A 54,356-nucleotide genomic window follows, 5' to 3' on the forward strand; every position below is an offset into this window, starting at 1 on the left:
TGTAGATCTGATCCCCGGAGCTGAAGTTGAACTGACCCCGCTGCGGCTCGGTCGCGTCCGGCTTCATCTCGTTCTCAGCCGTGATCATGTTGAACTCACGACCCGCGATCGTCGAATACGTCGAATCACCCAACCGGCCCGCCGCGATCGCCGTACCGAAATACCGGCCCGACTGCGCCGCCGCCGCACCCAACGTGCTCGCCGCCGCTTCCGCGGAGCCCGGCAACATCAGGGCCATACCGGCCACCACCGCCGCGGAAGCGGCACCGGCCAGCACCAACCGGAACCGGGTGGGTCTCATTTGGTTCATAACGTTCCCCTTGCATAGGGCGGTAGGAGCGGGGGCCGGGAGGACGCGGCCCGAAAGTTTCATAGATATCGATATCTATGACGGGACCGTACGACGGATCCCGGCGCGCGTCAACGCCCGCGATGCCGCCCGACGTTCACGGACGCCGGAATTCCGCCGCGACCGCCGGCGGTCGCGCCCGGCGCCTCCCCGCGCCTCCGCGCGGGGACAGCGAATCCATCGTCGGCAGGGTCGGCGCTTCCACCGTTCCGGCATCCCTGATCATCAATGCGGGACGGCCGGTTGACGAACCTTCGCCGAGGCCGGCCGTCACGTCCGACAGTTACGACAGATGCTGGAAGTTTCAATCCGGCACCGGCGGTCCCAGCTTGGCTCGGCTAGCTGACGGCCGGCCCGAAGACGGGCGGCGCGAGGTAGGTGACCGGCTTGCCGCAGTAGCTCGGCGGCAGGGTGACGATCGGGTTGCGGCAGACCTGGACGACGACTCGGTCGATGGCGGTCTTGGTGGTGGACCCCAGGCTGAACCGGAACTGGAGGGTGCTGTTGTCAGCCGTACGGGACTGCCGGTCGACCTCGGCCCCGCCGGCGTACGCGACGAACGTCGCGGTGCTGTTGTAGCCGTCGTCATGGCAATTGGTGGGATCGATGGGCAGCGGCCGGTCGGTGACCGTGCCCGTGACCCCGACCGTCAGTAACGGCAGTGGCGAGATGACGCCGGTCTGCCAAGCCAGGGTTCCCTCGGTCACGCCGTGCCGGCAAATGTCCCCGGAGTCGGCCTTGAACGGCTGGGCGATCGTGGCGGCGCGCGCGATGCCTGGCGTCGCCACGAGGATGACAGCGACGGCTACGGCGAGGCGGGCGATTCTCATGGGCGTTCCCTTTCGGACGGAGGCGGTAGTCATGACCACCGGGAAGCGGTCAGGGGATTCGGGGCTCGCAATCCGCCCACAGCACGCCTGGCAGATGCGCGCGCTGACCCCGATCACGCGCCGGCGCAGGCCGGGGCCGCCGTCGACGGACTGCCCGGGTCAGGCCGGCTGCACGGAGTAGACCAGGAAGGGCGTGCCCTGCTGGCAGGTGGTCCCGAGGCTCGGCCGGGTCGTGCCGCGAATCCGCAGCCCGGCACCGGGGGTGAACAGCGTTTGGTCGTCGCCGAGGAGCAGGTAACGCGTCGTGTCGGTCACCAGCAACCAGCAGCCCGTCTCCACGCCGGCCTCGACCACGCCGACGATGGTCTCGGCCGGGGAGAAGACGAACGCCGAGATGGACTGCGACGTCGCGGTCAACCCCTGATCGTCGTACGCCTTGGCCCACAGGCTGAAGCCGCCCGGAGTGCCACGGACCGTGTAGGTGAACTCGTACGGCGCCATCGTGTCGGTGAACAGCAGGGCGCCACCTGCGTAGAACTCCACCTTGGTCACCTCGCCGTCGGGATCGCCGGCCGACGCCGCGAGGTACAGGTCGTAACCCCACGCGACGTCGGGGTTGCGCTGCGGGCTGGTGAGCGTGACCGTCGGCGGCTGGTTGTCCGGGAGCGGCGACGGCGACTCGGTCACCGGGACGCCGGTGCACGGCACGCCGTTGAGGGCGAACGCGGTGGGCACCGGGGCGGGCCCAGCCGAACTGCCGACGAACCCGATGCCGACCGTCGCGCCGGTGCCCAGCGCGGAGTTCCACGGCAAGCTGGCCGCGCCGACCCTGGCGCCGGTCTGGCTCCACGACGCGGACCAGCCTTGGGCCACCCGCTGCGTCGCCTCCGGGAAGTCGAACTGAAGCGTCCAGCCGTCCACCGGATCTCCGAGGTTGGTCACCTGGAGCGATGCCTGGAAGCCGGTCGACCACTGGCTGACCACCGCATAGCTGACCTTGCAGCCGGACGCTGCCATGGCCGGGGAGGCGGTCACCAGGGCGCCGGCTGCCCCGGTGACCGCGAGGATGACGGCGCCTGCGACGCCCCGCCGTTTCATCGACATGCATGGATTGTACGGCCGACCGTCGCCTGGATGGGCAGCGACAGCTCGATTTCCGCGGGCTACGGATCCATTTCACGGTCGCCGGAGCGCGGCGAGGCGGGAACCAGGGCCGCGAGGCGGGCCGTCAAGGCCGCAGCGTCACCCGGAACACCGCGCTCGCCCTCGTACCGGGTGATCACCAGCGGGCAGGCCACCGTGCGCCCGGACCGGCGGCCGGTGACCTCCATCGTGACCCAGTTGCCCGGCACCAGGAATCCGGCGCCGAACTGCAGCGCGGACACCCGGTTGAGCGCCCGGGCGAGCCGGCTCGGCCGGCCGCCGCGGTACATCCGGCGCCGCATGGGGCCACTCATGATCATCAAAGACACCTCCTGGTGCTCAGGCGGCGGCGGTGGCCGGGACGGCGTCCGGCGCCCCGGCGATGGTCATCCCGCCAGGAACCGCAGCAGGTCGTACACGACGAAGGCGGGCCACACCAGCGCCTTGAGGACACCGAGCACGCCTGGCCAGAACCCGTCGGCCTGCCCGATGTACCAGACCAGCGCGCCGATCAGTCCGAGCCCGTAGACGGCGTCGCCGCCGCCGGCGCGTCCGGACCCGCGGCGCCGGACATTGTCGGTCATCGAAGGGCCTCCTTCCTGGATGTCGCCACTCTGCTCTCGCGCGGGGCCGGACCGGTAGGGTCGTTCGTCCCGCCCGGCCGCCGGTAACCGCCGCCGGGAGCCGGCCGGTTCAGCCGTTCCGGAAGGCCGGCCGGAGGATCCAGGCCGGACCGGCCTGGATGGATCCGACACCGGGGCGGATCGGGTGGTCACCGAAGAGCAGCGCCATCGGGCCCACCGGCACCAGGTACGCGGTGTTGCCCTGGTCGTTGGTGATCAGCTTGCCGTAGCCGTGGTAGATCGCCTCCACCTCGGCGAACGACATGCCGACCCGGGCGCCCGCCGCGGTACGCACCGAGCCGGTGGCGGTCTCCACCACGACCAGGAAGCCGTGGTGGAAGGTCAGCATCAGTTCACCGCTCCACGAGCCCGCGGAGCCGGCCAATTGGGCGCCGGCGGCGTCCGGGCCGGTGACCCAGTCGATCAGGCCGGCCTCGGTGAGCCGGCTCAGGCTCGTACCTATCCGGTAGGGGCCGGCACCCAGCACGGTGAGCACGTGGTCGGCCGCCACGGCGGGCGTCGCCGCCCGCGGCGCCGCGACCGCCGATCCGCTCACCCCCACCGCGACGCCGGCGATCGTCAGGGCCACCGCGAACAGCATCAGGAATCGATTCCGCGAAGACATAGCACCTCACCCCGATCGAAATTCCCGGCCGGTCGCCGGGGGCAGCCGACCGGGCCGTAGTCCCAGCCTTGAACGCCGCGCAATAGATCGACAGGGGACAAAGTCACCCGCGTGTGTGCCCTGCGGCCGGTCACACCAGCACGCGCTCCGCATCCCGTGGCTGCACGGCGCACCAACCGAGCTCCCGGTCGATGCGATCGGCCAGGGCGGCCGAGGCGGGCGGCTCGCCGTGCACCACATAACAGGTACGCGACGGCGCCGGCGCGGCCTTCAGCCAGGCTAGGAGGCCGTCCGCGTCGGCGTGTGCGGACAAGTCATCCACTCCGACCACTTCGGCGCGTACCGGAACGTACCCGCCGTACATCTTCAGCGTGCGGGCGCCGTCGAGCAGGGCCCGGCCGCGCGTCCCGGCCACCTGGAAGCCGGGCAGCAGGATCAGGTTTCGCGGTTCCGGCGCCAGGTGCGCCAGATGGTGGACGACGCGCCCGCCGGTGGCCATGCCCGAGGCGGACAGCAGGATGCAAGGGGATGACGGGTCGTTGAGCCGGGCCGATTCCTCCGCCGTGGCCGCCAGGCGCAGTTCGCCGGGGTCGAACGGATCGGCGGAGCTCGCCCGGATCTCCGGGCGGATCTCCGGTGCGCCGTCCCGGAACGCCCGCCGGTACACCCGCAGCGCGGCCAGGGCCATCGGGCTGTCGACGAAGACGGGGACCGTCGGCAGCCGGCCGGCCGTCATGAGTTCCCGGAGCGCCATCAGCAGCACCTTCCGGCGCCACGACCTGCTCCTGGTGGTACGGCACCGGCCGGAGCAGACCGATGGCCTTTTCGGCGTCGGCACGGTCGAACAGCGGCTGCGGATCGGGATGCCGGCTGTAGCCGTGGCCGGCGGCGTACCGGGCGTCCTCCTCCTGCAGGTGGGCGGCGTCGCGCAGGACGATCGGCGCGACCTGTGCCGTCCACGGGGAGCAGTACACCGGCCCGCCGAAGCCGTGCCGCACCAACCGGGGCAGCCACCCGACGTGGTCCAGGTGCGAGTGGGTCACCACGACGGCGTCAACGTCGGTCACCGGTACCGGGAACGGCGCCCAGTTACGCCGCCGCAGCGAGCGTTCGCCCTGGAACATCCCGCAGTCGACGAGCAGCCGCGCCCGGTCCGCCGTGACGAGGAACCGGCTGCCGGTGACCGTGCCGGCCGCGCCGAGGAATTGAAGTGATACGTGGCCCGATGCTGATGTCACGGCATTGCCTCCTCGCGACTCCGCCCCCTGCTGTCCACTCGCAGCTTCAGCCGGCCGGCGGGCGACGTGCCAGGGCCGTTCGGCCCGCACGAGATGACAGGCACGCCGGCCCGGGATCACGAGCGGGCGGTCTTCCGATCTCAGCCGACCGCCGTCCCGACCAGCCCGCCGATGCCGTAGGTGACCACCATCGCGACCGCGCCGCCGACCAGCAGCCGCAGCATCGCACGACCCGGCCTGGCGCCGCCGAGCCGGGCGCTCAGATATCCGGTGGCGGCGAGCGCCGCGAGGACCACGACGAACGCCACCGCGACCCGGGTGCCCGGCGGTGGAATCAGGATCGCCAGCAGCGGCAGCAGCGACCCGGTGGTGAAGGCGATCGCCGACGCACCGGCGGCCTGCCACGGGTTGGTCAGCTCGTCCGGGTCGAGGTGCAGCTCCACGTCGGCGTGGGCGGCGAACGCGTCCCGCTCGGTCAGTTCCCGCGCCACCTGCCGGGCAGTCGCCGCGCTGAGCCCTTTGGCCTCGTACAAGGTGGCCAGTTCCTCGAACTCCTCGTCCGGGAAGTCGGCCAGCTCGCCTCGTTCCTTGTCCAGCAGCGCCCGCTCGGTGTCACGCTGGCTGCTGACCGAGACGTACTCGCCGAGCGCCATCGACACCGCGCCGGCCACCAGCCCCGCCACCCCGGCGGTCAGGATCGGCCCGGTCGAGGTCGTGGCGCCGGCCACGCCGACGACCAGCCCGGCGGTCGACACGATGCCGTCGTTGGCGCCCAGCACGCCGGCACGCAGCCAGTTCAGCCGACCGGAGATCGCGGCGTCGTGCGGCTCACCAGGATGGGTGCTCACGGCGGCTCCTCGAGATCAGTCGTGCCCCTGCGCGCCGGGGCCGCGATCGGTCTGATTCTGGCTGAAGCTGCCGGTCCAGGCGGCCTTGGCCCCCGAGTCCCCGATCCGGTACATGCCGTACACGCCGGCCGCTCCGGCGATCAGCGCCAGCGCCGCGACCACGCCGGTGACCATGGTGGACAAGGGAGCGAGGTAGGTGCGGCGGCGGCCGGTGGCGTACGCCTCCCGGTTGCGCCACCAGATGATCAGCGCCAGGGCCGCGATCGGGACCGCGTAGAAGATGGCGCTGTCGCCGAGCTCGGCGTGGGTGCGCACCAGGGAGCTGTCCGGCACCCGCCGCTCCAGCCATTCGCCGGCGCTGGTGGTCAGCGGCACGAGCAGTACGACCAGGATCGACAGGATCGCGTTCGGGCCGGCCAGGCGCCGCCGGGCGGCCGGCCACAGGGCGGTCACCACCAGCAGGAACGCGGACAGGGGCAGCAGTACGACGACGCCGTGCACGAGCAACACGTGGGCCGGCAGGCCGTTGACGGTGTTCATGCCGCAGAACGCTAGGGAGGCGATTCTTGGAGTTCTCCCATTTAGCGGCTCGCAGACTTGCCGGGTGAGCCCCTCGAGCACGATCGCGACCGGCCGGGTCCGCCTGACCGGACGGCGCCATCAGCCGCCACCGCGTCGCCGGCCACGTGGCATCCTCGCGTGGGCCGCCGTGCTGAGTGTGGCGGTGACGGCCGGCCTCTGGCTGGCCGGCGGCGGCTTCCGCGACGAGCCGATGACCGCCGCCGGCCGGCTGACCGGGCTGATCGCGTCGGACCTGCTGCTACTGCAGGTTCTGCTGATGGCCCGCATCCCGTGGGCCGAGCGCGGTTTCGGCCAGGACGCGCTCGCCCGGGCGCACCGCCTCACCGGATTCACCTCGTTCTGGCTGATGGCGGCACACATCGTGCTGATCACCGTCGGTTACGCGCGGACCGGCGCCGACAGCCTGGTCCACACGGCGTGGGATCTGGTCGCCAACTATCCGGGAATGCTCCTGGCCACGGCCGGCACCTTCCTGCTCGTGGTCGTCGTCGTGCTGTCCATGCGGGCGGCACGCCGCCGGCAACGGTACGAGACCTGGCACCTGCTACATCTGTACGCCTACCTCGGCGTGGGTCTCGCGCTGCCGCACCAGCTCTGGACCGGCGCCGATTTCACGAGCTCGCCGGTGGCAACCGCGTACTGGTGGGGCCTTTACCTGGCCGCCCTCGTCGCCGTCCTGGCCTTCCGGGTGGCGCTGCCGCTGTGGCGTTCGGCGTATCACCGGTTGCGGGTCGACCACGTGGTCGACGAGGCGCCCGGGGTGGTCTCGGTCTACCTGCGCGGCCATCGCCTCGACCGGCTGCCGGCACGGTCCGGCCAGTTCTTCCTGTGGCGTTTCCTGGACGGTCCGGGCTGGTCGAGAGCACATCCGTACACCTTGTCGGCCGGGCCGTCGCCCGACTTGCTGCGGATCACGGTCAAGGATCTCGGCGACGGCAGCCGGCGGGTCCGCTCGGTGCGGCCCGGCACGCGCGTGCTCATCGAGGGGCCGTACGGGGCGCTGACCGCAGACCGCTCGACCGGACGGCCACCGCTGCTGATCGCCGCCGGGGTCGGCATCACCACCATGCGCGCGCTGCTGGACGACCTCGGTGCGCCGGGCGCGACTCTCCTCTACCGGGTCCGGGACCGGGCCGAGGCGGTGTTCCGCGCGGAGCTCGACCTGATCGGCCGCCGCGCCGGGGTACGGGTGGTCTATCTCGACGGCCCCCGGTCCACGTCCGGGTCCTGGCTGCCCGCCGGCTACGCCCCGGACGCGCTGCGCCGGATCGTCCCCGACGTCGCCCGCCGGGAGGCGTTCCTCTGCGGGCCGCCGGCCTGGATGGCTGCCGTCCGCGCCGACCTGCGTGCGGCCGGCCTGCCCGCCGGCCGCATCCACAGCGAGGAGTTCGCATGGTGACCCCAAGGCGGGCCGGATGCGCCGCCTGACCCTCTGGATCGCCTCGACGGTCGCCGCCATCGTGCTCCTGTTCAGCTATCGGACCAGCCTGGGCGCCGGTGGTGGCGGTGGGGCGGCGAGCGCGCCGGTGATTTTGACACCGCAGGTCTCCGCCCCCACCGGGAGGATCCTCACCGTCGACGGCTCCGTGGCCCGGACCCGCTGGGGACCGGTCCAGGTCGAGGTCAAGATCCAAAACCACAAGATCATTGACGTACGGGCGCTGCGGCACCCGGACGGCAACGACCGGGACACGGAGATCAACGCGTACGCCCTGCCGCAGCTGCGCGCCGAGGTCCTGGCCGCCCAGAGCGCAAAGGTCGACGCGGTCAGCGGCGCGACCGTCACCAGCGGCGGATATCTGAAGTCGTTGCAGGCGGCGCTCGACGCGGCGCACTTCGCATGACGGCGACCGGCTGCCAGAGTGGGACCGTGACCCGCGTACTGGTCGTCGAGGACGACCGCGAGCTCGGCGAGCTGCTCGTTCGCGCGTTCGGCAACGCCGGATACACCGCCGACCTCGCGCCCGACGGCCAGGCCGGTCTGCACCGCGCCCTCACCCGCCGTTACGACCTGCTGGTCGTCGACCGCGGCCTGCCCGCCATCGAAGGCCTCGACCTGATCCGCCGGCTGCGCCGCCGCGGCGTTGACGCGCCCGCCCTGGTCCTCACCGCCCTCGGCACCGTCGCCGACCGGGTCGCCGGCCTGGACGGCGGCGCCGAGGACTACCTGGTCAAGCCGTTCGACCTCGAGGAGCTGATGGCCCGCGTCCGCGTCCTGCTGCGCCGGCCGGCCGCCGCGCACGTGCTGGCCATCGGCGACGCCGAGTTCGATCTGATCAACCGGACGGTCACCACGGACGGCGGCGCGGCCACCCTGTCCGGCCGGGAGAGCGACCTGCTGCGCCTGCTGGCCGAGAACCCGTCCCGCGTGTTCACCCGGCACGAGATCGTCGCCGAGGTCTTCCCCGAGTCGGCCACCGACACCCTCGCCGACACGTACGTGCACTACCTGCGCCGCAAACTCGGCGCGAGTGTCGTCAGCACCGTCCGCGGCACCGGCTACCGGCTCGGCCGCCTGTGACCCGCCCCGACCCCGACCAGGACCTTCTGCGCCGCGCCCGCCGCGACCTGGCCGTCCGGCACACCGCCGCGATCGCCCTGATCCTGCTCGTGGTCGGCGCCGTCGCCGTCCTCGTCGTGCAGCGTGAGGAGCGCTCCGCCCTCGCCACCTCGGTACGGCAGACCGCGGCCACCGAGGAGGACGTCGTCGATCCGCCCGCCGGCAGCTGGATCTTCCGGCTGGACGCCGCCGGACGGCTCACCGCCACCGGCGACGCCCCGCCGGGATTCCCCGACCGCGCGGCCCTCGACCGGGTCCGCGGCGGAGGCCCCGCCGAGCAGCGCGAGAAGGGTGGCTACCTCCTCGTCACCCGCCGGCGCGGCGACGTCACCGTTCAGGTGGTCGCCAGCCTCGCGACCGAACGGGCGGAGACCCGCCGCCTGCTGGCCGCCCTCGGCGCCGCCGAACTGCTCGGATTGCTCGCCGCCGCGCTCGCCGGCTGGCTGCTCTCGCGCCGGGCCACCGCCCCGCTCGGCGATGCGCTCGCCCGGCAGCGCCGCTTCGTCGCCGACGCCAGCCACGAACTGCGAACCCCGATCGCGCAGCTGCACACCCGAGCTCAGTTGCTCGACCAGGACCTGCGAGCCGGCGCCACCGCGCAAGACATGACGCCGGACATCAGGCGCCTCGTCGCGAGCACCCGGCAACTCGGCGAGATCGTCGAGGACCTCCTGCTGTCCACCCAGCTCACCCGCCGGACCGAGACCGCCACGGAGGTCGACCTGGGCGTCGTCGCCGACAACGTCGTGGCCGGCTTCCAGGAGCGCGCCCGAGCCGAGGGCATCCGGCTCCACGTTCGCGCCGACCCCGAACAACCGTCGATTGTGCTCGGGCGCGAAGCCGGGCTGCGCCGGGTGCTCACCGCCCTAATCGACAATGCGCTGAGCCACACCCCGCACGGCGGGACGATCAGCGTCGAACTCGACCGCCTGAACGGCCCGGGCCGCGTCCAGCTCGTCGTCCGCGACAACGGGGCCGGGTTCGCCCCCGCCGACGCCGAGCGTCTCTTCGACCGCTTCGCGCGCGGGCACGACGACCACCGGCGCTTCGGCCTCGGCCTCGCACTCGCCCGCGAGGTCGTCACCGGCCACGGCGGCACGATCCAGGCAACCGGCGACCCCGGCGGCGGCGCCACCTTCACCATCCGGCTGCCGGCCGCCGGCTGAGTGCGGACGCGTGTGGACGTCGGCCCGCGGCAGGACTTCTTCCACGACATCGCCGGCGCCCCGGCCCGGCCCGATGGTGGGAAGCGGTCAGCCGTGTTGGTGTTCACCGAGTAGGCGGGTGGCCAGCACCGCGGCCTGAGTCCGGCGTTCCAGGCCCAGCTTCGCGAGCAGGCTGGAGACGTAGTTCTTGACCGTCTTCTCGGCCAGGAACATCCGGCCGGCGATCTCCCGGTTGGTCAGCCCTTCGGCGATGAACTCCAGGATCTTGCGTTCCTGATCGGTCAGGCCGGCCAGCTCGCGCGGCTGCTCCACCCCGTTGCGGATGCGCTCGAGCACCCGCTGGGTGACCGCCGGGTCGAGCAGCGACTGCCCCGCCGCGACCCGGCGCACCGCGTCGACCAGGTCGGTTCCGTGGATCTGTTTCAGCACATAGCCCGACGCGCCGGCCATGATCGCGGCGAACAGCGCCTCGTCGTCCTCGTACGATGTCAGGATCAGGCCCTTGATCGTCGAGTCGATCGCGCGGACGTCCCGGCACACGTCGATGCCGTTGCCGTCGGGCAGCCGGGCATCCAGGATCATCACGTCCGGCCGGAAAGCCGGGATCCGGCGGGCCGCTTCCTGCGCCAGGCCGGACTCCCCCACGACTTCGATGTCGCCGTCGGTCTGCAACAGATCGACGAGGCCACGACGGACCACCTCGTGATCGTCCAGCAGGAAAACTCGGATCATTACCCATGCGTACCGCCGGCCGGCGACCCGGCACAGGGCCGAAAGTCCCACTTCGGTCCCGGATCATCCGGGACTACGCTGCTCGCATGGCGGAGCAATCCAGCGACGCGCCGTCCCTGGGATTGCGCGAGCTGTCCCGGGTGCGGCTCGACGAGCTGCTGCAGGAAATGCTCGACCGGGTCGGCGACGTGATGGCCAGCCGGGAACGGCTCCGCGCATTGCTCGACGCGGTCGTCGGCATCGGCACCGACCTCGACCTGCGCAGCACCCTGCAGCGCATCGTCGAGGCCGCCTGTGCGCTGGCGGGCGCGAGATACGGCGCGCTCGGCGTGATCAGCGCCGACCGCACCGAACTGGCCAACTTCATCATCCACGGCATCGACCCCGCGACCCACGCCAAGATCGGTGACCTGCCGCACGGCCGGGGCGTGCTCGGGCTCCTGATCACCGATCCGCGCCCGGTCCGGCTCCCCGACATTCGCAAACACCCCAACTCGTACGGGTTCCCGCCGCACCACCCCCCGATGCACAGCTTCCTGGGCGTCCCGGTGCGCACCCGGGACCAGATCTTCGGCAACCTCTACCTGGCCGAGAAGCAGGGCGCTCCCGAGTTCAGCGAGGAGGACGAGGAGATCGTGGTCGCGCTCGCCGCCGCGGCCGGCGTCGCCATCGACAACGCCCGGCTCTACGCCCTCGCCCAGCGCCGGGAACGCTGGCTGGCCGCCACCGCCGAGATCACCAGCGTGCTGCTCGGCACGGTCCGGCTCACCGAGGCGCTGCGGCTGATCGCCCGCCGGGCCCGCGAGGTCTCCGGCGCCGCGCTGGTCCTGGTGATGCTCTACGACGAGGAGAACGGCCGCTACTCCATCGATGTGGCCGACGGCGACGACCCGGCCACCGCTGCCCTGGTGGGTCAGCTCATCCCGGTCGACAAGGCCGCCGCGGCCGCATTCGGCCAGGAGAAGTATCGGCTGGTCGACAATCTGCGCACGATCACCGAGTGGCCCGGCCCGGTACCGGACGCGCCCGCGCTGGCCGCTCCGCTGGCCGCCTCCGACAACCTGCAGGGCGTGCTCATCGTGACCCGGGCGCCCGACCGGCCCGCCGACGACGAGGACGCCGTGCTGCTGTCCACCTTCGCCGGGCAGGCCGCGCTGGCCTTGGAACGGGCCCGGGCGCAGGACGAGCGCCGGCAGCTGGCCGTGCTCGAGGACCGCGAGCGGATCGCCCGCGACCTGCACGACGTGGTCATCCAACGGCTGTTCGCCACCGGCATGCACCTGCAGGGCGCGGCCCCGCACGCGGCCCGGCCCGAGGCGGTCAAGCGGATCAACGAGGCGGTCGACGACCTCGACGCCACCATCCGCGACATCCGCCGGTCGATCTTCGAGCTGCGCGCGCCGGTCGGGCCGTCGCTGCGCGGCGAGCTGCACGAGACCGTCGAGGCGGCCGCGACCACGCTCGGGTTCCGGCCGATCCTGGACACGGTCGGCCCGGTCGACAGCGCCGTCCCCGACGACATCGTGCCCGAGCTCATGGCCGTGCTCCGCGAGGCGTTGTCCAACATCGCCCGGCACGCCCAGGCCACCACCGCCCGGGTCACCGTGCAGGTCACCGCCGACAAGCTGAACCTGCGGGTCGAGGACGACGGCATCGGCGCCGACCCCGCGGCGGCCCGCGGCGGCGTCGTGAACATGCGCGAGCGCGCCGGCGATCTCCTCGGCGATTTCACCATGACGCCCCGGCCCGGCGGCGGCACGATCGTGACCTGGCAGGTGCCGCTCGCCGGATGAAGCCGGCCTTTCACCCTTGATCGGTCAGGATGTCAGGCGCGCCGGCTCGTGGGTGAACTGCTCGATGTCGCCGACGGTCACATCGAGCAGCTTGTACGCCAGATCGGCGAGCGCCCGCGCGGTGGCCAGCTCGTCGCCGATCTCCGGCACCTCGGTGTCGGTCGGCCGGCGCCGGGCCTCCCCTTCGCCGCGCACCGGCTGCCGGGCGTCCGTGTGCAGGATCGCCGCCGCGTGCGTGCGCCGGCTCTGTTCGTCCTCGGTGATGTTCACCTCGACGGTCCACTTCCGGATGTGCGTCATGGTGACTCCCCTCCTTTGCTCACCTCCATCCCAGGCCGCCGCCGGGCAGGCGCCCAGTGCTGTTGGTCCCGTTGCGCACGGCCGCGCGACCCTGACCGTCCCACCGCCTCCACGCGCACGGTGAAAGGAGAGGAAAGGAGATAACCATGAGCGCACGGCTACGACTTGGCCAGTGCGGGCTGAGCGCCGGCAAGAAGGCCCGGCTGCACCGAATTCTGTACAAGCATGGGCTGGGCAACGGCACCGCGCTGTTCCTGCCCTACGACCAAGGCCTTGAACACGGCCCGCGAGACTTCTTCGCCGACCCCGTCGCGTCCGACCCGAAGTACATCGTGCGGCTCGCCCTCGAGGGCGGGTTCAACGGGATCGCGATCCAGGTCGGGCTGGCCGAGAAGTTCTACTGGGACTATGCGGGCGAGGTACCGCTGATCCTGAAGCTGAACGGCAAGACCGACATCCCCAGCGACGCCAGCGCACTGTCGCCGCTGCACGCCTCGGTCGAGGATGCCGTACGGCTGGGCGCCGACGCCGTCGGTTACACCCTGTACGTGGGCTCGCCCGCCCAGGACGCCGACTTCGCCCAGTACCGGGCCGTCCGCCAGGACGCCCAGCGGTTCGGCATGCCGTTGATCGTGTGGGCGTACCCGCGCGGCGAGGCGATCGAGCACAAGGGCGGCAAGGACTCGTTCTACGCGGTGCATTACGCCGCGCGCGTCGCCAGCGAGCTCGGCGCCGACGTCGTCAAGGTGAACTTCCCGCACCCCGAGAAGCACACTGACGTGCCCGCGGTGTACGCCGGCGAATTCAGCAGCCAGGAAGCCATCGACGCCGTCGTCCGCGCGGCGAACCGCACGATGGTCCTGGTCTCCGGCGGCAGCCGGGCCAGCGACGAGACGATGCTCGAGAAGGCGCAGGAGTCGATGGCCGCCGGCGCCACCGGCCTCATCTTCGGCCGCAACGTCTGGCAACGCGAGCACGACGAGTCCCTGCAGCTCGTCGACCGGCTCCGCCAGATCCTCGCGAAGTACCCGACGCCCTGAACGGAGGCCGTCGTGGGTCAGTGTGCCCGCGGCTGAGCCTGCTCAAGGACGGGCCATCCGGTCGGCACGAGCACGACGGGGCAGGTCGACGAGCGCAGGCCCACCGGCCCGGCTCCGGCGGTTCCGTACAGCAGCTCGGCGAACCGCCCGTGCCGGCCGATTCCCGCGACCAGCAGCCGGCCCCGCCGGGAGGCGCGCTCGACGGTGCATGCCAGGTCCAGGTCCGACACCACGAGCTGCTCGACCGTCACCTCCGGGAACCGCTCGGACCACTCGGCGAGCGCCACCGAAAGCCGGTCCGCGGCGGCACGTCGCTCGTCGGCATACCCGCCCCGGGCCACCACCGGCGCCCAGCCGTCGGCAGCGCCGGGCCGTGCCCACATGTGCACGGCGACCAGGCGGGCGCCCAGCTGCGCGGCCTCGGCGAACGCGTAGCCGACGGTGGCAGCCCCGGACGGCCGGGCCGAGGAGGCCACCACGACCGGTCCGTTGTGGCCGGAACCTCGGTTGACCAGCAGCGGGCATTCGCTGTGATGCGCCAGGTACGCCGCGGTCGACCCCCAGCTCGGCCGGGTGACGGGATCGTCGCGATGGCCCACCACCAGCAGGCGCGCCCGGGCCGTGCATCCGGCGAGCACGTTGGCCGCGCCGCCCTCCAGCAACTCCGTGCTGATCGCAACGTGCGGACCGGTGAGCTCCGCCCGCCGCGCGGCGACCTCCAGGAGCCGCCGGCCGTCCGCCCGGGACGGCACCACGTCGCGACTGCGGAAAACGCCACGATAGCGGCCGGGCCACACGTGCACGATGAGCAAGGGCGCCCCGCGGCGTGCCGCCTCCGCCACGGCGAGATCGACGGTGGCGGAGGTGCTACGCGAACCGTCCACCCCGGCCACCACGGGCCGGGTACCTGGTGTCGAAGCTTCGCTGCCCATAATCGCAGGCTAGGTAGCAGGGAAACGGCCCGGCACGGTCAGTGGGCCGGTCGGACCGGGCCTTTCGTCACACATCCGCGGAGCCGGCCACCGGCGGTGACTCCCGGGTCCTCCGGCCCGCCGGGTCGGGACCAGCCACCCTGCCACGCGGACCCGGCGCGCCCGACGATCGAAGGAGATCGAAGGGAGCCAGCCATGACCATCATCGCCGGCACGGACGGCACCGACTGGGGCATGACGGCCGTGGAATGGGCGGCCGCCGAGGCGCAACGACGGCGGACGCCGCTGCGGATCGCGCACGCCTTCGACTGGGACTGGCGCGACTCTCGCTTTGGGGTCGGCGCCAAGTACGTCGAGGTCGCCCGGGAACTCGCGGAGGCCGTCGCGGCCGAGGCCCTCGACCGCGCGCGGGAGGTCGCCCCGGACATCGACGTCACTACCGACACGCTCCCCGGGCATGCCGCGCCCCGCCTGCTCGAGGCCGCCCTGGGCGCCGAACTGCTCGTGCTGGGCAGCCGCGGTCGCGGCGGCTTCGCCGGTCTGTTGCTCGGCTCGGTGAGCCAGCGCCTGGCAACGCACGCGCCGTGCCCGGTTGTCGTCATCCGCAGCCGCAGCGTGCCCGGCGGCCCGGTGGCCGTGGGTGTCGACGACCACCCCGCCGCCGACCACGTCCTCGCCGCCGCCTTCGAGGCAGCCGCGCGCGAGGAATGCGGTCTGATCGTCGTGCGGTCGTTCGCCCCGGCGATCCCGCCCTGGTTGCCCGACGTCCGCCGGGCCGGCATCCCGACGCCGGAGGAGAAGGCCATCGAGCTCGGGCGGATCGAGGAGCAGCTGAGGCCCTGGCGCGAGAAATACCCGGATGTCGCCGTCGAATCCGTCCTCACCCACGACACCGCCGCCGCCTGTCTGGTTCGCGGCTCCAACAGCACCAGGCTGGTCGTCGTCGGCTCCCACGGACACGGGGAGATCGCCGGCTCTCTCCTCGGCTCCGTCGGGCTGCAGCTGCTGCACCACGCCGCCTGCCCCGTGCTGATCGTCCGCGAGGAGCCGGCGCCATGACCGCCACCACGGAACGGACCTCCGACCCGGCCGGCGTCGACGCGCTGGCCGCGGACGGCGGCATCATCACCATCCGGCCGGTCCGACCCGCCGACCGCCGGGCGCTGGCGGGGCTCTACCGCGTCGCCTCGCCCGAGAGCCTGCGCCTGCGGTTCTTCGCCCTGCCTGGCAACGACACGCTGGCCGCCGAGGTGGACCGCCTGTGCCTGCCGGAATCCGAACGCCATCTCGCCGTGCTCGCCATCGAGGGCGAGAAGGTGGTCGGGGTCGCGTCCAGCGAGCGTACCGACGACACGGGCCGCCGCGCCGAGTTCTCGCTCTTCGTCGCCGAGCGGCATCGCGGGCGTGGCATCGGCACTCTGCTGCTCGAACACCTGGCCGTGCGCGCGCGGCGGCACGGCATCACCGAGCTGGTGGGCGAGGTGCTGCCGGACAACGCCGCGATGCTGCGCACGGCTCGTGACCTGAGTGCGCACGCCTGGTCCCGCTTCGACGACGGCGTCATCGACGTCGGCCTCAGCACCACCGGGGACGATGACGGCGAGCCGTCCGTGGACCTGCGCGACCGTACCGCCGAGCGCGCCTCGCTGCACGCCCTGCTGTCGCCCGCCTCGGTCGCTGTCGTGGGCGCGGGCCATCGGCCGGGCGGTGTCGGGCACGAAACGCTTCGCGGGCTGCACGAGTACGGCTTCACCGGCGCCCTGTACGCGGTCAACCGCAGCGGACGCCCGGTCGCCGGGCTGTCGGCGTACCGCTCGGTCCGGCAGCTGCCCCCGCCGGTCGACCTGCTGGTGATCGCCGTCCCGGCCGACCAGGTCGCGGGCGTGCTCGCCGACGGCGCGACCGTCGGCGTCCGCGCGGCCGTGGTGCTCGGCGCCGGCTTCGGCGAGGCCGGCCCGGACGGCCTCCGCCGCCAGCGCGAGCTGGTCAGGTTCGCCCGCGACCACGGGATCCGCCTGGTCGGCCCGAACTGCCTCGGCGTCATCAACACCGATCCGCTGGTCCGGCTCAACGCGTCGTTCGCCCCGGCCGCCCCCGAGGCGGGCGGGCTCGCCGTGGCCGCGCAGTCCGGCGCCGTGGGCATCGCCCTCGTCGAGGATGCCATCCGCGCCGGGCACGGCATCTCCACCTTCGTCTCGCTGGGCAACAAGGCCGACGTCAGCGGCAACGACCTGATCGCGTACTGGTACGACGACCCGGCGACCCGGGCGGTGGCGCTCTACCTCGAGTCGTTCGGCAACCCTCGCAAGTTCGCCCGCACCGTCCGGGCCCTCGCGCGCCGCAAGCCGGTGCTGGCCCTCAAGAGCGGCCGGTCCGGCGCCGGGCAGCGGGCCGGGGCCTCGCACACGGCGGCCGCCGCCGCGCCGGCCGCGACCGTCGATACGCTGTTCGCCCAGGCCGGTGTCGTCCGGCCGGACGGCCTCGGCGATCTGATGGACGCCGCCCGGATGCTCACCGGCCAGCCCCTGCCCACCGGCCGGCGACTCGCCATCGTCGGCAACGCCGGCGGACTCAACGTCCTGGCCGCCGACGCCGCCGAGACCGCGGGCCTTGTGGTGGCCGGCCCCGGAAATCCGGCCGACCTCGGCGCCGGCGCCGCACCGGCCGAGTTCGCAGCAGCGGCCGCAGCCGCGGCCGACAGCGGGGCGGCCGACCTGTTGCTTCTGGTCGTCATCGGCACCCGCGCCAACCAGCCGGCCGAGATCATGGCCGCACTCGGCGCTTTCACCGACGCGCGCCCCGATCTGGCCGTGGCGGCCGTGCTGATCGGCGGCGAACCGGCCGCCCGGCTGGGCGAGCGCGGCGCTCCCGTCTACGACACACCGGAACATGCCGTCCGCGCCCTGGCTGCCGCCGCCGAGTACGCCGCTTGGCGCCGGCAACCGCTCGGCCGTCGGCCCGACCTGCCCGGCGTCGACGCCGGTGCGGCCCGCACGCTGGTGGGGCTCGCGCTCGCCGAAGGCGGCGGCTGGCAGGACTACGAATCCACGACGGCGATTCTCGGCGCGTACGGAATCGGCGTCCTCCCCGCCGCGACGGCGACGACCGCCGCCGGGGCCGCGAGGGCGGCCGATCGGCTCGGCTACCCCGTCGTCCTCAAGTCCGCCGACCCCGCCCTCGTGCACAAGACCGACAGCGGCGGCGTACGGATGGATTTGTACGGACCGGGCGCCGTCCGGCACGCGTTCAAGCCGGTGGCCGCCGCTGGACGACCCAGCACCGGCGTGCTGGTGCAGCGGCAGGTCGGTGCGCCGGTCGAGCTCGTCGCCGGCGTCGCCCACGACCCGTTGTTCGGCTCGGTCGTGCTGCTCGGACTCGGCGGTGTGCACACCGACCTGCTCGGCGACCGCACCCTGCGCCTGGTGCCGATGACCGACCTCGACGCCGGCCGGATGTGGCGGGGCCTGCGCGCCGCGCCCTTGCTGACCGGCTATCGGGGATCGCCGCCGGTCGACACGACCGCGCTCGAGGATCTGCTGCTGCGGCTGGGGCGGCTCGCCGAGGACCTCCCCGAGGTGGCGGAGCTGGACCTCAACCCGGTCATGGCCGGGCCGGCCGGCGTCGTCGCGGTGGACGCGAAGCTACGGCTGGCGCCGGTCGGCGCCGAGCCGGACCCCCTGCTGCGCCGCCTGAGCGCGACGGAGCCGCTCGGAAAGGAACAACCATGTCCATCGGGAGGATCATCGTAGGCTACGACCGTTCCGCCGACGCGAAGGAAGCCGCGCGCTGGGCGCTCGACGAGGCGGCTCGCACCGGCGCGCCGGTCGAGTTCTTCTACGCCTACGAATGGCCGGTCTGGGCCCCCGCGGCCTCGATGGTGCCGTCGCCATCGGTCTGGCCGGACAGCGAGACCGTTCAGGCCATCAAGGAGACTTTGGCCGAGGCCGTGGCGGCGGCCGCGCTCAGCCACCCAGGGGTGCGCACCACGATCGTGACCGCGACCAACGAGGCGGCCCTGGCGCTGGTGAACAGTTCGGTCGACGCCGGCATGATCGTGCTGGGCAGCCGTGGCCACAGCGCGGTGGTGAACCTGCTCGGCTCGGTGAGCTCGGCGGTCAGCGCGCGCGCCCGCTGCCCGGTGGTCGTCGTGCGCGGCCGCCCGGACGGCACCGCACCGGTTGTCGTCGGCGTCGACGGCTCGCCGCCGTCGGAGGTGGCTTTCACCTTCGCGGCCGAGCAGGCCATCGCGCATGGCACACACCTGCGGGTCATCCGCGCCTGGAAGCCGGTACAGGCGCTGTGGTCGGTGCCGCCGACCGTCGAACGCGCCGTTTCCCCGCAGCAGCGCAAGCCGTTCGATGACCGTGTCGCGGCCTGGCGTGCGACGTACCCGCAACTGGAGATCCTCGCTGAGGCGGTGGTGGATCATCCCGCGTCCGCTCTGACCTCCGCGAGCACCCACGCTCAACTGGTCGTGGTGGGATCCCGCGGCCGCGGCAGCCTGCGAGGCCTGCTGCTCGGCTCGGTGAGTCAGCATTTGTTGCGCCACGCCGCCTGCGCTGTCGCGATCGCCCGCGAGCCGAAGGATTGATCACGCCGAGGTCAGGCAATGACGAGGGGACAACCGGCGCGCCGTGCCACCGCCCGCACCACGGCGGTGGCACGGGTGTCCGTGGGGCGTGCCAGCACCGCGAGGCAGCAGGTTCGGGTGGCGGCGGCAAGCGTGATCGCCGGGTCGATGACGTGGCGGATCACCACGGAGACCGGCACGTCCGGATACTTGGCGGACCACCGGTCGACCGTATCGGTCAGCTCGGCGTGCGGGGCTGTGGCCATCACCCGAAGGTCGGCGCCGCGCTGCTGCGCCTCCTCGAAGGCGAGACGCAGCACGTCGTCGGCGGAGGCGACGTCCAGAATGCCGGCGAGAACGGCACCGTTCATCTGGTGCGCCGCAACTTGGTCGCGGCCTCCACCGGCGCGGTCTGCGCCACGGTGTGGACCGGGCTGCTCATGATGTCCTTGGCACGCATCAGGTCACCTCTTGGTCTCTGCTCTCAGCGTCACGCCGTGGCGGTCCGGCGGCCAGAGTCGAACGTCCCGCCCCGCCGGGACCGCCACCGGACCAGCTCGTCGGCCGCCCAGACGATCAGCGGGAAGGGCAGCAGGAAGGCCAGCTCGGCCGGGTCGAGGGCGGCGGTGCCGAAGATGGTCTGCAGCGGGGGCACGTAGATCAGCGCGGCCGCGAAAGACAGTTCGAAGACGATCCCCGCCAGCAGCAGGCGGTTGCTGAACACCCCGATCGAGCGCAGTGAGGCCCGGTCGGTGCGGGCCGCGAACGCGGTGCCGATCTGGCAGGCCACGATCCCGGCGAAGGTCATCGTCGTAGCGGCCCGGTAGTCGTCGCGCGACAGGGTCCAGAAGAAGCCTGCCGTCACCAGCGCCGCGGAGACGATCCCGAGTAGCCCCCAGGCGCGTAGCAGCAGCCGCCGGTCGATGACGCCGTCCCGCGGCGAGCGCGGCGGGCGGTCCATGAGGCCCGGCTCGGCACGCTCGCGGCCCAGCGCGAGGGCGGGCAGGGTCTCGGTGCCCAGATCGATCGCGAGGATCTGCAGGACGGTCAGCGGCAGCGGGACCGCGCCGCCGGAGAGCGCGAAGATCAGGAAGGGAATGACCTCGGGCACGGCGTGGGCGAAGATGTAGAGCACGAACTTGCGGACGTTGTCGAAGACCCGGCGTCCGGCGTCGACCGCCTGCACGATCGTGGCGAAGTTGTCGTCGGTGAGCACCATGGTGGCCGCCTCGCGCGCGACGTCGGTACCGGAGCGGCCCATGGCCACGCCGATGTCGGCATGCCGCAGCGCGGGCGCGTCGTTGACACCGTCGCCGGTCATGGCCACGATCTGGCCGGCCGCCCGCAGGGCCTCGCAGATGCGCAGCTTGCCCTCCGGCGAGGAGCGGGCAAAGACGATCTCACCTGGGGCGCCGAGCAGCGCGTCGAGCTCCGCCTCGGTCATCTGTTCCAGCTGGTCGCCGGTGACGATCCGCGGGCCGTCGAGGCCGATGCCGACCTGCCGGGCGATCTCGGCGGCGGTCGGCCCGTAGTCGCCGGTGATCACATGGATCCGGATGCCGGCGTGGTGGGCGGCCGCGACCGCGTCGGCCACCCCGGCCCGCGGCGGGTCGACCATCGCGATCAGCCCGAGCAAGGTGAGATCACACTCCGCCGCGTCCCGGTCGGCAGGCGTCGTAGTCACCGCACGGCTCGCCACGGCCAGAACGCGGAGCCCGGCAGCGGAATACCGGCCCATGGCATCCGACAGATCAGCCCGCACATGGTCGGACAATGGCTGCATCGCGCCGCCGGCCGTGCGAACCCGGGTGCACAGCGGCAGCACCGACTCGAGAGCGCCCTTGGTGTGCACGCACCTGCCATCGAGCGTGGACATCCGCTTGAGCCGGGCATCGAAGGCGTAGAGCGCCCGCCGCTCGCCGTCCCGCTCCGCCGGGTCCACCGTTGTCGCGACCCGCAGCAGAGCAAGCTCGGTCGGATCGCCCGAGTCATGCGCGGTCGTGCAGCGCGCGGCCGCCTCGACGAGCGGACCGGCCCGCGGGTCGTCGGGTTCCAGGTCCGCGCCGGGCAGCCAGACCCGCGTGACCCGCATCCGGTTCTCGGTCAGGGTGCCGGTCTTGTCGGTGCAGATCACCGTCGTGGAGCCCAGCGTCTCCACGGCGGACAGGCGCTTGACGACCGCGCCGCCGCGGGCCAGCTCGCGGACGCCGACCGCCAGCGCGAGGGTGATGGTCGGCAGGAGCCCCTCGGGCACGTTCGCGACGATCAGGCCGATCGAGAAGCTGATCGCGGCGGCCCAGCCGAGGCCGGCCACGACGCCGATCGGCAGGAACGCGGCACCGGCCGCGACGGCGGCGATCGCGATGATCCAGGTGGCTCGCCGCACCTGCTTCTCCAGCGGGCTCGGCTCGGTGCGTCCCCGCTGCGACAGCGCGGCGATCCGGCCGATCTCGGTGTGCATCCCGGTATGGGTGACCACCGCCAGGCCCTGCCCGCCGACGCACTCGGTGCCGCTGAAGACCAGCTCGCGTGCCTCGAGCAGCGGTCCGGGCGCCAGCTCGGCGTCGGCCGCCCGGCCGGCCGGAACGGATTCGCCGTTGAGCGCGGACAGGTCCACCGACAACGCGCCGTCGATCAGCCGGGCATCGGCGCAGATCCGGTCGCCCTCGGCGATCTCGATGACGTCACCGGGCACCAGGTCGCGGGCCGGCACCTCGGCAAGCACGCCGTCGCGCACGGCCCGCGCCGTGGCGGGCAGATAGGCGGCCAGCGCCTCGACCGCCCGTTCGGCTTGGCGTTCCTGCACGAAGGCGAAGCCGGCGTTGAGCAGGATGACCGCGACGACGGCGATCGCCAGCTCGGGGGTGCCGCCGAGCCAGGCCAGCGCCGCGGCGACCATCAGCAGCACGGCCAAGGGCTGGGTGAACTGAGCGAGCAGCTCGGCGACCCAGGACCTGCCCCGGCGGCGGGACAGCTCGTTGGGGCCGTACACGGTCAGCCGGCGCGCCGCCTCGCGGGCGCCGAGACCGCCGGCCGAGGTGCGAAGGTCTCGGAAGAGCTGGGGTGGCGGACGGCGCCCGTCGATGATGTCGGTCATATCTTCCAGCGTTCGCCCCCGGATGCGCCGCGGGGCAGGGCCACCCGCCTGGACAGTGCGGACTTTGGACCCTGAACCGCAGAGCGCCGGGGGCGTTGCATGGATCCATGGACGCGGCGCACAAAGACTTGACGGCACCACCCGATCTGCGCCTGGACGAGGCTCGTGGCGGGCCGGCCCGGGCACGGCGGCCGGTCTATCTGGACCTGCTGCCGCCCTGCAACGCCGGCTGCCCGGCCGGCGAGAACATCCAGGGCTGGCTCGCCCTGACCCGCGCCGGCGAGCACGAGCGCGCCTGGCGGCTATTGGTGGCGGAGAACCCGTTCCCGGCGATCCACGGGCGGGTCTGCTACCACCCCTGTGAGAGCGCCTGCAACCGCGCCGAGCTGGACAGCTCGGTGTCCATCCACGGGGTGGAGCGTTTCCTCGGCGATCTGGCGCTCGAGCGTGGCTGGCAGTTCGACCCGCCGCCGGCGCCCAGCGGCCGGCGGGTGCTGGTCGTCGGCGCCGGGCCTAGCGGCCTGTCCGCGGCCTACCACCTGGCCCGGCTCGGACACCACGTGGTGATCCACGACGCCGAGGCGGAGCCGGGCGGGATGATGCGCTACGGCATCCCCGCCTACCGGCTCCCCCGCGACGTGCTGGCCGGCGAGATCGCCCGGCTCGCCGCCCTCGGCGTCGAGATCGTCGGCAACCATCCGGTCCGCGACCTGATCGCCGAGCGGCGCGGCGGCCGGTTCGACGCGGTCTTCGTGGCGGTCGGCGCGCACCTGTCCCAGCGGGTCGACATCCCGGCCCGCGAGGCCGGCCGGATCGTCGACGCGGTGAGCCTGCTGCACAGCGTCGCCGCCGGCGAGCGGCCGGCCATCGGCCGGCGGGTCGCGGTCTACGGCGGCGGCAACACCGCCATGGACGCCGCCCGGGTGGCCCGGCGGCTGGGCGCGGAGGAGGCGCTGATCGTCTATCGGCGCACCCGCGCCCAGATGCCGGCGCACGCCGAGGAGGCGGACGAGGCCGAACGCGAGGGCGTGAAGATCAACTGGTTGCGGACGATCCAGGCCTTCGACGGGCCGTCGCTGACGGTCGAGATCATGGAACTGGATCCGGACGGGCGGCCGGTGCCCACCGGCCGCACCGAGACCCTCGCCGCGGACACGGTCGTGCTCGCCCTGGGGCAGCGCGCCGACACCGTTTTTCTGAGCGGCGTGCCCGGCGTCGAGTTCGGCCCGGACGGCACGGTCGTGGTCTCGCCGGAGCTGATGACCGGCTGCCCCGGGGTGTTCGCCGGCGGTGACATGGTGCCCGCCGAGCGGACCGTCACGGTTGCCGTCGGCCACGGCAAGGCGGCCGCCCGGAACATCGACGCCTATCTGCGTGGATTGCCGGCTCCGCAGGCCGCGCGCCCGCCGGTGGCAGCCTTCGCCGACCTGCACCTGTGGTACTTCGGTGACGCGGCTCGCCGGGGCCAGGCCGAGCGCGACCCGGCCGAGCGGGTCACCGACTTCACCGAGGTGGTCGGCGGGCTCGACGCGGCCGCCGCCGGCTACGAGGCGGCCCGCTGCCTGTCCTGCGGCACCTGCTTCGAATGCGACGGCTGCCTCGGCGCCTGCCCGGAGGACGCGGTGATCAAGCTCGGGCCGGGCAATCGGTACCGGATCGACTACGACCGCTGCACCGGCTGCGGCACCTGCTTCGACCAGTGCCCGGTGCACGCCATCACGATGCTCCCGGAGGCGACCCCATGACCCGCGCGACGGTCGACGGCAATCAGGCTTGCGCCGATGTGGCGTACCGGCTCAACGAGGTCTGCTGCATCTATCCGATCACGCCGTCCTCGACGATGGCCGAGCTGGCCGACGAGTGGTCCGCGGCCGGCCGGCCGAACATCTTCGGCTCGGTGCCCACGGTGGTGGAGATGCAGAGTGAGGGCGGCGCCGCGGGAGCGTTGCACGGCGCCCTGCAGAGCGGCGCGCTCAGCACGACGTTCACCGCCTCGCAGGGCCTGCTGCTGATGATCCCGAACATGTACAAGATCGCCGGTGAGCTGACCCCGGCGGTGCTGCACGTGGCCGCTCGCTCGCTGGCCGCCCAGGGGCTGTCCATCTTCGGCGACCACTCCGACGTGATGGCCGCCCGCACGACCGGCTTCGCCATGCTCGCCTCCGCCTCGGTCCAGGAGGCACACGACCTCGCGCTGATCGCCCAGGCCGTCTCGCTGCGCACCCGGGTGCCGTTCGTGCACTTCTTCGACGGCTTCCGCACCTCCCACGAGATCAACACCATCGAGACACTGACCGACGAGGACCTGCGGGCACTGGTGCCGGCCGAGGTCGTCCGGGAGCACCGGACCCGGTCGCTCTCCCCCGAGCGGCCGGTGATCCGGGGGACCGCGCAGAACCCCGACGTCTACTTCCAGGGCCGCGAGACGGTCAATCCGTACTACGCCCGGGTGCCCGGCGAGGTGCGGGCCGCGATGACGGCCCTGGCCGCGCGGACCGGCCGCGGCTACGACATCGTCGAGTACTTCGGCGCCCCGGACGCCGAGCGAGTGATCGTCATGATGGGCTCGGGCGGGCAAACCGCGCGAGAGACCGTGGCGGCCACCGGCGGGCGGGTCGGCGTCGTGCAGATCCGGCTGTTCCGGCCATTCCCGGCCGAGGCGGTGGCGGCGGCCATTCCGCCCACCGCGACCCGCGTCGCCGTCCTCGACCGCACCAAGGAGCCCGGCTCGCTCGGCGAACCGCTCTTCCTCGACGTGCTCGCCGCGCTGGCCGAGAGCGGCCGCGACCGCATGCCCACCGTGATCGGCGGCCGGTACGGGCTCGGCTCGAAGGAGTTCACCCCCGGCATGGTCGCCGCGGTCCTGACCGAGCTGGCCCGCGAACGGCCCCGGCCCCGGTTCACCGTCGGCATCGTCGACGACGTCTCCGGCACCAGCCTGCCCTACGAAACGCTCGACATCGAGCCGCCGGGCACGGTCCGCGCGGTCTTCTACGGGCTGGGCTCGGACGGCACGGTCGGCGCCAACAAGAACACCATCAAGATCCTCGGCGCCGATCCGGCGGTGCACGCCCAGGGCTACTTCGTCATCGACTCCAAGAAATCCGGCTCGATGACCGTCTCGCACCTGCGCTTCGGCCCGCGACCGATCCGCGCCCCGTACCTGATCACCGAGGCCGAGTTCGTCGGCTGCCACCACCTCGGCCTGCTGGACCGGGTCGACGTCCTCTCCCGGGCGGCGGCACGCGGCACGCTGCTGCTCAACTGCCCGCGCCCGGAGCACGTGTGGGACGAGCTGTCCCGCGACGTGCAGCAGCAGATCCTCGACAAGGAGCTGGCCGTCTGGGCGATCGACGCCGACCGCATCGCCACCGAGCAGGGCCTGCCCGGGCGCACCAACACCATCCTGCAGACGTGCTTCTTCGCCATCTCCGGGGTGCTGCCCCGCGACGCCGCGATCGCCAAGATCAAAGACAAGATCGATCAGACGTACGCGCGGAAGGGTCCCGAAGTCGTGGCACGCAACCACGCCGCGGTCGACGCCACTCTGGACGCCTTGCACCCGGTCGACATTCCGCGCATTGCCACGGCCACCCGCCGCCGCCCGCCACCCGTGCCGCCGGACGCTCCACCTTTCGTCCGGGAGGTCACCGGGGCGATGCTCGCCGGCGAGGGCGACCGGCTGCCGGTCAGCGCGCTCCCGGCCGACGGCACCTACCCCGGCGGCACCACCGCCTACGAGAAGCGCAACATCGCCGATCTGGTGGCGGTCTGGGACCCGCAGACCTGCATCCAGTGCGGCAACTGCTCGTTCGTCTGCCCGCACAGCGTGATCCGGTCCAAGCTCTACGACCTCAAGGACCTGGCCGGCGCGCCGGACGGCTTCCCGTCGGCGCCGCTGGACGCCCGCGGCCTGCCCGACTCCCGGTTCACGCTCCAGGTCTACCTGGAGGACTGCACCGGCTGCGGGCTGTGCGTCGAGGCCTGCCCGATCGGCACCCCGGACCGTAAAGCGATCAACCTGGAACTCCGCGAGCCCCGCCTCGACGCCGGACGTGCCGACATCGCCTTCTTCGAGACGCTGCCGCACGCCGACCGGTCCCGGGTGGACTTCGGCACGGTCCGCGGCGCCCAGTTCCTGCAGCCGCTGTTCGAGTTCTCGCTGGCCTGCGCGGGGTGCGGCGAGACGCCGTACCTGAAGGTGTTGTCGCAGTTGTTCGGCGACCGCCTGATGGTCGCCAACGCCACCGGGTGCTCGTCGATCTACGGCGGGAACCTGCCCACCACTCCGTGGACGCACAACGCCCAGGGCCGCGGCCCGGCGTGGTCGAACTCGCTGTTCGAGGACGACGCCGAGTTCGGCATGGGCTTCCGCCTCGCCGCCGATCTGCACCACCGGCTCGCCACCGACCGCCTCGCGCAGCTGCGCGACCGGCTCGGCCCCGAGCTCGTCGACGCGGTGCTGACCGCGCCGCAACGACGCGAGTCCGAGTTCGCGGCGCAGCGGGACCGGCTCGCCGAGCTGAGCCGCCGGCTGAACGCCCTGCCGGCCGCCGATCCCGCCGTCGCCGACCTGCGCAGCGTGCTCGACCACCTGGTGCGGCGCAGCGTCTGGATCGTCGGCGGGGACGGCTGGGCCTACGACATCGGCTCGGCCGGGCTGGACCACGTCCTGGCCAGCGGCCGCAACGTCAACGTGCTGGTGCTGGACACCGAGGTCTACTCGAACACCGGCGGCCAGATGTCCAAGGCCACCCCGCTGTCGGCCGTCGCCCGCTTCGCCGCCGCCGGCAAGACCACCCCCAAGAAGGATCTGGCCCTGCAGGCCATCGCCTACGGCAACGTGTACGTCGCCCGGGTCGCGATGGGCGCCGATCCCGAACAGACCCTGCGTGCCCTGCGGGAGGCGGAGGCCTACGACGGTCCGTCACTGGTCATCGCGTACGCCCATTGCATCGCCCACGGCATCGACATGCGCGACGGCCTCGGCCAGCAGAAGCGCGCCGTCCGCAGTGGATACTGGCCGCTGATGCGCTACGACCCGGTGCTGCGTGCGGCCGGCCGCAACCCGTTCCTGCTCGACTCGACCCGCCCGCGCACGCCGCTGTCCGAGTACACCGACCGGGAGCTGCGCTTCCGCCGGCTGCGCGACACCGACCCGGCCGAGGCGGCCCGGCTCGCCGCGCTCGCCCAGGAGGCGGTCGACCAGCGCTGGCAGGTCTACGAGGAGATGGCCACCCGTGGCCCCGAGCGCTTCCCGGCCGACGCCCGGCCCGGCCGCTGACCACTCATCCTGGCCGGCCAGCTCATCCCGGCCGGCCGGGTCATCCTGGCCGGCCGGGTCATCCCGCCGACGACGACTCAATGCGGCCGGTTCCGGCCGGCCGCCGCTCGGAGCAGCGTGACGATCTGCACGACGATCCCGATCACGCTGCCGGCCATCGCCACGATCAGCAACACGCGGACAACGGCCGGCCAGGGGGAGCCCGCGGCGAAGTCGAACGGGAAGACCTGCCACATCCGGACGGTTGCGGCGAGCCCGATGCTGGTGGTCACCAGACTACCCGCGGCCACCAGCCATCGTGCGTCGTGGGCCAGACAGACCAGGTTGACCGCGACCCCGGCCACGAGCGACAGGTTGATCAGCGGCAGCACCCGCGTCATACCGGCGGTGAGGAACGGCAGCACGTCCCAGCCCGGCCAGACGTTGATCAGATAGATCAGCAGGGTGTTGACCAGGACGGCGATCGCATATCCGGCGCGCCGGGCGACCGGCGTGCGGCTCTTGCTGGTGGCGGTCATCTCGACCTCCCCGCGACAGCGGCTCCGGGCCCGCCACGAGCCCTGCCGTCATCGTGGTCCGCCCCGCGGGCGGCGGACTAGGGACTTTGGACCTGTGCAGGTCGGGCTGTCAGGCACGGGCGCCAGACGCGCCGGGCGAGCAGGCTCAAGGCAAGGACATCGATTGAGGAGGACACCATGACAACCATCGGCCGCGGCGCCGCCGCCCAGCACCTCGAGAAGGTCGAGGCGCCCGGCTCCATGCTCACCAAGACCGCCGCCAAGGCGCTCGCGGTCCTGCGCATCTCCACGGGCTTCGTGTTCCTGTGGGCATTCCTCGACAAGACCTTCGGCTTCGGCTTCGCCACCCCGTCCGCCAAAGCCTGGATCAACGGCGGCTCCCCCACCAAGGGCTTCCTCTCCGGCGTCGACGTCGGCCCCACCTGGCTGCAGGACTTCTTCCACAACATCGCCGGCACCGGCTGGGCCAACTGGCTGTTCATGCTCGGCCTGCTCGGCATCGGCCTTGCCTTCGTGCTCGGGATCGGCATGCGGCTGGCCGCCGGCGCGGCAGTCCTGATGATGGCCATGATGTGGCTCGCCGAGTTCCCCCTCGACAAGACCACCGCCGACGGCAAGCCGAGCGGCTCGACCAACCCGATCACCGACTACCACTTCATCTACGCCGTCACCGGCGTCGTCCTCGCGCTCACCTACGCCGGACACACCTGGGGACTGGGACGCTGGTGGGCCTCGCTGCCCTTCGTCCAGAAGAACCGCTGGCTGATCTGAACCCGCACCTTCGCCGCCCGGCCTCGACGGCCGGGCGGACGGCTGCGTCCGAGGGAGGGACGATGACCACTGTCGGTGTGTTGCGGGAGACCGCGCCGGGCGAGCGGCGGGTGGCGCTCAGCCCGGATGGGGCACGACGCCTGTGTTCGGGCGGCGTGCGGGTGCTGGTGGAAACCGGCGCGGGGCGGGGGGCCTTCTTCGGCGACGAGGCTTGGTCCGGCGCCGTCGTGGTTCCGCGTGTCCAGGTGTACGCCGAGAGCGACATCCTGCTCTGCCTGCACCCACCTGAGGACGTCGTCGAGGCGTGCCGGCCGGGTCAGCTGGTGATCGGTCTGCTGAATCCGCTGCGGGACCCCGAGCTCGCCGAGCGGCTGGCGGCCGCCGGGGTCACCGCGGTCAGTCTCGACCTGCTGCCCCGCACGCTGAGCCGGGCGCAGGCGATGGACGCGCTGACCTCGCAGGCCAATGTGGCCGGCTACAAGGCGGCGCTGCTGGCCGCCGAGGCGTACCCCGGCTTCTTCCCGATGCTGATGACCGCCGCCGGCACCACCCGCCCGGCCCAGGTCCTGGTCCTCGGCGCCGGCGTCGCCGGCCTGCAGGCGATCGCCACCGCGCGCCGGCTCGGCCGCCGCCCAGGCCCAGCACGAAGCGGTCGCCCTCGCCGAGGCGCTCGCCGAACACGGCGTCGAAGTCACCTACGCCATCCACCCCGTCGCCGGCCGCATGCCCGGACACATGAACGTGCTGCTCGCCGAGGCCAACGCGCCCTACGACCAGCTCCGCGACCTGGAGGAGAGCAACACCGAACTGCCTCGCGCCGACGTCGCCCTGGTCGTCGGGGCCAACGACGTCACCAACCCGGCGGCACGGCGACCCGGCAACCCCGTGTCCGGGATGCCGATCCTCGACGTCGACAAAGCCCGCTCGGTCATCGTGCTCAAACGCTCGCTCGGGCACGGCTACGCCGGCATCGACAACGAGCTCTACACCAGCCCGCACACCGCGATGCTGTTCGCCGACGCGAAAAAGGGGCTGACCGCGTTGCTGGCAGCGCTGCACACCTACGCCCACTGACGCACGCGCCCACTGACGCACGCGCGGAACGGCCGGCGGCCCGAGGGCCGCCGGCCGTTCCCGGAGGGAGTCACTCCGCGGCGATGGCGATCTGCCGGCCGGCCGGTGGCGGCGCGGTCAGCGGCACCGTGATCTCGAGGATCCCCTTGCGGTAGGTGGCCTTGATCGCGGACTCGTCCGCGTTGGCCGGCAGGCGCACCGAACGCTGCACCGTCCCGTAGCGGAACTCGCTGCGGTGCCGGCTGGTCTCCTCCTCCCGGCGCTCGGCCTTCACGGTCAGCACCCCGTGCAAGGCGGTGATCTGGACATCCTTCTCCGGGTCCAGACCGGGCAGCTCGGCGCGCAGGACGTACTCCTGGTCGCTGAGCCGATCCTCGAAACGGATCGCCGGCATCGGGCGCGGGAAGTCGAGCTCGAACCAGTCGGTCATGTCACCGAACAGCCGCGGCAACAACGCGCTCATCTTCTCCTCCTTCCTCTCTCTCCTCCATCCGATCTCGGGCTCGCCGGCCCGGCCAGGGCCGGACGGCCCGGTTGTCCGGGCCACCGGTCGTGCCGTGCGCACCGGCACCACCATGGGTCAGCCCACCAGGAAGACGGGGCAGTGGGCATGCTGCACGACCGACCGGCTCACCGATCCGAGCAGCCCGGACGGAATGCCACCGGGACCGTGCCGGCCGAGGACCAGGGCGGCGGCCCGGCTCGAGGCTTCGATCAGCGCGGTGACGGGGTCGTCGGCGACGAACCGGCGTTGCATCCGCACCCCGCCCACGGTGTCGGCCCGCTCGCTGCGCGGGGCTCGCCCGGCATGCAGCAGCACCAGGTCGCTGCCGCGCAGCTTGGCCTCGGCGTGGGCGAAGCCCACGGCCGGGCTGTCCTCGCCGTCGACACCGACCACGATCGGCCGGGCGCCGAAGCCGGGGCCGGGTGGCCAGCCGGGGATGCGCACGACCATCACCACACCGTTGTGGCCGGCGGCGATCCGGTCGCTCACGCTGACCCCGAACACCGAGCCGGCGGCGCCGTGCCGATGGCCCACCACGACGAGGTTGGCCTTCTTCGCCTCGACCAGCAGCAGCGGCGCGGCCGATCCGGCGGTCAGCCGGCTGGTCACGGTGACCGAAGGCGAGCACGCGTGGACGCGCTCGGTGAGCCGTTCGAGCAGCCGCGCGCCGGCTTCCCGCGGCGGCGAGCGCAGGCCGCCCGCACGCTGGACATGCATCATCCTGAGATCCCAGCCGCGCAGCTCGGCCTCGATCGCGGCGTGGTCGAGCGCGGTGTAGCTGGCGGCGGTGTCGTCCACGCCGACGAGCACGAGCCCGGTCCGGGCGAGGGCGCCTCGCGGCACCGCGGTGGCCACGGGCCGGGCCGGCTCGTGCGAGCGGTAGGCGGCCACACCGAGGTATCGGTCGACCGCCTCGCTGTATCGGGTGCCGCTGCCGCGGACCGCGTGGGCCTGGTGGGATTCTCGTTCGGTACGGAGTTTGTCGAGATCACTCATGACGGCCTCCTCAGACCGTTGTCTCTCCTCTCAGCACAGCCCGGGGCGGCTCACCCGGCCAGGGCCGATGGTCCCGCCGGCTCAGCCCAGCGGGTACACGACCCGGGTGCGGCACGCGGACTCGTCACCGGTGGCGTCCGGCCCGGCCAGGTATTCCTCCCACATCAGCCGCGGCGGCGTGCGGGCATGGTCGGCGAACCACGCGCTCAGGGCGGCGTACATGGCCGGCAGCGTCCGATACGGTCCGGTGTGCTCGGCCCGCACCACCCGGCCCCCGGGCAGTCGCTGGGCCTCGAGGCCGCCGAGCTCCGGCCCGCCGTCGACCGGGAAGCCCACGGTCACGTCGAACACCTGGTGCGCCTCGTTCGTGTACACCGCGGTCGCCGGTCCGGCCGGCACGAGGCCGAGCCGGGCGAACTCGGCGGCGACGACCGGGATCGTCCGGCCGAAGAACGTGGACAGGTCCGCCATGGCGACGCTCTCCCGCCGCCCCACGATCACGCGAGCCGGCAGGCTGGTCACCTCGATGCGGTCGGTGGTGTTTGTCATCATCGCTTTCCCTCCTTCGTCCCGATGGGAGTGGGGGACGATCAGGACCGGGCGTGTCGTGTGGTGCAGAGTGGCCATCGCCACGCTGCCGAGCAGGATCTCCCGTACCGCCGAGCGGCCCCGCGAGCCGACGACGATCAGCGCGGCGCCCTCCTTGGCCGCCTGCTGGGCGAGCGCGTCGGCGACCGCCCGTCCGGGTGGGCGCCCGCCCTCGGTCTCGACAGTGATCTCGGCGTAGCCCGGCGGCGCCGGCTGCGGCAGGGTGCCGTCGTGGGCCGCGACCGGGACGATGCGGCGTTCGCCGAACAGTTCCTCGGCCGCGGCAAGCGCCCGCCGGGCGCCCGGCGAGCCGTCCCAGCCGACGAGCACCGGCCCGGCCGGCAGCGCCGCGCGTTCGCCGGTGAACAGCGGATGCGGCACGACCAGCACCGGGCACCGCGCGTAGTGCACGGCCATGTCGGAGACGCTGCCCAGCACGGCGCGGGCGCCGCCCAGCCCGCGTGAGCCGAGCACCAGCAAGTCGGGGTCGAGTTTCTCGGCGAGTTCGGCCAGTTGCACGCCCTCGCCGCCGTAGCCGCGCTCGACCAGCGGCTCGGCCTGCCATCCGGCCGAGCGGGCGAGCGCGACGCCGATGGCGGCGACCTGGTCGGCCTCGGCAGCGCCCTCGCGCTCGACCGCGGCGACGAAGTCGTCGACCCGGCGGGTGCCGTGCCAGAGGCGCCGGCGCAGGGCGTCGCTGGCGAACGGTGGCGTCCACAGATGGGTGATCCACGCCTGGGCGCGGGGCGCCAGGGCGGCGGCCACCTCGATCGCCTCGCCGGCCGCCACGGACCCGTCGTACCCGGCCATCACTCGCAACGAGGTCATCTCCCGGCCGCCTTTCGATCGAGTCTTCCCCTTTCACTGTCGGTCGCGGGCGGCGTGGCGGGCAGAGTCGTTGGACCCGTCAGTCCGGGACGACAAGCTGACGGATCCGCGCGGCCACCGGGGCGATCGCTGCCTCGACCGGTGCGCTCAGGCCGGCGCCGAAGCCGAACTCGCTCCCGCAGACGGCCAGCACGACGAGCCGGCGCGGCAGGCGTCCCAACGCCCGGCCGAGGGCCACCGCGGTGCCCAGCCCGGCGCCGTGCGTGCCGGTGGCCGGCGATTCGGGCGTTTCGCCGGCGGTGACCTCGAACCAGGTGCCGGGCGGGTGGTCCGGGGCGTGGACGGCGTCCACCACGACGGCGAGCGCGACGCCGGTCCACAGGTCCAGCAGCCGGCTCGGCTCGCCGTCGGTGACCCGAAGCTCGGCGCCGGCGAGATCACCGGTCAGCTCCGCCACGACCCGCGGGCCGGCCCCGTCGTCGCGCCGATACTCGTTGCCCACGCCGATCACGATCCGCCCGCCGCCGGCCACGGTCCTCACCCCCGGTCGACCGAAAGATCGAGGAAGTGGGTGGCGCACGAGATGCACGGGTCGTAGTTGCGGATCGCCTGCTCACACGCGGCGGTCAGGCGCTCGTCGTCCAGGTGGAGCCGGGCCTGGACGAAGCGAGTGAGATCGTCTTCGATGGCCGCCTGGTTCTGCGAGGTCGGTGGCACGATCCGCGCCGAGGTGACCAGGCCCTCGGCGTCCAGCTCGTAGCGGTGGAACAGGACGCCGCGTGGAGCCTCGGTGGCGCCGCGGCCGATGCCGGCGTGCGGCGGCACGTCCACGTACGGCCGGGCGGGCGGCTCGTAGGCGTCGATCAGGCGGATCGCCTCCTCCACCGCGTACACGACCTCGACGGCCCGGACCACGACGCTGCGGTAGGGATTGCGGCAGCCCGCGCCCAGGCCGGCCGCGTCGGCGGCCTGGCGCGCCAGCGGCGACAGCAGGTGACCGTTGAGGGTGAAGCGGGCGGCCGGGCCGGTCAGGTAACGGCCGCGCCCGGCCAGCCGGGCGTGCAGGGCCGTGGAGTGCGGCACCTGCTCCTCGATCACGTGGTCCTCGAACTCCCGGACGGGGAACCGGAGGCCGCCGGTGGTACGGACCGAGCCGGTCTCGATCGCGTAGCGGTCCGGGACGGTGAGCGCGAGCAGCTCGTGGTCGTGGGTGAAATCCGGGAAGTCGAAGCCGGCGACCCACTGCACGGTGGCCAGGGCGTGGTCGAGCGCGACGCGCAGCCGCTCCCGCATCGGGGCGAGCTCGGCCCGGGTGGGCGCCCGGTAGAAGCCGCCGACCCGCACGTTGACCGGGTGGATCGCCCGGCCGCCGAGCAGCTCGAGCAGGTCGTTGCCGGTCTTCTTGAGCGCGAGCCCCCGCTCGACCAGGTCGCGGCGATCCTTGGCCAGCTCGATCGCGCCGGGGTAGCCGAGGAAGTCGGGCGCGTGCAGCAGGTAGATGTGCAGCGTGTGGCTTTCGATCCACTCACCGCAGTAGAGCAGCCGGCGCAATTCGCCGACAGACCCGCCGACACGTACGCCGCAGGCGTCCTCGATCGCGGCGCAGGCGCTCATCTGGTACGCCACCGGGCAGATCCCGCAGATCCGGGCCGTGATGTCGGGTGGCTCGGTGTGGCGCCGGCCGCGCAGGAACGCCTCGAAGAAGCGCGGCGGCTCGTAGATCTCCAGCCGCACGTCGTCGACCCGGCCGCCGCGCACGCGCACGTGCATCGCGCCCTCGCCCTCCACCCGCGCGAGGGCCCGCACGTCGAGGATCCGTTCGCCGCGGTGCGTCATGACGTTCCTTCCCGCCGGGTCAGCTCGACGAAGACCGTGGAGTTGAAGGTCCGGTACGCACGTCGCGCGTCGTCCTCCGACATGCCGGCCGTGCGGAGGAGGGCGGCCTCGGCGGCGAAGTTGGGCGACTCGGACGGGCCGAAGCAGCCGTAGCAACCGCGCGACACCGAGGGGCAGAGCGCGCCGCAGCCCGCGCGAGTGACCGGGCCCAGGCAGGGCGTGCCGTGCGCGACGACGACGCAGACGTTGTGCCGCTGTTTGCACTCGAAGCAGACGCTGTGCGCGGGGATGTTCGGCTTGCGCCCGACCAGCAGCGCGCCCAGCACCTCGAGCAGCTGCCGCCGGTCGACCGGGCAGCCGTGCAGCTCGTAGTCGACCTCCACGTGCGCCGCGATCGGCGTCGAGGTGGCCAGCGTGTCGATGTACTCGGGCCGGGCGTAGACCACGGACGCGAACTCGGTCACGTCGGCGTAGTTGCGCAGCGCCTGGATGCCGCCGGCGGTGGCGCAGGCGCCGATGGTGACCAGCGTGCGCGACACCTCGCGGATCCGGCGGATGCGCTCGAGGTCGTGCGCGGTGGTGATCGAGCCCTCCACCAGCGAAACGTCGTACGGCCCGTCCGCCACCGCCCGGCTGGCCTCCAGGAAGTGCGCCACCCGAACGCGGCCGGCCACCGCGAGCAGCTCGTCCTCGCAGTCGAGCAGGCTGAGCTGGCAGCCGTCGCAGGACGCGAACTTCCACACCGCGAGGGTGGGCATCGAATTCGTCATCACAGCTCCCGCACCCGTAGCAGCGGCTCCACCGAGTCGTACCGGAACACCGGGCCGTCCCGGCAGACCAGCACCGGCCCGAGCTGGCAGTGGCCGCACCAGCCGGCGCCGCAGCGCATGTCCCGCTCCAGCGAGACCCGGATCTCGTGCCCGGTCAGGCCGCGCCGGATCAGCGCTTCGGCGACGAACCGCATCATCACCTCGGGCCCGCAGACGAACGCCACCGCCGCGGCCGGGTCGAGGTCCGCGCGTGGGATCAGGGTGGTCACCAGGCCGACGTCGCCGGTCCAGCCCTCGGCCGGGCGGTCCACGATCACCGCGACCTGCGCCCGCCGGGCCCAGCGGCGCAGATCTTCCGGATAGAGGAGGTCGGCCGGGGTGCGGGCGCCGACCAGCACGGACACCCGGCCGAAGTCGGCGCGGCGGGCCATCAGCGCTTCCACCACCGGCCGCAGGGGCGCCAGCCCGATCCCGCCGGCCACGACCACCACGTCGCGACCACGGGCGGCGCCGACGTCCCACTCGCTGCCGAACGGCCCGCGCACCCCGACGACCCGTCCCGGCTCGCAGGCATGCAGCGCCGCGGTCACCGCGCCGACGCTGCGCAGCGTGTGCACCAGCCGGCCGCTGTCGCCGCCACCGCTGAGTGAGATCGGCACCTCGCCGATCCCGTACGCGGTGAGCATGGCGAACTGACCGGGCCGGAAGGCCGGGAGTGGCCGGTCGTCGTTGGACAGCTCGAGGGTGACCGTGTCGGCCGTCTCCACCCGGCGCGCCCGGACCCGGTACGGCACCGGCGCGGTCACGACGCGCCCCACAGGTCGAGCAGGCGCAGCCGGGCCGTCTGGAGCCGATCGATGATGACCGGGGTGAACCGGCTCAGCATCGCGTACCCGAACTCCGGGTCGGTCTCGCAGCGCAGCCGTACCCTCGCGGCGTCGAAGCGCACGGCAGTGACTTCCTCGATCGCGGTCGCGCCGAAATGCCACCTATACGGCGGATGCAGCCACGACCAGCCCAGCACGGTGCCGGGCCCGATCGTCTCGATCACCTCGTCGCCACGCACCGGCCCGTGCAGGCCGAGCGCGACCGTGCCGGCCTCGAGCAGCCAGAACGCGTCGGCCGAGCCGCCCTCGGCGAAGATGGCGGCGCCGGCCGGGAAGGCATCCGGGGTGGCGCACTCGCAGAGCTCGCGGATCAGCGCGGCGGGCCACCCGGCGAAGAACGGCTGCGCCTGGACGCGGATCGTCATCTCGGTCAGCACGGCTCCTCCTCGCTCCGGCGCCACGCCGACAGAGCCGCGGCCTCCTCGGTGATGTCGATACCGGCCGGGCACCAGGCGATGCACCGGCCGCAGCCGACGCAGCCCGAGGAGCCGAACTGGTCGTGCCAGGTGCCGAGCTTGTGGCTCATCCACTGCCGATAGCGGGACTCGCCGCTGACCCGGACGCTGCCGCCGTGCAGGTAGGAGAAGTCGAGATCGAAGCAGGAGTCCCAGCGGCGCCACCGCTCGGCGTGCTCGCCGGTCAGGTCGGTGACGTCCTCGGTGGTGGTGCAGAAGCAGGTCGGACAGACCATGGTGCAGTTGCCGCAGGTCAGGCACCGCGACGCCACCTCCGTCCAGTGCGGTGCCTCGCGGGCGGCGGCGAGCAGGCCGGGCAGCGACTCGTCGGGCATGGATCGCGTCATGGCGCGCGCCGCACCGGCGACCGCCTCGCGCGCCTCCGTCACCGCCTCTTCACCGGCCGGCCGGGTCGGAAGGGCCGCCAGCACCTCGGCGCCGGCCGGCGAGCCGGCCCGGACGACGAAGCGGTGACCGCGCTCGCCGGTCAGCTCGGTCATGGCCAGGTCGAAGCCGTCACGGGCGTCCGGCCCACCACCCATCGAGGTGCAGAAACAGGTGGCGCCGGGTTCGGTGCACTCGACGGCCACCAGGAAGACCCCGTCGCGCCGGGCGGTGTAGATCGGCTCGGGGTGCGCGCCGCCGGACAGAACCCGGTCCAGCACGCCCACGGCCGCCAAGTCGCACGGGCGCGCGCCGATCACGGCGTACCGTGGTGCCTCGTCGGGGCCGGTGGCGACGTCGCCGGTCGTGAGGTCGGCCGACCACAGCCGGGCGCGCGGTGGATGCAGGATGTCCTTGAGCGACTGCGGGCCGGCCGAGTGGGCGAAGGCGGCCGTGTCGTCGCGGCGGCGCAGGCGGTACCGTCCGGCCTCGGTCTCCACGCCCCACCCGTACGGCAGATCGGCCGCGGATTCGAGCTCGGACAGCATGATCGCGCCGTCGCGGACGGTGGGGCCGACCACGGTGTAGCCGCGCTCGCGCAGCTCGGAGACCAGCCGGGGCAACGCCTCGGCGTCGAGCAGAACGGCGTCCTCGGGCATCATGCACCTCCTCAGGCAGCGGCCGGGTGGCACCTTCACCACACCTCGGCGCGCGACGCCGCGGCCAGGGCCGATGGTCCCGTGGAGGTGGGACGTCTCCGCCGGCGGCGCCATGGTGGACGACCGACCCTGCGAGACGTGGCCGGCGGTGATCGGCGCGTGGACGGTCCTCGGCCTGCTCATGCTCCGCCTCCGGAGCCTTTGGTAACACGAAGACACGACGTCCTCCCCTGGCCGTCCGGCACCGCCGATACGACGGTGGAGGTGACGGGTCGCCGAGCCGTGACCCGGGAGGTGCGCCATGTCCGAGCAACCCACCCAGCAGTTCGATCCCGTACCGGAACCCCGACCACCCCGTGGCCGCAGTCACGCCTGGCGCGTCGTGCTGGTGGCAGTGCTGACCGTCCTGGCGGTGCTGACGCCGATCGCCCTCTATCTAGGGCTGCACCGCACCGGAGAGAAGACTCCCGCGCCGAGCGAGGCCGCCCCGACGTCACCGCCCGCCACCTCGGCGCCCGCGCCGTCGCACTCGTCCTCGCCGCCGTCCGCACACGTTGCCGACGGCCGCATTTCGCTGGAGACGCTGAGAAACTCCACCTTGACCATTCCGCCCTGGCCGTCCGACAACGTCCGGGGACCGTCCGGACGCCTGCATTTCCACGACGGTGCGGTGCGGATTCCGGGCGGCGGTTACCTCACCCCCGGCAAACCACCCACCGGCGTCGAGATCGTCCTGCTCGGGGCAGCCTACGGCGACGTCGACCGCGACGGCGCCGAAGAGACCGTCGCCGAGTTCGGCTGCATGATCGAGGGTCGTAGCCAGCAGGTGGTCGCGTTCGACCGGGACGCGTCCGGCCGCATCGTCACGATGGGCCAGGTCGTTGCCACCACCGGCGAGATCCGCAACATCCGTACGGGCAGCGAGCGCGTCGGCGGCAACGGCGTCGTGACGGTGCGCGTCGGCGACTACCAGCGCAGCGGGGACGACCAGACGCCGCAGACCTGGCAGGACCGCGGCTACCGCCGTACGAGTGGCCGGTTCCAGCAGGTGAGCGGCCCGACGCGGATGACAGCCAACCCGTACGTCACGGAGACCTCGCTCACCACCGGTGAGCTTGTGCTCGGCCCGGCGGTCGCCGGCTACCGGTACGGGACGCTGACCGTGGCCGTCCGGCACGGCTGGGGCGCCCGGCCCCGGCAGATCCAGCTCACCTTCTACCCCAGCGACGGCCTCGAGCGCACCGGCTCCGCGTGGCCGGCCGCGACGACGCACGGCGCCGGCAGCTTCGTGGTGTCCGTCGCTCCGCCGCCGGTGCGCGGGAGCGCGCACTACACGTTCGCCTTCCGCCGGCCGGCTGCGGTTTCCAGCGGCACCCTCGACCTCGAGGTCAACGGCGCCAACGCCGCCGGCTCGACGCTGAGCGAGGCCAACCCGTGGAACAACGGGTCGACGGTGACGATCCGGACCGCCGATTGATCAGACCAGCGGATCGCCCATGCGGCGGCGACGCCACCGACGACGGGCGCGGCCAAGTAGACAACCAGCAGATGGGTCTGTCCGGAGAACAGGGCCGGGCCGAGCTGGCGGGCCGGGTTCGCCGATCCGCCGGTGACCGTGCCGAACACGGCGCCCTGCAGACCGAACATCAACCCGACGATCCACGGCAGCGGCCACCCCGGCCGATGGTCCAGCACCCAGCACATCACGGTCACGATGACCCCCAGAACTGCGGCCTCGGCGAACGCGACCGCCGTGCTGTCCCAGCCGGCGGCCGGCTGGACGACCGCCCACCGGGCCGGCGCGTCCGACATCGCCGTGCCCCATGCCAGACGGGCGAGCGCAGCCGCGACGACCGAACCGGCCGTCTGCGCGGCCAGATACGGGAGCACCCGGCGGGCCGGCGTGCGCCCGTGGACGAACAGCGCCAGGGTGATCGCCGGATTCATGTGGGCGCCCGTCCAGCGTCCCAGCCGGGACACGGCGAAGGCCACGATGATCAGGCCGACCGTCATCGACACGACGGCACACCGGATCCGCAGATCGAGCGCCGTGGCCTCGGCGCCCGCCGTGGCCATACCCCAGCGCACCAGCGTGAAGACGGCGAACATGAACGCCGTCGTCAGGCCGAGCTCACCGAGAGCCGCACGGACGTCGTCGTCGTGCGGCCGGAACGTCGAGGCGCTTGCGGTGATCAGGACCATGTCTTCAGTCTGGGCGGGCGCACCCTCCTTGATCAGTGCCGATGGTCCCTTGATCACGCAGCGCCGCCGGCTGCCGCCGTGACGCCCAGAAAGACCAGGACCGCGACAGTCACGATCACGACGGCCGGTCGACGACCCATGACGACCTCTCAATGTGCGACGGCTATGTCGCGGCGGGCGAGTTCTCCTTCCCTCAGACGTATCGGCTGCCGGCGGCGCGCGGCAGGGCCGGAAGCTTCGGTCGGCAGGGCCGTCCGACTCTGCGCGACGGCCGCGGAATACCGGAACGTGACAGGCGGATCCACTGCGGAAAGGAGGTGGGTGATGAGCACCTCGGAGGAGACACGGGAAAGCACCGGCGCGGAGGATCTGCGCGCGGTGGCGGTTGCCCGGCTGCGCAAGAGGCGCGATCTGGGCGCGCATGTCCTGGCGTACGTGTTGGTGAATCTGCTCTTGAACGGCATCTGGTGGCTGACCACGCCGGGTGGGTTCTACTGGCCGATGTTCCCGATGCTCGGCTGGGGGATCGGGCTCGTGTTCCACGCCTGGGACGTGTTCGTCGGGTCGGCGCCGTCGGAGGAGGCGATCCGGCGCGAGATGGACCGGCTGAGCCGGCGCTGAGCTGGGCGAAGGTCCGATGAGGACGGGCCGGACGGCCCTGACAGCGTTAGCGACGCGGAGCTAACGTGCTAACTGAGGGAGGCGAGAGTCATGACAGCCACCAGCACCAAGCCCACCGGGGCCGCGCTCCGCCGCGAGCGCACCCGCCGTATCGGCCGCGAGGTCGGCGCCCTGGCGGTCAACGTCTACGAGCGCGGGGTCGCCGATGTCGTGGCGTTCGAGAAGGACGCCGCGAAGATCGCGCCGTACCCGTGGGTGAAGGAGGCGCTCACCACGAGCGCCGGGCTCATCGAGGACGTCGGCGCCGCGTACGTGAAGACGGCACGGCAAATCCTGAAGTAACCCCATCGAGGATCGGCCCGCGGGCTCAGCCCGCGGGCCGATCGCCGTCCGCCGCCGCGACGAAGGCGAGGTAGACCTCGGTCAGCGCCTGCCGCTGGCGCGAGGTGAGCCGCGGGTCCCGGGCGATCGCGGTCAGCACGGCCGGGGGCGGGTCCCATTCCGGGCCGGCCTCGCGCCGCAGCGCGTCCGCGGTGGTCCGCAGCGAGGTCGCGATGGCCTGCAACACCCGGTCCGACGGCGCCCGCAGACCGCGCTCGATCTGCGACAGGTACGGGCCGGAGATGCCGGCCATCGCGGCGAACCGGCGGACCGGGAACTCGGCCAGTTCCCGCCGGCGCCGGATGATCTCGCCGAGGCTGGGTGGCAGGCCGGCGGCCACGGTCAGGCCGCCGCCGGGACGTCGCGCCGCAGCGCCGCCGCGACGGTGACCTGAGCGGTGCGCAGGACCTCGTGCCGGCGCCGGCCGTCCATCAGATTGAGGCCGATCGCGGCCAGGTCGGCCGGGCCGGGGGTCAGCACGGTGACCCGGGCGCCGCCGCGCTCGACCTTGCGTCGCTCCCGGTCGAGCTGCACGGCGAACATCTGCCGCATGGCGCGTTCGGCGCGCCACGCGGGGCGCACTGGCCGGTCGGTCTCCCGGCTGGCCATCGGCGCCAGCACGTACACCTCGTCGAGTCGTACGGCGTGCAGCAGGTCGAGAGAGGCCGCGGAGCGCACGCCCCCGTCGACATAGCGGCGGTCGCCGATCCGGGTGGGCCGGTGCCAGCCGGGGATCGAGCAGGAGGCGACGACCGCGTCCGGCAGCGGGGCGGCGGGCTCGCCGGCCCGGCCGAACACGGCCCGGCGGCCGCACTCGTAGTCGACGCCGACGATCCAGGTGTCCCGCTCGGGCCATCGATCCGGGTCGTCGCGGACCAGGGTCTGCACGTATCGCCGCAGGGTGTGGTGCTCCGATCGCCCCTGCGGGAGCAGGGCGCTGGCCAGCACGGTCGGATGAACGCTGTGCGGGGCGAGGGCCGCGGTCGCCAGCAGGCGGGCCGAGCCGAGCCGCAGCCGCGGGGGCGGTGGCAGCCGGCCCGAGTCGTGCTCGAACTCGTGGGCGCCGGGCAGGTGCTCGCCACCCTCGCCGAGCTGGTGGGCGACCAGATCCGCCGGGGTGAACCCATGCCGGAGCGCGGCGGCCACGATGCTGCCGGCGCTGGTGCCGACGATGACGTCCGCTTCGTTCAGCGGGCGGCCGATCCGTTCCTCGACGGCGGCGAGGCCGCCGATCGTCCAGGCGGCTCCCAGGGTTCCGCCCGCGCCCAGCACCAGGCCCACGCGCTTGCCACTTGCCATGTCGCACCATCCGCACCGGTCATGGTGACCTGAGGCACATGGTGCCACGATCAGCGCGCCGCTGCCCACCGGCGAGCGAGCGCCGCGATCTCGTCGGCGATGTCCGGCTGGAGCGCTGCGGGCAGGTCGTGGCCCATACCGGGGTAAATCACCAGCTTCGCACCGGCGATGGCGTGGGCCGTGGCGCGGCCGCCGGCCGGCCGGATCAGCGGGTCGGCGTCGCCGTGCACGACCAGGGCCGGCAGGCGAAGGCGGCGCAGCATCGGCCGGCGGTCGGCGGCGGACACGATCGCCGCGAGCTGCCGGCGGATGCCGTCCGGGTCGTGCGCGAGGTCGAAGGCGCGGGCCGCCGCGGCCCGGATCTCCGCCTCGTCGTGCGGGTAGGCCGGCGAGCCGATGACCCGGAACACCCGGACCATGCGGTCGGCGGCCGCGGCCGGGTCGCGCACCGGCCCGGCCAGCAGCAGGGGGAGCACGTGCGGGGCCGGGCGGCCGATCCGCGGCGACGGCGTGGAGGACAAGGAGGTCAGGCTGCGTACCCGGTCGGGGTGGCGGACCGCGAGCGTCTGCGCGATCATGCCGCCGAGCGAGACGCCGACCACGTGCGCGCTCGCCCAACCCGCCGCGTCGAGCACGGCCAGCGCGTCGGCGGCCATGTCCGCGAGAGCGTATCCGGCACGCCGACGGCCCAGCAGCGACCGGACGGACGGCGCGCCCAGCCCGGTCAGGTGGGTGGAACGGCCGACGTCGCGATTGTCGAACCGGGCCACCCGGAAGCCGCGCTCCACGAGCAGCGTCCGGAACTGCTCCGGCCAGAAGTCCATGGACAGCCCGAGACCCATGATCAGGAGGAGGGGCTCACCCGGCGGGGGACCCTCGATCTCGTACGCGATCTCGAGCTCGCCGTGCCGCGCCGTGCTGATGGTCATGGTTCCAGCGTGACTCCCGCCATGCCGTGCCGGAACGGGCCGGACGGCCCTGGTGAGCGGACCTCCGGCGAGCGACGGTGGCAGAGGGTGACCGTCACCCGACCCGACCGCGGAGGGCATCGTGGAATACCTGAGCCCGTTGGACGCGTCCTTTCTGGACGCCGAGGACAAGGACCCGCACGCGTCGCTCGCCATCGCGTCGGTCGCCGTGCTCGACGGACCGGCGCCGAGCCAGGCGGAGTTCGCCGCGGCGATCCGCGGCCGGCTGGCGCTCGTGCCGCGCTACCGGCAGAAGGTGCGCCGCGTGCCGTTCAACCTGGGCCGGCCGGTCTGGGTCGACGACCCCGATTTCGACCTCGACTTCCACCTGCGCCGCACCGCTCTCACCGAGCCCGGCGACGACGCCGCCCTCGAGCGGCTGATCGGCCGGGTGATGTCGCAACGCCTGGACCGCGACCGGCCGCTCTGGGAGGACTGGCTGATCGAGGGCCTCGCCGGCGGTCGCTGGGCGCTGTTGTCCAAAGTGCACCACTGCATGATCGACGGTGTCACCGGCAACGAGCTTTATCGGCTGATCTGCGACACCACCCCCGAGTCCCGCCCGCCCGTCCCGGATACGTGGCAGCCCGAGGCGAGCGCCGGCGACCTGGATCTCACGCTCGACGCGCTCGGACGGCTGGCCCGCATGCCGTTCGAGCAGGCCCGGCAGATCGCCGCCGCGATCGGCGACCCCGACCGGACGATGAACCGGCTCGGCGTGCTCGCCCGCGGCGCCACCGCGATGGCCGAGGCCTTTCTGCCCGCCCCGCCGACCTCGCTCGCCGGGCCGCTGGGCCGGGCCCGCCGTTACGCCGTCGCCCGGATGCCGCTGTCCGACATCAAGGCGGTGGCCAAGGCGAACGGGACGACCGTCAACGACGTCTATCTCGCCGCCGTGGCCGGGGCGTTCCGGCGGATCCTGGACGCTCGCGGCGAGCGGCCCGAGGCCGGCGCGATCCGCACCCTGGTGCCGGTGAACGTCCGGCACGAGGACGCGCGGCACATCTTCGACAACCGGATCGCCTCACTGCTGCTGGATCTGCCGGTGGAGATCGACGACGCGCCCGGACGCCTGCGCGCGGTGCACGAGCGGATCGCCGCGCTGCGGGAACGGCACGAGGTGGAGGCGGGCGTCGCGCTGGTCGCGCTGGCCGACCAGGAGCCGTACGCGGCCGTGTCCTTCGTCATCCGCACGGCGCTGAGCCTGCCGCAGCGCGGGCTCGCCACGGTCACCACCAACGTGCCCGGCCCGCCCGTCCCGCTGTACGTCCTGGGCCGGCCGATCCGGGAGATCCTCCCCTACGTGCCGATCGCCGAACGCATGCGGATCGGCGTCGCCGTCATGACCTACGGCGGCCAAGCCGCGTTCGGTGTCACCACCGACTTCTCCGCGGTGCCCGAAGCACCGCAGTTCGCCGCCGCCGTGGTGGACGAGGTGGCGCGCATGCGGCCGGCAGCCCGGCATGTCGCCGCCCGGCGTCCGCGAGCCAAGTCTCATTCCCGCTCGGAAGGGAGCCGACATGTTGAATCTGGCCGTCATCCTGCGTGAGTCCGCCGCCGCCCGGCCGGACGCTCCGGCGGTGCTGCACGACGGCGGTGTCGTCACCTACGCCGAACTGGACGCCCGCTCCGACGCCCTGGCCGCGGGCCTGGCCGCCCGCGGCGTCCGGCCCGGCACGGCGATCGCCCTGCAGCTGCCGAACATCCCGGAATTCCTGGTCGCCTACTACGGCATCCTCAAGGCGGGCGGCGTCGTGGTGCCGATGAACGTGCTGCTGCGCGCCCCCGAGATCGCCTACCAACTGACCGACTCCGGCGCCCGCGCGCTGATCACGTGGGCGGGCACGGCCGCCGAAGCGGGCAAGGCCGCCGCCGAGGCCGGTGTCGGCGAGGTGTACGTCGTCGGCGCCGGCACCTTCGACGACCTCCTGGCGCCGGTGGCCGAGCCGCTGCCGCTGTGCGAGCGGGCGCCCGGCGACACCGCGGCCGTCGTTTACACCTCCGGCACCACCGGTGTGCCCAAGGGCGCCGAGCTGACCCACTTCCAGCTGTACATGAACGCCGACATCCCCGGGCGGCTGTTCGAAATCCGCCCCGATGACGTGGTGATCGCCGCGCTGCCGTTCTTCCACGTGTACGGCATGTCCAGCACGATGAACCTGGCCGTACGCTTCGGCGCGGCGCTGTCGCTCGTCCCCCGCTTCACCCCGGACCGGGTGCTCGCCACGATCGAACGCGACCGGGCCACCGTCTTCGACGGCGTGCCGACGATGTTCGGAGCGTTGCTGGCGAGCGCCCGGACCACCGACTACGACACGTCGTCGCTGCGCGTCTGCGTCTCCGGCGGCGATGCCATCCCGGCGCACGTGCTGGACGAGTTCGAGCGGCAGTTCCGGGTGCCGATCCTCGAGGGATACGGCATGACGGAGACCGCGTCGACGATCACCTTCAACCGCAGCCCGGAGGACCGCCGGATGTACAGCGTGGGCAAGCCGGTCTGGGGTGTCGAGGTCGAGGTCTGGGACGACGACGACCGCCGCCTGCCGCCCGGCCGCGGCCACATCGGCGAGCTGGTCACCCGCGGATACCACACGATGCGCCGCTACCACGGGCATCCGGCCGCCACCGCCGACGCGTTCCGCGGCGGCTGGTTCCACACCGGCGACCTGGGCTACGCCGACGCCGACGGCTTTTTCTACATCGTCGACCGCAAGAAGGAGCTGATCATCCGCGGCGGCTACAACGTGTATCCGCGCGAGGTGGAGGAGGTCCTCTACCGGCACCCGGACCTCATCGAGGCCGCCGTGATCGGCGTTCCGGATGAACGGCTGGGTCAGGAGGTCAAGGCGATCGTCGTGCCCGCACCCGGGCGTACGCCGGCCGCCGGCGACATCGTCGAGTACTGCCGCGAGCGGCTGGCGGCCTACAAGTACCCGCGGCTCGTCGAGCTCCGGGACGAACTGCCGTTGACCGCCTCCGGCAAGGTCGCCAAGAAGGAACTCGTCTGACAGCGATGGCCGCCGTCCGCGATTCGCGGACGGCGGCCATGAGGATGGGACGCAGGTCAGGTGTAGGCGACCGTGATGGCGCCGGTCGTCGCGTTCCACGTGATGCTGCCGTGGACGAAGGTGTTGCTCCGCCCCACGGAGACCGTGTGCTCGTCGCTGGTCGGCGCGCCGAGCCTGCTGCTCATGCCACCCAGGCTGAGGTAGCGGGCGAGGATGGCCCCGTGCACCTCGTGCGCGCCGGTGGCCGAGGTCCAGTAGATGTTGCCGCCCTGGAACTGCGAGCCGTAGCCGCCGGTCAGCTTCACCTCGTCGGAGAGCGGATACTTCAGGAAACCGGCCTCGGCACCCAGCGCCAGGTATTTGGTGTGGATGCCCCCCTGCACCACGTGGCCGCCACCGGCCGCGGCGAGCCAGTAGATCGAGCCGCCCTGGAACCGGCTGTACCAGCCACCACCGGCCCCGACCATCTCGTCGGTGACCGGGAACTTCAGCGCCGACGTCACCGTGCCGAACGCCACGTACTTGGCCAGGATCCCGTTCCAGACGAACTTGGCCCCGGTCGCCGGCGAGTAGTAGAACCGTCCCCGCTGGAACCGCTGCACCGCGGTGCCCGTGGTGGTGGCGACCATCTCGGCGGTGGTCGCGGCGCCGAACGGCGATGCCGAGCCGCCGGCCGCCAGGTACTTGGCCCGGAACGCGTTCTTGGTGACTGCCTGCCAGGGGCTCACGAAGCCGTACCCCATGCCCTTGAGCTTGTCGATGATCAGTTGCAGGTTGCCCGGGTCGCTGGACGGGGTCGTCACGTGCATCACGATGATCGCGCCCGGAACCGTGTAGCGGTCGATCCGCGCGCTCACCGTCGCCCAGTCAGCGGCCTGGTAGCCGGTGGTGTCGAAGGTCCAGTCCAGGTTGATGTAGAAGCCGCGCAGCGCCAGATCGCGGTTGAGGCCCGCGTCGAGGTAACCGGAGCGGTACGGCGCCCGGAACCACCCGGCGGACGAGATCCCGGCGTTGCGGAAGGCGGTCTCCGTGCGGTCGAGCTGCGACCAGCGCTCCGCCTGCGTCAGCGTCATGAAGTCCGGGTGGCTCCAGCTGTGGTTGAAGATCTTGTGGCCCTGTGCGGCGATGGTCGCCGCCTCGGCGGGGTTCTGCTCGGCGAACCGCCCGGTCATCCCGAAGCCACCGGTGATGCCGTTGGCGGCGAAGACCCGCAGCACGGTCTCGAGGTTCGCCTTGCTCACCGCGTTCTCGGCCGCAGTGCCGGTCCGCCAGTCCAGGTCGAAGGTCAGGCTCGCCACCTTCGTGGTGTCGTAGCCGCGGGTGAACACGGCCGCCTGGCCGGGCGTCGTGTCCGCCGCGAGCGCGGGCCTCGCCGCCACCAGCCCCATCGCGGTGACGGCCAGGACCGCGAGGGAGCCCACGGTCCGTAGCGTTCTCACGGAAATCACCTCCGGGCGTGGGCTTCGTCGCCCACGCCTCGCCTCCACTGTCCATCGCCGACCGGCCCTTGTTCAGGGTCGTTCGCCCCGTTGTATTCGGGTGATTTCGGCCGGGTCAGTATTTGCCGCGGACGACCACCACCGGGCAGTGCGCGTGCTGGGCGCAGAGCTGACTCACCGAGCCGAGCAGCGTGCCCGCGAAGCCGCCGTGGCCGCGGGAGCCGACCACCAGCAGGGCAGCGCCGGCCGACGCGTCGATCAGGACCTGGGCGGGGTGTCCGGGCAGCACGGTCTCGATCACCTCGACCTCCGGGGCGTCGAAGTCGAGCGCTTCCTGAACCGAATCGCTCAGCAGCTTGCCCGCGGCGGCGCCGAGATCCTCGTACCCGATCACGGCGCGCCCGGTGTGCATGGGCACCTCCCACGCGATGACGGCGCGCACCCGCGAGCCGGTCGATCGTGCCTGGTCCAGAGCCCACCTCAAGGCGGCCTTGGACGGAGCTGAGCCGTCCACGCCCACCAGGACTTCCCCGGCGTTGGTCATGGTGACCTCCTCAACGACCGCTACCTGATCAGCCGGCCGCGAACCCGATGCCGGTGCCCAGCGCGGAACGGTCGTCGATCTCGTAGCTCAGTTGGTCGGATATGTCGGCAACGCCGGCCACCTGGTGAGTCAGCCGGACGGCCGCGTCCGCGGTGGACCACTGCTCGACGTGCCCGGCCAGGCTGACCACGCCGTCGGTGACCGTCACGGTGACACCCTCGGCCCGGCCGGCGAGCGGCCCACGGAGCACGCCGGTCTCGATGTCCCGCCGGATGTCGTCGTCCGGGCGCAGGTGCACCTTGAGCAGGTCGCCGCGAGTCACGACGCCGATCAGCCGGCCCAGGTCGTCCACCACCGGCAGGCGCTTGACCTTCTCCGCGTCCATCTTCCGGGCCGCCGCCGGGACCGTCGTCCCGGTCAGCACGGTGACCGCCGGGGTGCTCATCAGGTCACCCGCGGTCCGGGCCCCCGCCTTGCCACGCTCCTGCCGGCGACGGCGGCCCTCGAACATCCGGGGCGCCTCGTCCCCCGCGTACTCGATCTTGCGCAGCAGGTCCGCCTCGCTCACCACGCCCATGACCCGCAGGAACGCATCCACCACCGGCACGGCACTGATCCGATGCTCGACCAGCGTGTCCACCACCGACCGGTAGGAAGCGCCCTGATCGACGGAAACAACCGCCGCAGTCATCACGTCGTCCACGGTCCAGTTCTTCATCACGTACCTCCCTTCTCCCCTGACGCTAGGACCACCCGCCGCCGACCGGCAGGGCCGGAAGGCCCGACCATCCCATCCGCTGGGGACCTCCGGCCCTGACCGCGCCCGGCGCAACGGACCATCGTGGACCTGGTACCGCTCGGTCGTGAGCCGGGCGGTGTCGAAAGGAGGCGTCATGAGTACCCGGCATCTGATCGTGGTCGGCGTGGACGGCTCGGACGGCGGACGACGCGCGCTCGACTGGGCCGTGCGCGAGGCGGACGCCCGCGGCGGCGCGGTTCAGGCCGTCACTGCCTGGTCCTGGGACGGCCTGGAGTTCGGACCCGTCACCGCGACCAACCCGAACGAAGCCCGGGAGCGGGCCACGCGCATGCTCGACGACGAGATCCGGGCGCTGGTCGCCCGGCACGGCTCGCACGTCCCGGTCGCCACCGAGGTCATCGAGGGAAGCCCCGGCGAGACGCTCGCCCGAGCCGCCCGCTCGGCCGACCTGCTGGTCCTCGGCAGCCACGGGCACAGCCGGGTCCGGCGTACCGTGCTCGGCTCGGTCAGCGAAGCCTGCATCCGCCACGCGACCTGCCCGGTCGTCGTCGTGCCCGTCCCGGCGCCAGTGCGCTCCGGCGCCGAGCCGGTCCCCCGCGGCTGACATGACACCGCAGACGCCACAACCCGTCGCCGTCGGCGTCGGCGGCGCCGGTGGCTGGCGGGCCCTGGCCTGGGCCGCCGAGATGGCCGCGCGCACCGGCGACCGGCTCGTGCTGCTGCATGTCTGCGTGCCCGGCTCGCCGCTGGACCGGATCGTCAGCGACCCGGCGGCGGCCGAGATCGAGGTGGTCGAGCCGGCTCTGGCGCGGGCGTACGCGAGCGTCGGAGCCCGGCTCGGCCGATCCCGCGCCACTCTCAAGATCCGTGCCGGGGCGCCGTCGGACCAGCTCGTCGACGCCTCGGCCGGCGCGCGATTGCTGATCATCGGCGACGGAGAGGGTGGCCGGACCATGTGTCGCGTCGTTCGCCAGGCGCACTGTCCGGTCGTCGTCGTCCGGCCGGGCGACCCGGCGGCCCATGGCCCGTTCCACGGCCATGTCGTGGCCGGCGTGGACTCGAGCACGGCGAGCCGTGCCGCTCTGGAGGTGGCCTACGAGTACGCCGCGAACCGCCGGCTGCCGCTCGCCGCGATCCACGTGACGGACGGGCCACCGGGCGATGGCGCCCGGTTGCTCTCCGATGCCGTCACGCCGTGGCGGCGGATGTTTCCGGCCGTCCCGACGCGCTGCGAGGTGCTCGCGGGCCCGGTCGGCGAGGGGCTCATCCGGACCGGCGTGGGCGCCGGCCTGCTGGTGGTCGGCGACAAGCGGCGCGGCGTCATCGGCCGCGCCCGCACCGGGGACGTGCCGCTGACCGTCGCCACCGAAGCGCCGTGCCCGGTCGCGGTGGTGCCGCTGGCACAGCGCGACGCCGAACGATGGTGAGTCACAGGGAGGTAGTCATGACACCGATCGCCGCCCCCGTGCGGGTCCCGGCGTGGACCGACCCGGCGACCTTCCCGGACAACGACGTCCTCCGAAACCCGCCCGGCAGTCTCGACCTCGAGCAACGTGCACACCTGGCGCTGCTCGCCGAGCGCATCCGGGCCGCCCACGACCTGCTGCTCGCTCTCGGCGCTCGATACGCGGCGCTACCGACCCAGTTCGCCGACGCTCAGGCCCGGGAGATGGCGTTGCTGAGCGCGCTGCACCGCCGGTATGCCCCGGGAGAACCGGTCCACGCCTCGCCGGCTGCCGGGCAATACGCCGACCCTACGGTGCAGACCGAATATGACCGGCTTCTCGAACGGGGTCGCACCGGTCGCGCCGAGGCGGCACCGTCGATCGCCGAGGCCTTGCGCGGCGTGCTCGAGCTCCTCGACGCCGACCTTCCGCGGGTCTCGGCGGCCGACGTTCACGAGGCGTACTCCCGGCTCTGCGCCGCCACCGTCCGGCAGCTTCAGGCCGTCCAGGCCTGGAGTTCGCGCTGAACTGCGGGCACGGAGTCGTGCACCTCGGCGACGGCGTCTCCGCTGACGGGGTCGAAGAAGTAGGCGTCCCGCAGATCCACGGCCAGGGGCACGGGGTGTCCGATGGTCAGGTCGGCATGCTGGGTGACCTTGGCGGTCCACAGCTGGGTGCCGGAGCTCTCGTCCACGGTGAGGGGTACGTCGTCCGCCGCCACCCGTGTCGTGCTCGAACCGGGCGTCGGCGCCTCGAACAGCAGGTGCTTCTCGTCGCCGAGCGACTCGACGCCCAGCGGCACGATTGCCAGCGTGGCCGTCCCGGGCGACTCGGCCAGCGAGAACGCCGCCGGCCGCAGGCCGACAACGACCGGAGCACCGAGATACCGGGCAAGGCTGGGCCGCCGATGCACCGCGCCGGGCACCTCGAACTCCTGTCCACCCAGCCGCAGGGTGACCCGGTCCGGCACGCCGCCGAGCTCGACGGTCGCGAAGTTCATGCTCGGCGAACCCATGAACCCGGCCACGAACCGGTTGATGGGCGACCGGTACAACTCCTCCGGGGTGCCCACCTGCTGCAGCCGGCCCTTGTCGATGACCGCGATCCGGTCGCCGAGCGTCATCGCCTCCACCTGGTCGTGGGTGACGTACACGGTGGTGATGCGGTAGCGCTGGTGCAGCCGGGCCAACTCGGCGCGCATGGACACCCGCAGCTTGGCATCGAGATTGGACAGCGGCTCGTCGAGCAGGAAGACCCGCGGCTGGCGGACCATCGCCCGCCCCATGGCGACCCGCTGCCGCTGCCCACCGGACAGGGCGGCGGGCTTGCGGTCGATCAGCGCCGCCAGGCCCAGCAGGCCCGCGGTCTCCTCGACCTTCTGGCGCGCCTCGTCCTTGTCCATATGCCGCAGCTTGAGGGCGAAGCCCATGTTCTGCCGCACCGTCATGTGCGGGTACAGGGCGTAATTCTGGAACACCATGGCGATGTCGCGCGCCTTGGGCGCCCAGTCGGTCACCTGCTCGTCATCGATGAACACATCACCGCGGCTGACGTTCTCCAGCCCCGCGATCATCCGCAGGACCGTCGACTTGCCGCACCCGGACGGTCCCACCAGCACGAGAAACTCGCCGTCGCCGATGGTCAGGCTCAGATCGTCGACCGCCGTGGTGCCGCCGGGAAAAGTCTTCGTCAGATGTTCCAACCGCACGACCGACATGACGCGCCTCCGTCGCGGACCACCGCCGCGCACCCGCGTGGCGGCCACACGCCCAGTACACCGCCGCGAGATCATCGCCGGCAGTGCCGAGCGGCCGTACCGACCGGGTCGCTGGTCCCACCGGTGGCCCCGCCGCCACCTGCCGGACGGCGGGACCATCGGCCCTGCCCGCGCGGCTTGGCCGGTGCGACGCTGCGGGAAGAGAAACGGCCGGCTAGCGAGAGCGAGGAGATGGCGATGATCGCGCACGTCGGCGACCGCATAGTCCTCAAAGGAACGCATGTGGGCGACAGCACCCGGGTCGGGATCGTCACGGCACTGCGTCACCCCGACGGCACACCGCCGTACGAGGTGCGCTGGCTGGACGACGGACATGTCGGGCTGATCTTTCCGGGCCCCGAGGCGCACATCGAGCCTGCCCCCGATCCCGCCTGACATGGGACGTCGCCGGCCCGACCCGAGGTGCCCGCTTCGTCCCGGTGAACCGTGCACGCTCTGCGAGATGGGCGCCACCGGTCCACAGGATTGCCCGCTGGTCTACCTGGTGATGACGGACGACGAGTTGAGGGCCGGAGTACATGAGGCCGCCGTCCGCGCCCGGTCGGCCCAGCGGCCGGTCGCCCGCCCAACGGGCTGAGCGGAAGGAGACCTTCATGCTCGACCGACAGAGAACCGCGAACGCGGCAGCGGACCTGCGCATCCGCTGCCAGCTTCGGCTCGGCGCGCCGGATACTGCGCGACTGGTCGCTCGCCGCTCAGCTGGTCGTCGTCGGCGACCAGGGCCACGGCGGCTTCGCGGGCCTGCTCCTCGGCTCGCGGCGGCCGGCGGGGCGCCGAGCAGCGCCGTGGTCTCGTACCAGGCGCAGGCCGTTCCGGTCAGCAGCGCGGCGATGGCCGCGGCGGTGGTTGTCCCGTACGCCGGGAGCACGATCGACCGTACGCTCGGAACCCGCGTCCGCAGAAAAACGGCCATCTCGCGCCGGGCGTCGAGCGCCAGCGCGGACGCGGCGATCAGCACGACGACGAGCAGGCCGATCTGCGACGCGTTGCCGGCGAACTGGGCGATGCCGTCGGCCGGAGTGGGCGGCGGGAACCGCACCTCGACGCCCTCGGTGCCGACGGCGCCGAGGATTTCCGCGAGGTAGCGGGCGGTCAGTGGGCCGGTGAGGCCGAAGAACGCGTACACCGAGAGAAGCGCGAGAAGACGGCGCGTCCGCACCATCCGCAGCCACTCCAAGCGCCACAGAGTCATGACGTCAGCTCGAGAAAGACGTCTTCCAGCTCGGCCTCCCGAGGGCCGAGACTGATCACCTTGGTCCCGGCCTCGGCGAGCACCCCGGTCAGATGGGTCTCCGCCTCGTCCAGGGTGCGCACGCCGACGATCAGGCCGGCGCCCTCGGGCCGTACCGATGTCACCCATTGCTGACGCCGGAGCAGCGCGGCGGCCGCATCGGTTCCGCTTTTCAAGCGGAGTCGATAAGCAGGCGTGGCCCGCCCGACGAGCAGTTGCTCGAGGCCGCCCTGGAAGAGCAGCCGGCCGTCGCGCAGAATGCCGATCCGGTCGCAGACTTCCTGCACGTCGGCCAGGATGTGGCTGGAGAACACGACGGTCGCGCGGCCGCGCAGCCGGGCGATCAGGTCGAGCACCTCTCGGCGCCCGGCCGGGTCGAGGGCGGATGCCGGCTCGTCGAGCAGCAGCAGCGACGGCTCTCCGACCATAGTGGCGGCCAGCCCGAGCCGCTGGAGCATGCCGCGCGAAAAGCCGCCGACCCGCCGGGCGGCCGCGTCGGCAAGACCAGCTTCTGCCAGTACTACGTCCACCCTCCCGGCGGGTGTCGGAGCCGCGAGGCGAGCCGCCAGCTCCACGACCTCGCGGCCGGTCAGCCAGGGATCGAACTGGGGTGTGTCGGGCAGGGTGGCGACCCGGCCGCGCTCCACGTCGAGCCGGATCGATCCGCTGGTCGGACGGCGCAGCCCGGCAAGGATGCC

Annotated in this window: 55 protein-coding genes and 4 pseudogenes (1 of these 59 running past the window's edge); 24 read left to right on the top strand and 35 right to left on the bottom strand. The window is 72.7% G+C overall.

The window, feature by feature from the left end; genetic code table 11:
* From ACFQS1_RS27155 to ACFQS1_RS27200, 10 genes and pseudogenes are all read right to left on the bottom strand, one after another.
* On the bottom strand, positions 1–277 hold a 277-nt coding region (locus ACFQS1_RS27155), incomplete at its 3' end, for an endo-1,4-beta-xylanase (RefSeq protein ID WP_378973584.1).
* A 410-nt stretch (positions 278–687) separates the two neighbouring features.
* Positions 688–1,179, bottom strand: a complete 492-nt coding sequence (locus tag ACFQS1_RS27160) for a hypothetical protein (protein ID WP_378973586.1) — start codon at positions 1,177–1,179, stop codon at positions 688–690.
* 159 nt (positions 1,180–1,338) lie between these two features.
* Positions 1,339–2,283, bottom strand: coding sequence for a cellulose binding domain-containing protein (locus tag ACFQS1_RS27165; protein WP_378973589.1), 945 nt, complete (start codon positions 2,281–2,283; stop codon positions 1,339–1,341).
* A gap of 59 nt (positions 2,284–2,342) precedes the next feature.
* Complete coding sequence (locus tag ACFQS1_RS27170) at positions 2,343–2,642, bottom strand: hypothetical protein (RefSeq protein WP_378973592.1); 300 nt, start codon at positions 2,640–2,642, stop codon at positions 2,343–2,345.
* Between the two features lie 66 nt (positions 2,643–2,708).
* The gene (locus ACFQS1_RS27175) at positions 2,709–2,906 is read right to left on the bottom strand and encodes a hypothetical protein (RefSeq protein ID WP_378973594.1); all 198 of its coding nucleotides are present in this window, start codon (positions 2,904–2,906) and stop codon (positions 2,709–2,711) included.
* 109 nt (positions 2,907–3,015) lie between these two features.
* A complete protein-coding gene (locus ACFQS1_RS27180) occupies positions 3,016–3,570 on the bottom strand; it encodes a hypothetical protein (RefSeq protein ID WP_378973597.1) in 555 nt (184 codons plus the stop codon).
* Positions 3,571–3,700: 130 nt separating this feature from the next.
* Complete coding sequence (locus ACFQS1_RS27185; protein ID WP_378973599.1) at positions 3,701–4,324, bottom strand: MBL fold metallo-hydrolase RNA specificity domain-containing protein; 624 nt, start codon at positions 4,322–4,324, stop codon at positions 3,701–3,703.
* Positions 4,325–4,445: 121 nt separating this feature from the next.
* A pseudogene (locus tag ACFQS1_RS40690) lies at positions 4,446–4,928 on the bottom strand (MBL fold metallo-hydrolase); the annotation flags it as partial.
* Positions 4,929–4,948: 20 nt separating this feature from the next.
* A complete protein-coding gene (locus tag ACFQS1_RS27195) occupies positions 4,949–5,656 on the bottom strand; it encodes a VIT1/CCC1 transporter family protein (RefSeq protein ID WP_378973602.1) in 708 nt (235 codons plus the stop codon).
* Between the two features lie 15 nt (positions 5,657–5,671).
* On the bottom strand, positions 5,672–6,196 hold the full coding sequence (locus tag ACFQS1_RS27200) for a DUF2231 domain-containing protein (protein ID WP_378973605.1): 525 nt from the start codon (positions 6,194–6,196) through the stop codon (positions 5,672–5,674).
* Between the two features lie 64 nt (positions 6,197–6,260).
* Here ACFQS1_RS27200 and ACFQS1_RS27205 point away from each other — a divergent pair, with 64 nt between their 5' ends.
* The 4 genes from ACFQS1_RS27205 to ACFQS1_RS27220 are packed head-to-tail and all read left to right on the top strand — an operon-like array spanning position 6,261 to position 9,964.
* A complete protein-coding gene (locus ACFQS1_RS27205) occupies positions 6,261–7,637 on the top strand; it encodes a ferredoxin reductase family protein (RefSeq protein WP_378973607.1) in 1,377 nt (458 codons plus the stop codon).
* Positions 7,638–7,653: 16 nt separating this feature from the next.
* Positions 7,654–8,082, top strand: coding sequence for an FMN-binding protein (locus tag ACFQS1_RS27210; RefSeq protein ID WP_378973609.1), 429 nt, complete (start codon positions 7,654–7,656; stop codon positions 8,080–8,082).
* A gap of 26 nt (positions 8,083–8,108) precedes the next feature.
* Entirely contained in the window at positions 8,109–8,759 is a 651-nt protein-coding gene (locus ACFQS1_RS27215) for a response regulator transcription factor (protein ID WP_378973611.1), read from the top strand.
* Positions 8,756–9,964, top strand: coding sequence for a sensor histidine kinase (locus tag ACFQS1_RS27220; RefSeq protein ID WP_378973614.1), 1,209 nt, complete (start codon positions 8,756–8,758; stop codon positions 9,962–9,964). Before ACFQS1_RS27215 ends, ACFQS1_RS27220 begins: the two co-directional genes overlap by 4 nt.
* Positions 9,965–10,051: 87 nt before the next feature.
* Here ACFQS1_RS27220 and ACFQS1_RS27225 read toward each other — a convergent pair whose 3' ends face one another.
* Positions 10,052–10,696, bottom strand: coding sequence for a response regulator (locus tag ACFQS1_RS27225; protein WP_378973616.1), 645 nt, complete (start codon positions 10,694–10,696; stop codon positions 10,052–10,054).
* 86 nt (positions 10,697–10,782) lie between these two features.
* On the opposite strand from ACFQS1_RS27225, the gene ACFQS1_RS27230 reads away from it, so the two are divergent.
* The gene (locus tag ACFQS1_RS27230) at positions 10,783–12,489 is read left to right on the top strand and encodes a GAF domain-containing sensor histidine kinase (protein WP_378973619.1); all 1,707 of its coding nucleotides are present in this window, start codon (positions 10,783–10,785) and stop codon (positions 12,487–12,489) included.
* A gap of 24 nt (positions 12,490–12,513) precedes the next feature.
* Here ACFQS1_RS27230 and ACFQS1_RS27235 read toward each other — a convergent pair whose 3' ends face one another.
* Complete coding sequence (locus ACFQS1_RS27235) at positions 12,514–12,789, bottom strand: DUF1876 domain-containing protein (RefSeq protein WP_378973622.1); 276 nt, start codon at positions 12,787–12,789, stop codon at positions 12,514–12,516.
* A gap of 146 nt (positions 12,790–12,935) precedes the next feature.
* Here ACFQS1_RS27235 and ACFQS1_RS27240 point away from each other — a divergent pair, with 146 nt between their 5' ends.
* Positions 12,936–13,829 (top strand): class I fructose-bisphosphate aldolase, encoded by an 894-nt coding sequence (locus ACFQS1_RS27240; RefSeq protein ID WP_378973624.1) that lies wholly within the window; start codon positions 12,936–12,938, stop codon positions 13,827–13,829.
* A 17-nt stretch (positions 13,830–13,846) separates the two neighbouring features.
* Here the strand turns inward: ACFQS1_RS27240 and ACFQS1_RS27245 are convergent, their stop codons facing one another.
* Positions 13,847–14,761: a universal stress protein gene (locus tag ACFQS1_RS27245; RefSeq protein WP_378973627.1), complete on the bottom strand. Its 915-nt coding sequence runs from the start codon at positions 14,759–14,761 to the stop codon at positions 13,847–13,849.
* A gap of 195 nt (positions 14,762–14,956) precedes the next feature.
* Between ACFQS1_RS27245 and ACFQS1_RS27250 the strand changes: the two genes are divergently transcribed.
* From ACFQS1_RS27250 to ACFQS1_RS27260, 3 genes are read left to right on the top strand one after another with little or no spacing between them, the layout of a single operon-like run.
* Positions 14,957–15,820: a universal stress protein gene (locus tag ACFQS1_RS27250; protein WP_378973629.1), complete on the top strand. Its 864-nt coding sequence runs from the start codon at positions 14,957–14,959 to the stop codon at positions 15,818–15,820.
* Positions 15,817–18,510 carry a bifunctional acetate--CoA ligase family protein/GNAT family N-acetyltransferase gene (locus ACFQS1_RS27255; protein ID WP_378973631.1) on the top strand — a complete coding sequence of 898 codons (2,694 nt, stop codon included), beginning with the start codon at positions 15,817–15,819 and terminating at the stop codon, positions 18,508–18,510. Before ACFQS1_RS27250 ends, ACFQS1_RS27255 begins: the two co-directional genes overlap by 4 nt.
* A complete protein-coding gene (locus ACFQS1_RS27260; protein ID WP_378973634.1) occupies positions 18,486–19,352 on the top strand; it encodes a universal stress protein in 867 nt (288 codons plus the stop codon). Before ACFQS1_RS27255 ends, ACFQS1_RS27260 begins: the two co-directional genes overlap by 25 nt.
* Positions 19,353–19,363: 11 nt before the next feature.
* On the opposite strand, the gene ACFQS1_RS27265 is transcribed toward ACFQS1_RS27260, so the two are convergent.
* Entirely contained in the window at positions 19,364–19,702 is a 339-nt protein-coding gene (locus ACFQS1_RS27265; RefSeq protein ID WP_378973636.1) for a hypothetical protein, read from the bottom strand.
* A gap of 119 nt (positions 19,703–19,821) precedes the next feature.
* The gene (locus ACFQS1_RS27270) at positions 19,822–22,428 is read right to left on the bottom strand and encodes a cation-translocating P-type ATPase (RefSeq protein ID WP_378973638.1); all 2,607 of its coding nucleotides are present in this window, start codon (positions 22,426–22,428) and stop codon (positions 19,822–19,824) included.
* 107 nt (positions 22,429–22,535) lie between these two features.
* Between ACFQS1_RS27270 and ACFQS1_RS27275 the strand changes: the two genes are divergently transcribed.
* The gene (locus ACFQS1_RS27275; protein WP_378973640.1) at positions 22,536–24,173 is read left to right on the top strand and encodes an NAD(P)-binding protein; all 1,638 of its coding nucleotides are present in this window, start codon (positions 22,536–22,538) and stop codon (positions 24,171–24,173) included.
* Positions 24,170–27,712: a pyruvate:ferredoxin (flavodoxin) oxidoreductase gene (gene nifJ / locus ACFQS1_RS27280; protein ID WP_378973643.1), complete on the top strand. Its 3,543-nt coding sequence runs from the start codon at positions 24,170–24,172 to the stop codon at positions 27,710–27,712. Before ACFQS1_RS27275 ends, nifJ begins: the two co-directional genes overlap by 4 nt.
* A 77-nt stretch (positions 27,713–27,789) precedes the next feature.
* Here the strand turns inward: nifJ and ACFQS1_RS27285 are convergent, their stop codons facing one another.
* Positions 27,790–28,230, bottom strand: coding sequence for a hypothetical protein (locus ACFQS1_RS27285; RefSeq protein WP_378973645.1), 441 nt, complete (start codon positions 28,228–28,230; stop codon positions 27,790–27,792).
* Positions 28,231–28,407: 177 nt separating this feature from the next.
* On the opposite strand from ACFQS1_RS27285, the gene ACFQS1_RS27290 reads away from it, so the two are divergent.
* From ACFQS1_RS27290 to ACFQS1_RS27300, 3 genes and pseudogenes are all read left to right on the top strand, one after another.
* Entirely contained in the window at positions 28,408–29,001 is a 594-nt protein-coding gene (locus ACFQS1_RS27290; RefSeq protein WP_378973647.1) for a hypothetical protein, read from the top strand.
* A 62-nt stretch (positions 29,002–29,063) separates the two neighbouring features.
* Positions 29,064–29,570 (top strand): annotated as a pseudogene (locus ACFQS1_RS27295) (Rossmann-fold NAD(P)-binding domain-containing protein); the annotation flags it as partial.
* A gap of 109 nt (positions 29,571–29,679) precedes the next feature.
* Positions 29,680–30,075, top strand: a pseudogene (locus ACFQS1_RS27300) (NAD(P)(+) transhydrogenase (Re/Si-specific) subunit beta); the annotation flags it as partial.
* Positions 30,076–30,145: 70 nt separating this feature from the next.
* On the opposite strand, the gene ACFQS1_RS27305 reads toward ACFQS1_RS27300, so the two are convergent.
* The 11 genes and pseudogenes from ACFQS1_RS27305 to ACFQS1_RS27355 form a co-directional block, all read right to left on the bottom strand.
* Positions 30,146–30,538 (bottom strand): Hsp20/alpha crystallin family protein, encoded by a 393-nt coding sequence (locus ACFQS1_RS27305; protein ID WP_378973649.1) that lies wholly within the window; start codon positions 30,536–30,538, stop codon positions 30,146–30,148.
* 117 nt (positions 30,539–30,655) lie between these two features.
* Positions 30,656–31,576: a universal stress protein gene (locus ACFQS1_RS27310; RefSeq protein ID WP_378973651.1), complete on the bottom strand. Its 921-nt coding sequence runs from the start codon at positions 31,574–31,576 to the stop codon at positions 30,656–30,658.
* An 81-nt stretch (positions 31,577–31,657) separates the two neighbouring features.
* Positions 31,658–32,128, bottom strand: a complete 471-nt coding sequence (locus tag ACFQS1_RS27315; protein WP_378973829.1) for a GyrI-like domain-containing protein — start codon at positions 32,126–32,128, stop codon at positions 31,658–31,660.
* Positions 32,129–32,155: 27 nt separating this feature from the next.
* Positions 32,156–32,992: pseudogene (locus tag ACFQS1_RS27320) on the bottom strand (universal stress protein); the annotation flags it as partial.
* 79 nt (positions 32,993–33,071) lie between these two features.
* Positions 33,072–33,524 (bottom strand): hydrogenase maturation protease, encoded by a 453-nt coding sequence (locus ACFQS1_RS27325; protein WP_378973654.1) that lies wholly within the window; start codon positions 33,522–33,524, stop codon positions 33,072–33,074.
* Positions 33,525–33,529: 5 nt separating this feature from the next.
* Positions 33,530–34,828: a Ni/Fe hydrogenase subunit alpha gene (locus ACFQS1_RS27330; RefSeq protein WP_378973656.1), complete on the bottom strand. Its 1,299-nt coding sequence runs from the start codon at positions 34,826–34,828 to the stop codon at positions 33,530–33,532.
* Entirely contained in the window at positions 34,825–35,598 is a 774-nt protein-coding gene (locus tag ACFQS1_RS27335) for an NADH-quinone oxidoreductase subunit B family protein (RefSeq protein ID WP_378973659.1), read from the bottom strand. Before ACFQS1_RS27335 ends, ACFQS1_RS27330 begins: the two co-directional genes overlap by 4 nt.
* The gene (locus tag ACFQS1_RS27340; RefSeq protein WP_378973661.1) at positions 35,598–36,404 is read right to left on the bottom strand and encodes an FAD/NAD(P)-binding protein; all 807 of its coding nucleotides are present in this window, start codon (positions 36,402–36,404) and stop codon (positions 35,598–35,600) included. Before ACFQS1_RS27340 ends, ACFQS1_RS27335 begins: the two co-directional genes overlap by 1 nt.
* Positions 36,401–36,862 (bottom strand): cyclic nucleotide-binding domain-containing protein, encoded by a 462-nt coding sequence (locus ACFQS1_RS27345; protein ID WP_378973664.1) that lies wholly within the window; start codon positions 36,860–36,862, stop codon positions 36,401–36,403. The genes ACFQS1_RS27340 and ACFQS1_RS27345 overlap by 4 nt, the downstream gene beginning before the upstream one ends.
* Positions 36,856–37,986: a 4Fe-4S dicluster domain-containing protein gene (locus tag ACFQS1_RS27350; protein WP_378973666.1), complete on the bottom strand. Its 1,131-nt coding sequence runs from the start codon at positions 37,984–37,986 to the stop codon at positions 36,856–36,858. Before ACFQS1_RS27350 ends, ACFQS1_RS27345 begins: the two co-directional genes overlap by 7 nt.
* A gap of 1,326 nt (positions 37,987–39,312) precedes the next feature.
* On the bottom strand, positions 39,313–40,185 hold the full coding sequence (locus ACFQS1_RS27355) for an MIP/aquaporin family protein (protein ID WP_378973668.1): 873 nt from the start codon (positions 40,183–40,185) through the stop codon (positions 39,313–39,315).
* 324 nt (positions 40,186–40,509) lie between these two features.
* Here ACFQS1_RS27355 and ACFQS1_RS27360 point away from each other — a divergent pair, with 324 nt between their 5' ends.
* Together ACFQS1_RS27360 and ACFQS1_RS27365 are read left to right on the top strand one after the other, a co-directional pair.
* Entirely contained in the window at positions 40,510–40,806 is a 297-nt protein-coding gene (locus ACFQS1_RS27360) for a 2TM domain-containing protein (RefSeq protein ID WP_378973671.1), read from the top strand.
* Between the two features lie 90 nt (positions 40,807–40,896).
* Positions 40,897–41,148, top strand: a complete 252-nt coding sequence (locus ACFQS1_RS27365) for a hypothetical protein (protein ID WP_378973674.1) — start codon at positions 40,897–40,899, stop codon at positions 41,146–41,148.
* 25 nt (positions 41,149–41,173) lie between these two features.
* Here the strand turns inward: ACFQS1_RS27365 and ACFQS1_RS27370 are convergent, their stop codons facing one another.
* From ACFQS1_RS27370 to ACFQS1_RS27380, 3 genes are read right to left on the bottom strand one after another with little or no spacing between them, the layout of a single operon-like run.
* A complete protein-coding gene (locus ACFQS1_RS27370; protein ID WP_378973676.1) occupies positions 41,174–41,527 on the bottom strand; it encodes a helix-turn-helix domain-containing protein in 354 nt (117 codons plus the stop codon).
* 2 nt (positions 41,528–41,529) lie between these two features.
* Positions 41,530–42,486: a patatin-like phospholipase family protein gene (locus ACFQS1_RS27375; protein WP_378973679.1), complete on the bottom strand. Its 957-nt coding sequence runs from the start codon at positions 42,484–42,486 to the stop codon at positions 41,530–41,532.
* 50 nt (positions 42,487–42,536) lie between these two features.
* Positions 42,537–43,415 carry an alpha/beta fold hydrolase gene (locus ACFQS1_RS27380; RefSeq protein ID WP_378973682.1) on the bottom strand — a complete coding sequence of 293 codons (879 nt, stop codon included), beginning with the start codon at positions 43,413–43,415 and terminating at the stop codon, positions 42,537–42,539.
* A gap of 121 nt (positions 43,416–43,536) precedes the next feature.
* Here ACFQS1_RS27380 and ACFQS1_RS27385 point away from each other — a divergent pair, with 121 nt between their 5' ends.
* Positions 43,537–45,003, top strand: coding sequence for a WS/DGAT/MGAT family O-acyltransferase (locus ACFQS1_RS27385; protein WP_378973684.1), 1,467 nt, complete (start codon positions 43,537–43,539; stop codon positions 45,001–45,003).
* Complete coding sequence (locus ACFQS1_RS27390) at positions 44,975–46,462, top strand: long-chain-fatty-acid--CoA ligase (protein WP_378973687.1); 1,488 nt, start codon at positions 44,975–44,977, stop codon at positions 46,460–46,462. The genes ACFQS1_RS27385 and ACFQS1_RS27390 overlap by 29 nt, the downstream gene beginning before the upstream one ends.
* A 56-nt stretch (positions 46,463–46,518) precedes the next feature.
* On the opposite strand, the gene ACFQS1_RS27395 is transcribed toward ACFQS1_RS27390, so the two are convergent.
* From ACFQS1_RS27395 to ACFQS1_RS27405, 3 genes are all read right to left on the bottom strand, one after another.
* Positions 46,519–47,901, bottom strand: a complete 1,383-nt coding sequence (locus ACFQS1_RS27395; RefSeq protein ID WP_378973689.1) for a polysaccharide deacetylase family protein — start codon at positions 47,899–47,901, stop codon at positions 46,519–46,521.
* Positions 47,902–48,016: 115 nt separating this feature from the next.
* Positions 48,017–48,445, bottom strand: coding sequence for a universal stress protein (locus tag ACFQS1_RS27400; RefSeq protein WP_378973691.1), 429 nt, complete (start codon positions 48,443–48,445; stop codon positions 48,017–48,019).
* A gap of 28 nt (positions 48,446–48,473) precedes the next feature.
* A complete protein-coding gene (locus ACFQS1_RS27405) occupies positions 48,474–49,163 on the bottom strand; it encodes a CBS domain-containing protein (RefSeq protein ID WP_378973693.1) in 690 nt (229 codons plus the stop codon).
* A gap of 175 nt (positions 49,164–49,338) precedes the next feature.
* Between ACFQS1_RS27405 and ACFQS1_RS27410 the strand changes: the two genes are divergently transcribed.
* Genes ACFQS1_RS27410 through ACFQS1_RS27420 form a run of 3 tightly spaced genes read left to right on the top strand, consistent with a single transcriptional unit; the run spans position 49,339 to position 51,177 of the window.
* Positions 49,339–49,809, top strand: coding sequence for a universal stress protein (locus tag ACFQS1_RS27410; RefSeq protein ID WP_378973696.1), 471 nt, complete (start codon positions 49,339–49,341; stop codon positions 49,807–49,809).
* 1 nt (position 49,810) lies between these two features.
* Positions 49,811–50,632, top strand: a complete 822-nt coding sequence (locus tag ACFQS1_RS27415) for a universal stress protein (RefSeq protein WP_378973698.1) — start codon at positions 49,811–49,813, stop codon at positions 50,630–50,632.
* 17 nt (positions 50,633–50,649) lie between these two features.
* Entirely contained in the window at positions 50,650–51,177 is a 528-nt protein-coding gene (locus tag ACFQS1_RS27420; protein ID WP_378973701.1) for a ferritin family protein, read from the top strand.
* On the opposite strand, the gene ACFQS1_RS27425 is transcribed toward ACFQS1_RS27420, so the two are convergent.
* Positions 51,147–52,367 carry an ABC transporter ATP-binding protein gene (locus ACFQS1_RS27425; protein WP_378973703.1) on the bottom strand — a complete coding sequence of 407 codons (1,221 nt, stop codon included), beginning with the start codon at positions 52,365–52,367 and terminating at the stop codon, positions 51,147–51,149. The genes ACFQS1_RS27420 and ACFQS1_RS27425 overlap by 31 nt on opposite strands.
* Before the next feature lie 237 nt (positions 52,368–52,604).
* Between ACFQS1_RS27425 and ACFQS1_RS27430 the strand changes: the two genes are divergently transcribed.
* The 3 genes from ACFQS1_RS27430 (at position 52,605) to ACFQS1_RS27440 (ending at position 53,512) form a co-directional block, all read left to right on the top strand.
* Positions 52,605–52,802: a DUF1918 domain-containing protein gene (locus ACFQS1_RS27430; RefSeq protein ID WP_378973706.1), complete on the top strand. Its 198-nt coding sequence runs from the start codon at positions 52,605–52,607 to the stop codon at positions 52,800–52,802.
* Position 52,803: 1 nt separating this feature from the next.
* Positions 52,804–53,004, top strand: coding sequence for a DUF6767 domain-containing protein (locus ACFQS1_RS27435; protein WP_378973708.1), 201 nt, complete (start codon positions 52,804–52,806; stop codon positions 53,002–53,004).
* 208 nt (positions 53,005–53,212) lie between these two features.
* Positions 53,213–53,512 (top strand): hypothetical protein, encoded by a 300-nt coding sequence (locus ACFQS1_RS27440; RefSeq protein WP_378973710.1) that lies wholly within the window; start codon positions 53,213–53,215, stop codon positions 53,510–53,512.
* 103 nt (positions 53,513–53,615) lie between these two features.
* On the opposite strand, the gene ACFQS1_RS27445 is transcribed toward ACFQS1_RS27440, so the two are convergent.
* On the bottom strand, positions 53,616–54,356 hold the 3' portion of the coding sequence (locus ACFQS1_RS27445) for an ABC transporter ATP-binding protein (protein ID WP_378973713.1). Its footprint extends 135 nt past the window's final position; 741 of the gene's 876 nt are visible here — the last part of the coding sequence; the start codon falls outside the window, past its right edge — the gene reads right to left on this strand; its stop codon occupies positions 53,616–53,618.

The sequence above is a fragment of the Paractinoplanes rhizophilus genome (assembly GCF_042664765.1).
Taxonomy (GTDB): Bacteria; Actinomycetota; Actinomycetes; order Mycobacteriales; family Micromonosporaceae; genus Actinoplanes; species Actinoplanes rhizophilus.

Excerpts from the sequence above, each read along its gene's own strand:
- ACFQS1_RS27160 (WP_378973586.1), bottom strand. The coding sequence starts at position 1,179 with ATGAGAATCGCCCGCCTCGCCGTAGCCGTCGCTGTCATCCTCGTGGCG.
- ACFQS1_RS27165 (WP_378973589.1), bottom strand. The coding sequence starts at position 2,283 with ATGTCGATGAAACGGCGGGGCGTCGCAGGCGCCGTCATCCTCGCGGTC.
- ACFQS1_RS27170 (WP_378973592.1), bottom strand. The coding sequence starts at position 2,642 with ATGATCATGAGTGGCCCCATGCGGCGCCGGATGTACCGCGGCGGCCGG.
- ACFQS1_RS27175 (WP_378973594.1), bottom strand. The coding sequence starts at position 2,906 with ATGACCGACAATGTCCGGCGCCGCGGGTCCGGACGCGCCGGCGGCGGC.
- ACFQS1_RS27180 (WP_378973597.1), bottom strand. The coding sequence starts at position 3,570 with ATGTCTTCGCGGAATCGATTCCTGATGCTGTTCGCGGTGGCCCTGACG.
- ACFQS1_RS27185 (WP_378973599.1), bottom strand. The coding sequence starts at position 4,324 with ATGGCGCTCCGGGAACTCATGACGGCCGGCCGGCTGCCGACGGTCCCC.
- ACFQS1_RS27200 (WP_378973605.1), bottom strand. The coding sequence starts at position 6,196 with ATGAACACCGTCAACGGCCTGCCGGCCCACGTGTTGCTCGTGCACGGC.
- ACFQS1_RS27210 (WP_378973609.1), top strand. The coding sequence starts at position 7,654 with ATGCGCCGCCTGACCCTCTGGATCGCCTCGACGGTCGCCGCCATCGTG.
- ACFQS1_RS27225 (WP_378973616.1), bottom strand. The coding sequence starts at position 10,696 with ATGATCCGAGTTTTCCTGCTGGACGATCACGAGGTGGTCCGTCGTGGC.
- ACFQS1_RS27230 (WP_378973619.1), top strand. The coding sequence starts at position 10,783 with ATGGCGGAGCAATCCAGCGACGCGCCGTCCCTGGGATTGCGCGAGCTG.
- ACFQS1_RS27235 (WP_378973622.1), bottom strand. The coding sequence starts at position 12,789 with ATGACGCACATCCGGAAGTGGACCGTCGAGGTGAACATCACCGAGGAC.
- ACFQS1_RS27240 (WP_378973624.1), top strand. The coding sequence starts at position 12,936 with ATGAGCGCACGGCTACGACTTGGCCAGTGCGGGCTGAGCGCCGGCAAG.
- ACFQS1_RS27245 (WP_378973627.1), bottom strand. The coding sequence starts at position 14,761 with ATGGGCAGCGAAGCTTCGACACCAGGTACCCGGCCCGTGGTGGCCGGG.
- ACFQS1_RS27250 (WP_378973629.1), top strand. The coding sequence starts at position 14,957 with ATGACCATCATCGCCGGCACGGACGGCACCGACTGGGGCATGACGGCC.
- ACFQS1_RS27255 (WP_378973631.1), top strand. The coding sequence starts at position 15,817 with ATGACCGCCACCACGGAACGGACCTCCGACCCGGCCGGCGTCGACGCG.
- ACFQS1_RS27260 (WP_378973634.1), top strand. The coding sequence starts at position 18,486 with ATGTCCATCGGGAGGATCATCGTAGGCTACGACCGTTCCGCCGACGCG.
- ACFQS1_RS27265 (WP_378973636.1), bottom strand. The coding sequence starts at position 19,702 with ATGAACGGTGCCGTTCTCGCCGGCATTCTGGACGTCGCCTCCGCCGAC.
- ACFQS1_RS27270 (WP_378973638.1), bottom strand. The coding sequence starts at position 22,428 with ATGACCGACATCATCGACGGGCGCCGTCCGCCACCCCAGCTCTTCCGA.
- ACFQS1_RS27275 (WP_378973640.1), top strand. The coding sequence starts at position 22,536 with ATGGACGCGGCGCACAAAGACTTGACGGCACCACCCGATCTGCGCCTG.
- nifJ (WP_378973643.1), top strand. The coding sequence starts at position 24,170 with ATGACCCGCGCGACGGTCGACGGCAATCAGGCTTGCGCCGATGTGGCG.
- ACFQS1_RS27285 (WP_378973645.1), bottom strand. The coding sequence starts at position 28,230 with ATGACCGCCACCAGCAAGAGCCGCACGCCGGTCGCCCGGCGCGCCGGA.
- ACFQS1_RS27290 (WP_378973647.1), top strand. The coding sequence starts at position 28,408 with ATGACAACCATCGGCCGCGGCGCCGCCGCCCAGCACCTCGAGAAGGTC.
- ACFQS1_RS27305 (WP_378973649.1), bottom strand. The coding sequence starts at position 30,538 with ATGAGCGCGTTGTTGCCGCGGCTGTTCGGTGACATGACCGACTGGTTC.
- ACFQS1_RS27310 (WP_378973651.1), bottom strand. The coding sequence starts at position 31,576 with ATGAGTGATCTCGACAAACTCCGTACCGAACGAGAATCCCACCAGGCC.
- ACFQS1_RS27315 (WP_378973829.1), bottom strand. The coding sequence starts at position 32,128 with ATGATGACAAACACCACCGACCGCATCGAGGTGACCAGCCTGCCGGCT.
- ACFQS1_RS27330 (WP_378973656.1), bottom strand. The coding sequence starts at position 34,828 with ATGACGCACCGCGGCGAACGGATCCTCGACGTGCGGGCCCTCGCGCGG.
- ACFQS1_RS27335 (WP_378973659.1), bottom strand. The coding sequence starts at position 35,598 with ATGACGAATTCGATGCCCACCCTCGCGGTGTGGAAGTTCGCGTCCTGC.
- ACFQS1_RS27350 (WP_378973666.1), bottom strand. The coding sequence starts at position 37,986 with ATGATGCCCGAGGACGCCGTTCTGCTCGACGCCGAGGCGTTGCCCCGG.
- ACFQS1_RS27355 (WP_378973668.1), bottom strand. The coding sequence starts at position 40,185 with ATGGTCCTGATCACCGCAAGCGCCTCGACGTTCCGGCCGCACGACGAC.
- ACFQS1_RS27360 (WP_378973671.1), top strand. The coding sequence starts at position 40,510 with ATGAGCACCTCGGAGGAGACACGGGAAAGCACCGGCGCGGAGGATCTG.
- ACFQS1_RS27365 (WP_378973674.1), top strand. The coding sequence starts at position 40,897 with ATGACAGCCACCAGCACCAAGCCCACCGGGGCCGCGCTCCGCCGCGAG.
- ACFQS1_RS27375 (WP_378973679.1), bottom strand. The coding sequence starts at position 42,486 with ATGGCAAGTGGCAAGCGCGTGGGCCTGGTGCTGGGCGCGGGCGGAACC.
- ACFQS1_RS27380 (WP_378973682.1), bottom strand. The coding sequence starts at position 43,415 with ATGACCATCAGCACGGCGCGGCACGGCGAGCTCGAGATCGCGTACGAG.
- ACFQS1_RS27390 (WP_378973687.1), top strand. The coding sequence starts at position 44,975 with ATGTTGAATCTGGCCGTCATCCTGCGTGAGTCCGCCGCCGCCCGGCCG.
- ACFQS1_RS27400 (WP_378973691.1), bottom strand. The coding sequence starts at position 48,445 with ATGACCAACGCCGGGGAAGTCCTGGTGGGCGTGGACGGCTCAGCTCCG.
- ACFQS1_RS27405 (WP_378973693.1), bottom strand. The coding sequence starts at position 49,163 with ATGAAGAACTGGACCGTGGACGACGTGATGACTGCGGCGGTTGTTTCC.
- ACFQS1_RS27410 (WP_378973696.1), top strand. The coding sequence starts at position 49,339 with ATGAGTACCCGGCATCTGATCGTGGTCGGCGTGGACGGCTCGGACGGC.
- ACFQS1_RS27415 (WP_378973698.1), top strand. The coding sequence starts at position 49,811 with ATGACACCGCAGACGCCACAACCCGTCGCCGTCGGCGTCGGCGGCGCC.
- ACFQS1_RS27420 (WP_378973701.1), top strand. The coding sequence starts at position 50,650 with ATGACACCGATCGCCGCCCCCGTGCGGGTCCCGGCGTGGACCGACCCG.
- ACFQS1_RS27425 (WP_378973703.1), bottom strand. The coding sequence starts at position 52,367 with ATGTCGGTCGTGCGGTTGGAACATCTGACGAAGACTTTTCCCGGCGGC.
- ACFQS1_RS27430 (WP_378973706.1), top strand. The coding sequence starts at position 52,605 with ATGATCGCGCACGTCGGCGACCGCATAGTCCTCAAAGGAACGCATGTG.
- ACFQS1_RS27435 (WP_378973708.1), top strand. The coding sequence starts at position 52,804 with ATGGGACGTCGCCGGCCCGACCCGAGGTGCCCGCTTCGTCCCGGTGAA.